50 protein-coding genes, 1 tRNA gene and 2 pseudogenes (1 of these 53 running past the window's edge) are annotated in these 57,671 nt (G+C 63.1%); 39 read left to right on the top strand and 14 right to left on the bottom strand.

Going from position 1 to position 57,671, the window contains the following annotated elements; all coding sequences use genetic code 11:
* The 3 genes in view from BMIN_RS07455 to BMIN_RS07445 are tightly spaced (at most 57 nt apart) and all read left to right on the top strand, a layout consistent with a single transcriptional unit that may run on beyond the window.
* On the top strand, positions 1-74 hold the 3' end of the coding sequence (locus BMIN_RS07455; protein WP_022861770.1) for an ABC transporter permease. Its footprint begins 754 nt before the window's first position; the window shows 74 of its 828 coding nt (coding positions 755-828); its start codon lies beyond the left edge, outside the window; it ends in the stop codon at positions 72-74.
* The gene (locus tag BMIN_RS07450; protein ID WP_022861769.1) at positions 74-1,297 is read left to right on the top strand and encodes an ABC transporter ATP-binding protein; all 1,224 of its coding nucleotides are present in this window, start codon (positions 74-76) and stop codon (positions 1,295-1,297) included. Before BMIN_RS07455 ends, BMIN_RS07450 begins: the two co-directional genes overlap by 1 nt.
* A 57-nt stretch (positions 1,298-1,354) precedes the next feature.
* Positions 1,355-5,467 (top strand): glycosyltransferase family 2 protein, encoded by a 4,113-nt coding sequence (locus BMIN_RS07445; RefSeq protein WP_022861768.1) that lies wholly within the window; start codon positions 1,355-1,357, stop codon positions 5,465-5,467.
* Between the two features lie 31 nt (positions 5,468-5,498).
* Here BMIN_RS07445 and BMIN_RS07440 read toward each other — a convergent pair whose 3' ends face one another.
* Together BMIN_RS07440 and BMIN_RS07435 are read right to left on the bottom strand one after the other, a co-directional pair.
* A complete protein-coding gene (locus BMIN_RS07440) occupies positions 5,499-6,527 on the bottom strand; it encodes a glycosyltransferase family 2 protein (RefSeq protein WP_022861767.1) in 1,029 nt (342 codons plus the stop codon).
* Positions 6,528-6,567: 40 nt separating this feature from the next.
* Complete coding sequence (locus BMIN_RS07435) at positions 6,568-7,581, bottom strand: ribose-phosphate diphosphokinase (RefSeq protein ID WP_022861766.1); 1,014 nt, start codon at positions 7,579-7,581, stop codon at positions 6,568-6,570.
* Positions 7,582-7,749: 168 nt separating this feature from the next.
* Here BMIN_RS07435 and BMIN_RS09235 point away from each other — a divergent pair, with 168 nt between their 5' ends.
* Positions 7,750-8,067, top strand: a complete 318-nt coding sequence (locus BMIN_RS09235; RefSeq protein ID WP_022861765.1) for a hypothetical protein — start codon at positions 7,750-7,752, stop codon at positions 8,065-8,067.
* Positions 8,068-8,361: a hypothetical protein gene (locus tag BMIN_RS09230; protein WP_022861764.1), complete on the top strand. Its 294-nt coding sequence runs from the start codon at positions 8,068-8,070 to the stop codon at positions 8,359-8,361.
* Between the two features lie 16 nt (positions 8,362-8,377).
* Here BMIN_RS09230 and BMIN_RS09225 read toward each other — a convergent pair whose 3' ends face one another.
* Positions 8,378-8,836 (bottom strand): zinc ribbon domain-containing protein, encoded by a 459-nt coding sequence (locus BMIN_RS09225; protein WP_162138769.1) that lies wholly within the window; start codon positions 8,834-8,836, stop codon positions 8,378-8,380.
* A gap of 247 nt (positions 8,837-9,083) precedes the next feature.
* Here BMIN_RS09225 and rpsF point away from each other — a divergent pair, with 247 nt between their 5' ends.
* The 4 genes and pseudogenes from rpsF to rplI all read left to right on the top strand — a co-directional run bounded on the left by rpsF (position 9,084) and on the right by rplI (position 10,863).
* Positions 9,084-9,380, top strand: a complete 297-nt coding sequence (rpsF, locus tag BMIN_RS07415) for a 30S ribosomal protein S6 (protein ID WP_022861762.1) — start codon at positions 9,084-9,086, stop codon at positions 9,378-9,380.
* A 63-nt stretch (positions 9,381-9,443) separates the two neighbouring features.
* Positions 9,444-10,060: pseudogene (locus tag BMIN_RS07410) on the top strand (single-stranded DNA-binding protein).
* An 89-nt stretch (positions 10,061-10,149) separates the two neighbouring features.
* A complete protein-coding gene (gene rpsR / locus BMIN_RS07405) occupies positions 10,150-10,398 on the top strand; it encodes a 30S ribosomal protein S18 (protein WP_022861760.1) in 249 nt (82 codons plus the stop codon).
* Between the two features lie 18 nt (positions 10,399-10,416).
* On the top strand, positions 10,417-10,863 hold the full coding sequence (gene rplI, locus BMIN_RS07400) for a 50S ribosomal protein L9 (protein ID WP_022861759.1): 447 nt from the start codon (positions 10,417-10,419) through the stop codon (positions 10,861-10,863).
* An 80-nt stretch (positions 10,864-10,943) separates the two neighbouring features.
* Here the strand turns inward: rplI and BMIN_RS07395 are convergent, their stop codons facing one another.
* Genes BMIN_RS07395 through BMIN_RS07385 form a run of 3 tightly spaced genes read right to left on the bottom strand, consistent with a single transcriptional unit; the run spans position 10,944 to position 12,656 of the window.
* Positions 10,944-11,669 carry a glycerophosphodiester phosphodiesterase gene (locus BMIN_RS07395; RefSeq protein WP_022861758.1) on the bottom strand — a complete coding sequence of 242 codons (726 nt, stop codon included), beginning with the start codon at positions 11,667-11,669 and terminating at the stop codon, positions 10,944-10,946.
* Positions 11,670-11,683: 14 nt separating this feature from the next.
* Positions 11,684-12,265, bottom strand: coding sequence for an aryl-sulfate sulfotransferase (locus tag BMIN_RS07390; protein WP_420796723.1), 582 nt, complete (start codon positions 12,263-12,265; stop codon positions 11,684-11,686).
* A gap of 7 nt (positions 12,266-12,272) precedes the next feature.
* Positions 12,273-12,656, bottom strand: coding sequence for a class I SAM-dependent methyltransferase (locus tag BMIN_RS07385; protein ID WP_051126469.1), 384 nt, complete (start codon positions 12,654-12,656; stop codon positions 12,273-12,275).
* Between the two features lie 243 nt (positions 12,657-12,899).
* Between BMIN_RS07385 and BMIN_RS08120 the strand changes: the two genes are divergently transcribed.
* The 3 genes from BMIN_RS08120 to BMIN_RS07370 all read left to right on the top strand — a co-directional run bounded on the left by BMIN_RS08120 (position 12,900) and on the right by BMIN_RS07370 (position 14,623).
* Positions 12,900-13,436 (top strand): PNPOx family protein, encoded by a 537-nt coding sequence (locus tag BMIN_RS08120; RefSeq protein ID WP_152595235.1) that lies wholly within the window; start codon positions 12,900-12,902, stop codon positions 13,434-13,436.
* A gap of 180 nt (positions 13,437-13,616) precedes the next feature.
* Positions 13,617-14,270 (top strand): DNA-3-methyladenine glycosylase, encoded by a 654-nt coding sequence (locus BMIN_RS07375; RefSeq protein WP_022861754.1) that lies wholly within the window; start codon positions 13,617-13,619, stop codon positions 14,268-14,270.
* Complete coding sequence (locus BMIN_RS07370) at positions 14,270-14,623, top strand: DUF488 domain-containing protein (RefSeq protein ID WP_022861753.1); 354 nt, start codon at positions 14,270-14,272, stop codon at positions 14,621-14,623. Before BMIN_RS07375 ends, BMIN_RS07370 begins: the two co-directional genes overlap by 1 nt.
* Before the next feature lie 80 nt (positions 14,624-14,703).
* On the opposite strand, the gene BMIN_RS07365 is transcribed toward BMIN_RS07370, so the two are convergent.
* Positions 14,704-14,777 (bottom strand) — tRNA-Lys (locus tag BMIN_RS07365).
* A 177-nt stretch (positions 14,778-14,954) separates the two neighbouring features.
* Here BMIN_RS07365 and BMIN_RS07355 point away from each other — a divergent pair.
* The 5 genes from BMIN_RS07355 (at position 14,955) to clpB (ending at position 22,144) form a co-directional block, all read left to right on the top strand.
* On the top strand, positions 14,955-16,034 hold the full coding sequence (locus BMIN_RS07355) for a DUF3152 domain-containing protein (protein WP_022861752.1): 1,080 nt from the start codon (positions 14,955-14,957) through the stop codon (positions 16,032-16,034).
* A gap of 43 nt (positions 16,035-16,077) precedes the next feature.
* On the top strand, positions 16,078-17,202 hold the full coding sequence (locus BMIN_RS07350; protein ID WP_026647619.1) for a glutamate--tRNA ligase family protein: 1,125 nt from the start codon (positions 16,078-16,080) through the stop codon (positions 17,200-17,202).
* Between the two features lie 131 nt (positions 17,203-17,333).
* Positions 17,334-18,284 (top strand): YggS family pyridoxal phosphate-dependent enzyme, encoded by a 951-nt coding sequence (locus tag BMIN_RS07345; RefSeq protein ID WP_022861750.1) that lies wholly within the window; start codon positions 17,334-17,336, stop codon positions 18,282-18,284.
* 104 nt (positions 18,285-18,388) lie between these two features.
* On the top strand, positions 18,389-19,204 hold the full coding sequence (locus BMIN_RS07340) for a fumarylacetoacetate hydrolase family protein (RefSeq protein ID WP_022861749.1): 816 nt from the start codon (positions 18,389-18,391) through the stop codon (positions 19,202-19,204).
* Positions 19,205-19,444: 240 nt separating this feature from the next.
* Positions 19,445-22,144 carry an ATP-dependent chaperone ClpB gene (gene clpB / locus BMIN_RS07335; protein ID WP_022861748.1) on the top strand — a complete coding sequence of 900 codons (2,700 nt, stop codon included), beginning with the start codon at positions 19,445-19,447 and terminating at the stop codon, positions 22,142-22,144.
* Positions 22,145-22,504: 360 nt separating this feature from the next.
* Here the strand turns inward: clpB and BMIN_RS07330 are convergent, their stop codons facing one another.
* Positions 22,505-25,303: an HAD-IC family P-type ATPase gene (locus BMIN_RS07330; RefSeq protein ID WP_022861747.1), complete on the bottom strand. Its 2,799-nt coding sequence runs from the start codon at positions 25,301-25,303 to the stop codon at positions 22,505-22,507.
* Positions 25,304-25,578: 275 nt separating this feature from the next.
* Between BMIN_RS07330 and BMIN_RS07325 the strand changes: the two genes are divergently transcribed.
* The 13 genes and pseudogenes from BMIN_RS07325 (at position 25,579) to rho (ending at position 40,574) form a co-directional block, all read left to right on the top strand.
* On the top strand, positions 25,579-25,860 hold the full coding sequence (locus BMIN_RS07325) for a metal-sensitive transcriptional regulator (RefSeq protein WP_026647618.1): 282 nt from the start codon (positions 25,579-25,581) through the stop codon (positions 25,858-25,860).
* A 152-nt stretch (positions 25,861-26,012) separates the two neighbouring features.
* Positions 26,013-27,380, top strand: a complete 1,368-nt coding sequence (locus BMIN_RS07320; RefSeq protein ID WP_022861744.1) for a DNA recombination protein RmuC — start codon at positions 26,013-26,015, stop codon at positions 27,378-27,380.
* 239 nt (positions 27,381-27,619) lie between these two features.
* The gene (locus BMIN_RS07315) at positions 27,620-28,411 is read left to right on the top strand and encodes a hypothetical protein (RefSeq protein ID WP_022861743.1); all 792 of its coding nucleotides are present in this window, start codon (positions 27,620-27,622) and stop codon (positions 28,409-28,411) included.
* Positions 28,404-29,132, top strand: coding sequence for a TrmH family RNA methyltransferase (locus BMIN_RS07310; RefSeq protein WP_022861742.1), 729 nt, complete (start codon positions 28,404-28,406; stop codon positions 29,130-29,132). Before BMIN_RS07315 ends, BMIN_RS07310 begins: the two co-directional genes overlap by 8 nt.
* A 208-nt stretch (positions 29,133-29,340) precedes the next feature.
* Positions 29,341-30,327: an ATP-binding cassette domain-containing protein gene (locus BMIN_RS07305; protein ID WP_022861740.1), complete on the top strand. Its 987-nt coding sequence runs from the start codon at positions 29,341-29,343 to the stop codon at positions 30,325-30,327.
* Positions 30,324-31,199: an ABC transporter permease gene (locus BMIN_RS07300; protein ID WP_022861739.1), complete on the top strand. Its 876-nt coding sequence runs from the start codon at positions 30,324-30,326 to the stop codon at positions 31,197-31,199. Before BMIN_RS07305 ends, BMIN_RS07300 begins: the two co-directional genes overlap by 4 nt.
* Positions 31,200-31,318: 119 nt before the next feature.
* Positions 31,319-31,615 carry an Asp-tRNA(Asn)/Glu-tRNA(Gln) amidotransferase subunit GatC gene (gatC, locus tag BMIN_RS07295; RefSeq protein ID WP_026647616.1) on the top strand — a complete coding sequence of 99 codons (297 nt, stop codon included), beginning with the start codon at positions 31,319-31,321 and terminating at the stop codon, positions 31,613-31,615.
* Between the two features lie 2 nt (positions 31,616-31,617).
* Positions 31,618-33,153, top strand: a complete 1,536-nt coding sequence (gene gatA / locus BMIN_RS07290) for an Asp-tRNA(Asn)/Glu-tRNA(Gln) amidotransferase subunit GatA (protein WP_022861737.1) — start codon at positions 31,618-31,620, stop codon at positions 33,151-33,153.
* Between the two features lie 26 nt (positions 33,154-33,179).
* Positions 33,180-34,679 carry an Asp-tRNA(Asn)/Glu-tRNA(Gln) amidotransferase subunit GatB gene (gene gatB / locus BMIN_RS07285; protein ID WP_022861736.1) on the top strand — a complete coding sequence of 500 codons (1,500 nt, stop codon included), beginning with the start codon at positions 33,180-33,182 and terminating at the stop codon, positions 34,677-34,679.
* Positions 34,680-34,813: 134 nt separating this feature from the next.
* Positions 34,814-35,776: pseudogene (locus BMIN_RS07280) on the top strand (GNAT family N-acetyltransferase); the annotation flags it as partial.
* 286 nt (positions 35,777-36,062) lie between these two features.
* Positions 36,063-36,377, top strand: coding sequence for a DUF2469 domain-containing protein (locus BMIN_RS07275; RefSeq protein ID WP_022861734.1), 315 nt, complete (start codon positions 36,063-36,065; stop codon positions 36,375-36,377).
* A gap of 158 nt (positions 36,378-36,535) precedes the next feature.
* A complete protein-coding gene (locus tag BMIN_RS07270; protein WP_026647615.1) occupies positions 36,536-38,134 on the top strand; it encodes an NAD(P)/FAD-dependent oxidoreductase in 1,599 nt (532 codons plus the stop codon).
* A gap of 328 nt (positions 38,135-38,462) precedes the next feature.
* Positions 38,463-40,574 (top strand): transcription termination factor Rho, encoded by a 2,112-nt coding sequence (rho, locus tag BMIN_RS07265; protein ID WP_022861732.1) that lies wholly within the window; start codon positions 38,463-38,465, stop codon positions 40,572-40,574.
* Between the two features lie 117 nt (positions 40,575-40,691).
* Here rho and BMIN_RS07260 read toward each other — a convergent pair whose 3' ends face one another.
* Positions 40,692-41,918: a pyridoxal phosphate-dependent aminotransferase gene (locus BMIN_RS07260; RefSeq protein WP_022861731.1), complete on the bottom strand. Its 1,227-nt coding sequence runs from the start codon at positions 41,916-41,918 to the stop codon at positions 40,692-40,694.
* A gap of 194 nt (positions 41,919-42,112) precedes the next feature.
* On the opposite strand from BMIN_RS07260, the gene BMIN_RS07255 reads away from it, so the two are divergent.
* Together BMIN_RS07255 and BMIN_RS07250 are read left to right on the top strand one after the other, a co-directional pair.
* Positions 42,113-42,598, top strand: a complete 486-nt coding sequence (locus tag BMIN_RS07255; RefSeq protein WP_051126471.1) for an Lrp/AsnC family transcriptional regulator — start codon at positions 42,113-42,115, stop codon at positions 42,596-42,598.
* 2 nt (positions 42,599-42,600) lie between these two features.
* Positions 42,601-42,999, top strand: coding sequence for a chorismate mutase (locus BMIN_RS07250; RefSeq protein WP_022861729.1), 399 nt, complete (start codon positions 42,601-42,603; stop codon positions 42,997-42,999).
* A 94-nt stretch (positions 43,000-43,093) separates the two neighbouring features.
* Here the strand turns inward: BMIN_RS07250 and valS are convergent, their stop codons facing one another.
* The 4 genes from valS to BMIN_RS07230 form a co-directional block, all read right to left on the bottom strand.
* Entirely contained in the window at positions 43,094-45,850 is a 2,757-nt protein-coding gene (gene valS, locus BMIN_RS07245; RefSeq protein ID WP_022861728.1) for a valine--tRNA ligase, read from the bottom strand.
* 134 nt (positions 45,851-45,984) lie between these two features.
* Positions 45,985-47,529: an ABC transporter substrate-binding protein gene (locus BMIN_RS07240; protein WP_022861727.1), complete on the bottom strand. Its 1,545-nt coding sequence runs from the start codon at positions 47,527-47,529 to the stop codon at positions 45,985-45,987.
* Positions 47,530-47,539: 10 nt separating this feature from the next.
* Complete coding sequence (nth, locus tag BMIN_RS07235) at positions 47,540-48,229, bottom strand: endonuclease III (RefSeq protein WP_022861726.1); 690 nt, start codon at positions 48,227-48,229, stop codon at positions 47,540-47,542.
* Positions 48,229-49,011, bottom strand: coding sequence for a winged helix-turn-helix transcriptional regulator (locus BMIN_RS07230; protein WP_081648078.1), 783 nt, complete (start codon positions 49,009-49,011; stop codon positions 48,229-48,231). The genes nth and BMIN_RS07230 overlap by 1 nt, the downstream gene beginning before the upstream one ends.
* A gap of 280 nt (positions 49,012-49,291) precedes the next feature.
* Here BMIN_RS07230 and BMIN_RS07225 point away from each other — a divergent pair, with 280 nt between their 5' ends.
* Together BMIN_RS07225 and BMIN_RS07220 are read left to right on the top strand one after the other, a co-directional pair.
* Positions 49,292-49,510, top strand: a complete 219-nt coding sequence (locus BMIN_RS07225; RefSeq protein WP_034886348.1) for a hypothetical protein — start codon at positions 49,292-49,294, stop codon at positions 49,508-49,510.
* 107 nt (positions 49,511-49,617) lie between these two features.
* Entirely contained in the window at positions 49,618-50,016 is a 399-nt protein-coding gene (locus BMIN_RS07220) for a hypothetical protein (RefSeq protein WP_156097314.1), read from the top strand.
* A gap of 212 nt (positions 50,017-50,228) precedes the next feature.
* Here the strand turns inward: BMIN_RS07220 and BMIN_RS07215 are convergent, their stop codons facing one another.
* Positions 50,229-50,720, bottom strand: a complete 492-nt coding sequence (locus BMIN_RS07215) for an inorganic diphosphatase (RefSeq protein ID WP_022861723.1) — start codon at positions 50,718-50,720, stop codon at positions 50,229-50,231.
* Between the two features lie 331 nt (positions 50,721-51,051).
* Here BMIN_RS07215 and BMIN_RS07210 point away from each other — a divergent pair, with 331 nt between their 5' ends.
* The 5 genes from BMIN_RS07210 to BMIN_RS07190 all read left to right on the top strand — a co-directional run.
* Positions 51,052-53,304: a hypothetical protein gene (locus BMIN_RS07210; protein WP_051126462.1), complete on the top strand. Its 2,253-nt coding sequence runs from the start codon at positions 51,052-51,054 to the stop codon at positions 53,302-53,304.
* A 396-nt stretch (positions 53,305-53,700) separates the two neighbouring features.
* Entirely contained in the window at positions 53,701-54,066 is a 366-nt protein-coding gene (locus BMIN_RS07205; protein WP_022861720.1) for a GntR family transcriptional regulator, read from the top strand.
* Entirely contained in the window at positions 54,063-55,085 is a 1,023-nt protein-coding gene (locus tag BMIN_RS07200) for an ATP-binding cassette domain-containing protein (RefSeq protein WP_022861719.1), read from the top strand. Before BMIN_RS07205 ends, BMIN_RS07200 begins: the two co-directional genes overlap by 4 nt.
* The gene (locus tag BMIN_RS07195) at positions 55,082-55,876 is read left to right on the top strand and encodes a hypothetical protein (RefSeq protein WP_152595237.1); all 795 of its coding nucleotides are present in this window, start codon (positions 55,082-55,084) and stop codon (positions 55,874-55,876) included. Before BMIN_RS07200 ends, BMIN_RS07195 begins: the two co-directional genes overlap by 4 nt.
* Positions 55,877-56,531: 655 nt before the next feature.
* Positions 56,532-57,671 (top strand): IS30 family transposase (locus BMIN_RS07190; protein WP_238565646.1); only part of this gene is annotated, 1,140 nt, incomplete at its 3' end.

Here is a 57,671-nt window from a genome sequence, read left to right as displayed (position 1 = left end):
TGTCTTTCGCGCTTTTCATCGCCGGTCTGGCATTCTTCACGAAACGAGCTCAGTACTTCGCGGAGTTGGTGTGATGACGGAGCCACAACAGCAGGTGGGTGCGATTATGCAGGAGACTGATTGGGCCTTGCAGGTTGAAGGAATATCCAAGAGCTTCAAGCTCCCCACGGAGCGGGCGAACAGCCTGAAAACGACGATTTTCAACTGGCTTAAAGGGATTCGTGGGTTCCGCGTCCAGCACGTGCTGAATGATATCTCGTTCAACATACAGGCCGGTGAGTTCTTTGGAATCGTCGGCAAGAACGGTTCGGGAAAATCCACCCTACTTAAATTGATTTCACAGATATACACGCCTGACACGGGAACAATCATCACCAACGGCAAGCTTGTCCCCTTCATCGAGCTTGGCGTGGGGTTCAATCCGGAATTGACTGGTCGTGAGAACGTCTACCTCAATGGAGCCATGTTGGGGTTCTCGCGGGATGAGATCGACTCCATGTACGACGACATCGTCGAATTCGCGGAATTAGGCGATTTCATGGAGCAGAAGCTGAAGAATTACTCAAGTGGGATGCAGGTTCGACTTGCATTTTCCGTTGCGATCAAGTCTCAGGGAGACATCCTCGTTCTTGATGAGGTTCTTGCGGTTGGCGATGAGGCTTTCCAGAAAAAGTGCCAGAACTATTTCTTCGAGGCGAAGAGACAGAAGAAGACGGTCATTCTGGTGACGCACTCGATGGCGGATGTACGACGGTACTGTGACCGGGCGATGCTGATCCAGAATGGGAGAATCGCCAAGATCGGGGATCCGGACGAGGTGGCTGACGCCTATTCGGACTCGTTCCTGCCGCCAAGAACCGTCGAGTCGGTCAATCGTGAGAAGACGGTTATGAGCTCCCTTGTCGTGGAGTCGGCCTCGTTAAGCGTCGGCGGTGACAGACTCAAGTTCCTCGCGGGGGGAGAGGACTTTTCCCTCGATTTCCAGCTGCGAGTACAGCGGCCGCTTATGAGGAGCCGCGTGTTCGTGGACGTTTTCGATGGGCGCGGGGTTCCGGTTCTTTCCGTGCCGTTGGCGAAGGATGGTGCCGAGGTTCTTCATGAGGGTCTACGCGATGTGCGCATAGGAGTGTCGAACGTTTTCGCGTTCGGGGACTACCGTGTGTCCGTCGCCGTCCAGAATGATGTCGAGCGGGTTGTCGTCGGAGAGAACGTATGCCGCTTCCACATCAAGGGAGAGGCGGCCGAGGTTATGTCGGTGGTCGATCCGGATGCGGTCTGTACGGTGCATGTGAAGTAGGGAGTGCCGTTTTCGGATGGTGTAGGCGGATCGGCAGGGGAGAATCGGGACATTACCATGGTGGATTTATTCAACGACAGGACGTACAGGATCGTCGTCGAGACGGTGGAGGCTTCCGGGGCCGGTGGGAATGGCGTGGTCACGGTCGTCGGCTGGGCGGTGGACAAGTTCCGGCGTGCCCCGATGATGGTTCGGGTCGATCAGTGTGAGGGGGCCACGGTCGTTCGCGTGTCCCGTCTTGATGTGAACGCCATCTTCTCGTTGAGCGACGAGGATGCTGTGGGCTTCCGAATCTCCGTGCCCCGGGATGTGACCGAGTTCACGCTCATATGCGAGACTCCGGGGCGAACCATTACGAGGACAATCGATGTGGCGGCCCTTGGACGGCGGCTTCGCAGGTCCAAGCGTCACCACATCGAACGGCGAATCGTTCACTATCTTTCCCACTCATTCACGCCGCGCGGGGCGTCGGCGTTGCTGGGGGCCGTGCGCAGGCGTGTGTTCAAAGACGGCTCGGCATATCGGAAATGGATCGCGCAGAACGAGACCATGACGCGATCCGATGCCATGAGGGTGATGTCCGAGTGGAGGGAGCCGCCCCTTATCTCCCTCGTGGTGCCGGTGTTCAACGTCGATGAACGGTGGCTTCGCCGTTGCGTGCAGTCCATCCGTGACCAGTGGTATGCGAACTGGGAGCTGTGCCTGGCGGATGATAAATCGTCCGCGGAACACATACGACCGCTCCTTCAGGAACTGGCCGATACCGATCCGCGTATCAAAATCGTTTTTCGAAGCAGCAACGGTGGGATATCCGCGGCCACCAACTCCGCGATCGATCTTGCGACCGGAAGCCATATCGGTTTCATTGACAATGACGATGAGCTGGCGCCGCAGGCGTTATATGAGGTCGCTCGGTCCCTGATCTCTCACCCGCACGCTGATTTCATCTATACCGATGAGGACAAGATCACCGAGGACGGGACTCGGTTCGATCCGTTCTTCAAGCCCGGCTTCTCTCCGCATCTTCTGCTGGGTCACAATTACATCACCCACTTCGTCGTGGTCGCTCGAACGTTGCTGGACGCGGTGGGACCTCTGCGCTCGGAGTTCGATGGAAGCCAGGATTATGATTTCGTGCTCAGGGCGACCGAAAAAGCTCACGAGGTCCATCACATCCCCTCCATGCTCTACCATTGGAGAACGCTGCCGACCTCCGTCGCCGGCGATCCACGGAGCAAGATGTACGCGTATGAGGCCGGTAAACGTGCCATCGAGGAGGCGTTGTCCAGACGGTCCCTCCCGGGTGCAGTCACCATGCTTGACAATCTGGGGACATACAGAATCGACTATGAGATGGCTTTGCCGCGGATCGCGGTCGTGCTGTCGTCGTATTCGGCCTCGCAGATCGAGAAATTGAAGTCCCTGACGGATTATGACGGTGTCCGGTACATACCCGTATCGGACTCTTCATCCATCAACGCCGCGGTGGCGTCGTGCGACGAGGAGTACGTCGCGCTCCTGTCCGGAGTGATGCCGCAGGATTCGTCGTGGCTTGGGAACATGGTCAACTATTGCGCCGATCCCTCCGTGAGCGTTGTGGGAGGAAAGGTCTACGACGCGCAGAGCCGGGTTCTTAACGCCGGGATCACGCTAAGGGCGCTGAGAAGCGGGAGGCCCTTTGAGATGCGTGGCCTGTGGGATGAGGGCATCGGCTACTACTTCCGTGATCTTCTTCCTCGCGAGATGTTCGGAGTCACCGAGGACTGCCTGCTCATCCGGAAACGGGACTTCACGAGCAGCGGCGGTGTGGATTGCTCGCTTGAGGAGGGGCTGAGAGGCGTGGACCTATGCGTGAGGATCCACTCGGCGCCCAACGCCGGATGCGTCCTTTGGCAGCCTTATTCGGAGTTCACGAGCATCAGACCGAAGCCTCTCGGCATTTCTCCGGATAGCTGTATGCGTTACCTTCAGATGCACGCGGGGGTGAAGGATCGGTACTCTCCGGCTTTCTTCCCCTTGGACAAGGAACTCCAGCGTGGTGTGGAGTTCTCGATAGACGAAGTCTCTGTGTCGTCCGATTCGACGGAAATAACGGTAAAGGGATGGGCCGCGGATCTCCATGGGAACGCCGACGTGCACATCGCATTGGAGGATCTGCCCGGAGCCAGTCTGAAGAAGGTTGATCGGTATCTCCGGCCCGATGTGAATTCCGCATTGCCGGTTCCGCAGGAATCCGTGCTGGGCTTCCGGGCAGAGATAGCCATTCCCGGCGGAAAAGCGATTCTGCGCCGCGTCCAAGGTGCCAAATTGGTTTTCTCAACGCCGACTGACAGCCGTAAGGCGGACTTTGCGATACCATCGTCGACGATATCTCGATTCACGAGATTGGTTCACACGACGTTCAGGATGGTCAGGCATCCCCGGACCGCTGCGAGAATAATTCGGGACAAATACGTCACTCCGGGAAGGCAGCGCGCGGACTATCACAAACTGATTCGTGCGACGGAGAATTACGGTCCGGAAGCGGTGAAGGAAGCCATCAGAGGGTTCTCGCGCAGACCTGTGATATCGATCGTCATGCCCGTGTACAACGTTGATCCGCAGTGGCTGTCGAAGTGCGTCGACTCCGTTCTGGCTCAATCGTACGGGAACTGGCAGCTGTGCATCGCGGACGACCATTCCACCCGCCAGGACGTGCGTCCCATGCTTGAAAGATATGCCCGGCTCGATGACAGGATCACGGTTGTCTTTCGCGAGAAGAACGGACATATCTCGCGCGCGACCAATTCGGCGCTCGCCGAGGCGACCGGCGATTACGTGGCTCTGATGGACAACGATGATGAGATTTCGCCCCATGCGCTGTTCGAGGTGGCCAAAACCATCAACGAGCATCCTGACGCTGACCTGATCTACACCGATGAGGACAAGATCGATGAGAAGGGCGTGAGAAGCGACCCCCATTTCAAGCCGGATTTCTCGCCGGATCTCCTCCTCAGCACCAATTACATCAGCCATCTTGGCGTGTACCGCCGTTCCATCGTCGAGGATATCGGCGGGTTCCGTGCGGGCTATGAAGGGTCGCAGGACTACGATCTCGTCCTTCGCTTCATGGAGCGCACCGATGCGTCGCATGTGAGGCATATCCCGAAGGTTTTGTATCACTGGAGGACGCTTCCCACATCCACCGCGTCGGATGGCGGAGCCAAGAATTATGCCTCTCTTGCGGGGCTCCGGGTTTTGCGTGATGCCGTCGTCCGCCGCGGTTACCGTGCGGAGGTCACTCCCAGCATTGCCGATGGCATATACGATATCCATTACGAGGTCGATGAGAACGAACTGGTTTCCATCATCATTCCGACGCGGGACGGATACGACAATATCGAGCGTTGCGTCACCTCCATCATCGAGAAGACGAGTTACGGCAACTACGAGATCGTCATCGCCGACAACGGAAGCACCAACCCTCATATGGCCGACCTGTACGAGAGATTCAGGAAGCTCCTCGGGGCGCGGTTCCGCGTCGAGAAGATCGACATCCCATTCAACTATTCGCGGATCAACAATATCGCGGCGACGAAGGCGGCCGGACGGTATCTCCTGTTCCTGAACGACGATACGGAGGTTATCAGCCCTGAGTGGATGACCAGGATGGTCTCCTTCACGCAGCTTGACCGTATCGGGGTCGTTGGGGCAAAGCTCTACTATCCGATAGACACGATTCAGCATTCAGGAATCGTTCTGGGTCTCGGAGGAGTCGCGGGACATATCCAGGCGGGTTTCCCCAGAGGCTATACCGGCTATTTCGGACGTCTGATTGAGAACGTCAACTATTATGCGGTCACCGCCGCCTGTTGCATGATCAAGGCCGCCGACTTCCATGCCGTTGGCGGTTTCGATGAGACGCTTGCCGTCGCTTATAACGATGTGGATCTGTGCGTGCGCATACACGATCAGCTTCACCGCGATATCGTATGGTCCCATGAGGCCGAGCTCTATCATTATGAGTCGATGACACGTGGATATGACACAAAGGACGAGAAGCGCCGAAAGAGGCTTAAGGACGAGGCGGACATCTTTCTGAAAAGGTATAGGGAACAGGTCGCCAACGATCCCTACTACAATCCGAACCTGTCGAGAACGTCAGGGAACTATTGGGTTCGTCAGGTCTGATCTCCGACTGCTACAAGGCCGACGGTATCGATCAGTTCATGCCTTTGATGCGTCGATCGTAGACGATTTTCTCCATAAGGCGCAGAAATCCCGTCAGTCTGCATGCGGTGATTTGCCCGATGGTCAGTTGCGAGACCAGAGCGCGTGCAGTTTCCATGTCACTGAGGAGGATTGCTCTGTCGCGGGGTGAAGCCTCTCTCTTCTCGCAATGCAGCTGCTGTGTCATCGTGTAATAGCTGCGCATCGGTATGATGCCATGCCTGCGCGCCAGTCTGAAATTCTTGATGCCGGCGTCGACGTTGTCGTGGTAGAAGTCGAAACCACGCTGTGCGTGCGTCACCGATTCGGGCGACTGGAGCCAGTGGTACAGAACCACGTCGATGTCCGCCACCGTGTCCATGCGTTCGTACAGGCGTCCGGCGACCATCACGTCCTGGGCGTAGACGCCGTCGGGGAATCTGATTCCGTCCCAGACGTCCCTTCGATACAGTCTGCACCAGTTCGCCTCGTTGAAATAGCGGGCCTCCGTGTGGAGCCCGCAGGCCTGTCCCAGAAGTCTTAGGGACTTGCAGAAAACGGTCTGATAGGCTCGGAGGGGGTCGCGGAAAACCGTCATGATGGAGGGGTCCGTGGCGCCTGCTTGGGCGAGTCGCGCCACCTCGTCCCGTTGCGAGAGGCCGAACTGGCGCCATCTCGCCTTGCTCATGGAGGCTCCGGTCGACAGCAGCGCATGGAGAAGATATTCGATGTTGTGGCGATCAAGGATGTCGTCGTTGTCGGCGAAGGCGATGAAGCGCCCCCGGCTTGCGTCCAGACCGGCGTTCTGCGCGGAGCCTATGCCTCCATTGGGCTGATGGATCACATGGATCCGGGGATCGCGTTTCGCGTAGGAGTCGCAGATTCGGGAGGAGCCGTCGGTCGACCCGTCGTCGACCAGAATGATGTCCAGATCGTGGTGGCTTTGCCCAAGAATCGAATCAAGGCAGTATGTCAGATGCTGCTCCGCGTTGTATACGGGAACGATGATAGAGACGAGATCATCCGCTGTCGAATCTGGCATAAGGCCTATGGTACCGGCGTCAGATGTGAATCAGGATGGCTCACGCATAGATGTTGCGCGGACGGATGTCCGAGGGCAGCCCGTTGAGCAGCCCGGTGACCGACCCCGACTCGAAAACCGAGCGGATCCCGGCCGCCAGCAGCGGGGCCACGGACAGCACCGTCATATTCGGCAGGCGCTTCTCCTGTGGGATGGGGACGGTGTCCATCAGGACTATCTCCCGTGCCCCGCAGTGTCGCAGGCGGTCCACGGCCGGTCCCGACAGCAGTCCGTGGGTGGCGACGAGGGTGACGCTGGCGGCCCCGGCGTTTCGCAGCGTCCGCACCGCTTCGCAGATCGTCCCGGCGGTGTCGATCATGTCGTCGACGACGATGCAGTCGCGTCCCTCGACGTCGCCGATGATGCCGTGGGCCGTGGCATGGTTGGGACGGGTGATGTCACGCGTCTTATGGATGAAGGAGAGCGGCAGCCCGCCGAGCTTGGCGGCCCACTGCTCGGAGACCTTGATGCGCCCGGCGTCGGGGGAGACCATCGTGGCGTTGGACAGGTCCATGCTGGAGCGCACATAGTCCAGCAGCACCGGCATGGCGGTGAGGTGGTCGACGGGCCCGTCGAAGAACCCCTGCTCCTGCGACGCGTGCAGATCGACCGTCATGATGCGATCCGCTCCCGCGGTGCGGAACAGGTCGAACATCAGACGGGCGGTGATCGGCTCTCGTCCCTGATGCTTCTTGTCCTGGCGTGAATAGCCGAGAAAGGGCGCCACGACGGTGATGGACCTGGCCGAGGCCCGCTTGAGGGAGTCCACCATCAGCAGCTGCTCCATGATCCAGGTGTTGATGGGATCGGTGTGCGACTGGATGACGAACACGTCGGCGCCGCGCACGGGTTCGGTGAAACGCACGTACATCTCGCCGTTCGCGAAGTCGTATGCCGTGGTCTCCAGCAGGGACGTTCCCAGGCATTCCGCGGTCTCCGTGGCCTGAGCCGGGTATGCACGTCCGGCGACAACAGCAAGCCTCTTGTCTGGTATGCCTTCGAGAATCGCGGACATGTCTGCCTTCCTTCGCGCCGTGACGTGCCTTGAAACGCCAGAAACGACCCTAATATACACGGGCGACCCGCAGCCGGACGCCGTTCGCCGCGCAGGGCGACGAGGGCACCGTTCGCGCACACGTGCCTCTGCACGTCGTCGGGGGTGGGGCTGACGGTTCCGCCACGGATGGCGTTCCACAGAGGCGTCCACGTCACGACCAGGTTCCGTCCGAAGCCCAGACCCATCGCCTCGACGAGGAGCATCCACGATGCCGCGACGAGGATATACCACGGCGACGGCGACATGGAGACGCTCGCGTTGAGCATGGAGCCGGTGGACGTCCCCAGCAGGGAGTCGGACAGAGAGGACAGCTGCGGCAAGGCGCCGGAAGCGGTGACGGCCGCCGAGAACCGGGCGAGAAGAAAGGCCGTCGCAAGCCATCCCAATCCGACTGTCGCGGGGGCCTTCCACAGGTCGGTCCATCGCGCGTGCGCGGGATCGTAGATGTTTCTGGCCGCGGCGCGCAGGCAGATGAGAATGGTTGCGGCGAGGAAGACGAGGAGGCATATCCACAATATCGCCCGGGTTCCCACGTTCTGGGCGGTGAGGATCGAAAGGGTGGACTGTCCGGATGTTCCGGAGGCGACCAGCGTGGCGCCCAACGAGGATTCGACGACGAGGATGATCGGAATGAGCGGGAAGAGCAGCGGGACAAGCGCGAGCATCCAGACGTTCCCCGTGGTCAGAACGTATCCCACGAATCCCGCGAGTCCGATGATCGTGAACACGACGCCGTAGACCATGAATGCGTCGGTCACGGTTCGGACCCATCCCCGGAGGCGATGGCTCCAGCGCCAGTATGAGGTGAGGACGTTCGAGGAGTCGGGGGCGTACTGGGCGAGAAGATATCCCATGAACGAACCGACGGCGGCGGTGAGGAAGGCCATGAGGAACGTTCTTCCGGTCGCGGCCCCCACCTGGATGCCGCTGACCTTGAAGGCGAAAAGACCTGCGAGGAGGATATGGCATAGTCCTGTGGCAAGCCCCACCATGACCGATCCCACGGCGCCTCCGAGAAGGAAGCGGGTGCCGAGCCGTCGCGCCGAGCGGTATGCTCCGGCGGCGGTCCCCACGAGGAGGGCGACGCCGACGAGCGTGAACGGGGAATGGATGGTGGCGGGGTGGTGCTGTCCGGTTCCGCGACGGGCCGCCCACAGTGGGAACAGAACTGCGCCCCCGCTTGCACGGGGTGCCCGCAATGAATGCATGGCATGGATGGTGTCCCTTCGGTTCCGCGAGGCGGTCGTCGATTCATCGGTGGGTTCTGATGTGCCTTTGCAGGATCGATTTTACCGTTGAGGCTGTTCGGATGCTGAATGTTTTCGGGTGGTCTCGATTCCGCCATTCCGCAGGTCGCAGACACGGAGTACACTGGAAGGGTTGTTCATCTTATGGTGAATGCACGCATACACACTCCTGTCGCGGAAAGTCCGTGGCCGTAAGTCCGAAGGAGGTGGGTGATGTCTGCGCATAAATACGAATTGATGTTCATTGCGAATCCTGAGCTCGATGAGCGGGGTCTGACCAAGCTGACCGAGCAGTACCTCGATATTGTCACCAAGGAGGGCGGCTCCATCGATGGAACCGACTATTGGGGGCGTCGCAAGATGGCCTATGAGATCGCCGGCAAGAACGAGGGCAACTACGTGGTGGTCAACTACACCGCCGATCCTGCGACAAGCGCCGAGCTTGATCGTCTGCTGAACCTCAACGAATCCGTCATCCGCACGAAGATCCTGCGCAAGGACGCCGAGTAGTCCTCGCCGACGCGCCTGGCCGCCCATGGTCGGTGCGTGGAATCCAACCCAAGGAGCATCAGTATGGCAGGTGAAACGATTATCACCGTGGTGGGGAACCTCACCGCGGATCCCGAGGTGAGAACCATCGGAAGTGGAGCCACCGTCACCAGTTTCACGGTCGCCTCCACCCCACGCTCGTTCAATCGCGAGACGAACCAGTGGGAGGACGGGCAGGCGCTGTTTCTCAGGTGCTCCGCGTGGAGGGCCCTGGGGGACCATGTGGCCCAGAGCCTGTCCAAGGGCATGCGCGTGATCGTGACCGGCCGGTTGAGCCAGCACTCGTATCAGGCGCAGGACGGATCCCAGCGCACATCCATCGACCTGACGGTCGACGAGATCGGACCGAGCCTGCGGTACGCCACGGCCCAGGTCACGCGCCAGTCGAGCGCCAGCGGGTTCTCCGGAGCCGGACGGTCCGGGGGTTTCTCGGCTCCCGCCGGAAACGCCGGAGGCTATCAGGGTGGCGCCGGATACAACCGTGCCGCCTCCGCGGCCCCGGCATCGGCTCCCGCCCAACGCAGTCTCCGGCCGCCCCCGCCCAGGATCCCTGGGCCTCGCCGGCGTCGTCGAACGACGGGTTCTCGTCATTCGGAGGCAGCGGCGACTTCGGCGGGTCGGGAGACGATCCGGAATTCTGACGCCCTCCCGAACGCCCTCCCCGATCCGAGTGCGTCGCACCGACGTCTCGGACATTAACGACATATAAGTTCATATAAGGAGAAACACCATGTCACGTAAAAGGCCGCAACCACCGGTCAAGCCCTTCAAGAAGAAGCCGAATCCCCTGAAGGCCGCGAAGATCACCGAGATCGACTACAAGGATGTCGCGCTTCTGCGCAAGTTCGTCTCCGACCGTGGCAAGATCCGTTCGCGTCGCATCACCGGCGTCACCGTTCAGGAGCAGCGCAAGATCTCCCGCGCCGTCAAGAACGCCCGCGAGATGGCGCTGCTTCCGTACGCCACGTCCGGCCGCTGATTCAGAGAGGATAGGAACATGGCTGAAACCAAGGTTATTCTCACCAAGTCCGTCGCGAATCTCGGACACTCCGGCGATGTCGTCGAGGTGCGCCCCGGATACGCCCGCAACTATCTGATCCCGCAGGGGCTCGCCTTCCGTTGGAGCAAGGGCTCCGCGGCGCAGATCGAGGCCATGCGCAAGGCGCGTCAGGCCAAGTCGATCGCCACCCGGCAGGAGGCCATCGACGCGAAGGCCGCCATCGAGGGCTCCGTGGTGGAGATCTCCGCCAAGGTGTCCGAGTCCGGCAAGCTCTTCGGAGGCATCTCAGGCGACTCGATCGCCGCCGCCCTTGCGGACAAGGCCGCGGTGGATCCCAAGTCCATCAAGGTCGAGTCCATCAAGACGGCCGGAGAGTTCCCCGCCACCGTCGCCCTGCACCCGGAGGTCTCCGCCTCCTTCACGGTGAAGGTCGTCGCCGAGTAGTTCATCGGGTTGGCGGCAGTCCTTGGGGCTGCCGGTAGCCCATGGATGCATGGTGGGGTCGGATCCCCGCCATCTTTCCGTCAGAGGCTCCCATGCGCATCGTCGTGTGGGAGCCTCCGACGTATGCGGCTCTGCAGCTCGGCGGCGGACAGCCGCAACTGGGGCACGCCCGCGGAATCGTCGGCGGACGCCTGGGCGGAAAGCAGCCGCGTCATCGTTCGAGGATAATCGGTGATGATGCCGTCGACGGAGGCCTGAGTGACCTCGCCGAAATCCAATGACTCGATAAGGGTGGATGATGTCAGCGACCGTGCGGCGAGAATCCGCTCCAGCCTCTCGAGATCGACCTCATCCTGCTTGTTCTCGACCACCAGCAGAGCGTTGCCGGGAAGGGCGTCGAGGACCTGCCCGAAGGTCACGGCATGGAAGCAGCGCTCGGAGTCGTATCGGAGGCACATGGACGTCCAGTCGTCCGTGGACAGTGAGCTGACGGGCGCGTCGTCCGAATCCTCCGTCGTCTCGCCGGTCGTCGAATCATGCGAGATGGCGATGCCTCCGTCGTCAAGCGTCCGCAGATCCATCTCGACGGGGTATCCTTCCGCCGCCGCGCCCAGAAAACTGTCCAGAGACCCGGCGGGGAACCTTTCCTGTCCCCCGCGATGGGCCACGATAAGCGGGATGCGCGTGATTCCGCTGGCCTGCGCCAGAACCGCGTCCACGCCGGTCGACATGCATAGCACGAGGACGGCGAGGGCGGCGACCACGGACAGCAGCTCCAACGGGATCCTGGATGCGGAACGAGGCATACGGCTTTGACGGGTCAGGCGAAGTAGAACCCACTGAAGTCATACTGGTAGACGCGGTAGATGATGTTCTTCATCAATCCCATCGTCCATTGGCTTATCGGCGTGCCATCATCCGAATACACTCCGAACAGTCCCTTCGTTCCCGAATCCACGAGAACCGTTCCGTTGCCCAGTTCCTGCACGCTGCTGACGATCGAGGAATAGGGGACGTTGAATGACTTCACCAGTTTGTACGTGCGTGCGTTCTCGTCGACGAGATACTTGTAGTATCGCGAATGCGTTCCCGTCGCGAAGCTGGTCTGGATCCCCTTGACGTTTGCCGTCCAGTCATAATCCGGTCTGGTGTTGCTTTTGCCGTAGTTGTTGTCGAACATGTACAGATAGTACTGGCCGTCGGGAAGACCGGAATCCTTCTCATACGTGACCGAGTGCTGTCCGCCGGTGCCGGAGCTGTCGCCGATTTTCGTGAGCAGGTACGACGCGTAGTCCGAACCCTTCCAGAAGCTTTCCTCACCGATCATGTAGTCGATTGTGGGGTTGGACTCCAGATCGTCGAGTTTGATGGCCGTGGACGTCTCGCGCGAGCTGAGGATCACGCTGCCGTCATCCAGCATCTGGATGGTGTTCAGATGCAGCCAGTCCTTCTCCTTCGGCGTGGAATCGGCGTTGTAGTTGTGGCTCTCCCGTCACCCCCTCGTCCGAGAGGTTCCTTCCGAGCTTCAGCAGCGCCATTGGGGAGTGCGCCGTCCAGACCACGTCGAATCCGGCTTGCTCCAGCAGTTCCTTCCATTCCGCTTCGGTCAACGGCCGGGCGTTCACTTTGATGGCGCGCGCGAGATCCGTCCTGATGACGTCCTTCGTTGACTGGTCGAGATCGTCCGGGTGCAGCCCGAGTTCATGAATGGAGTATGTGCCGCCGGGTCGCAGGAGCCGAAAGGCCTCGCCGACGATGCGGGATTTTCCTGACTGCCCCTGCATGCTCAGCATGGCTTCTCCGATGACGGTGTCGGCGCAGCCGTCGGGCAGTCCCGTCGAGGCGGCGTCGGCAAGTATGCACGCTCCATTCCTAGGGATAAGGTTTTCGCGATAACAGTCTTGTCTTTGCCGGATGGGTGTGCTAAAGCGTTCCCTATCCGATTCAGGTGTCGAGCCCGCACCGTGGTGATTGATATAGCGAGTTTGTACGGAATCGTGGTGACCATACACAACACATGCAAGGGGCAGGTCTCCGTGAGGCGAATTGATGCCAGGAAACTGTATTACGGTTTTCCCGTGGTCGTTCTGTCATATCAGACATCCGACGGGGAATGGACCATGACGCCCTGCAGCTCCTCGTACACGCTTGGTGACACGTTGTGCGTCGGTCTGGATTCGTCGACGACCGCGGCGCAATGCATCGTGCGGGAGGGACGATGCACATTGAGTGTTATCCGTCCGGATATGATTGATATCGTGCGTGCGTTGGGGTCGGCCCATGGCAGGTCGAAGGTGGCGTCCAGCGGCGTGGTGATCTCCTCTCTTCCCGACGTGTGGGGCGCGTACCCTCAAGGTGCGCAGATCGTTTTCGTCATGGAGGTGGAGTCGGTGCAGGAGGCTCACGGATACGCGCATTTTCGTTTTGCGATCCGGGCGCGATACGCCGATGATGCCCTGCTTGAGGCTGGTGGGGTGAAGCCGGAGGAGGTGTCGACTCTTTCCTATGTGGGGGATTCTCATCGAAGGCTGTTGACGTCGTCGCCGGCGTCGATGGTTCCGGATCGACCGTGACCCGGATGGCGGCGGTTCCGCCATGCGTGGTCGGGTTGGCGCGCGTCATCCCCTGGTTTTTTCTGACTTTTGTTTTCCCGGGCTTTTCTCTGCATTTGAGATCACATGGGCCTGTGCTGGCGTGCCCATATGGTCGTGCCTATACTGGCGGCTGAAACGAGGCGTAGAAACGTGAGCACCATGCAGGATGACGATGGCTTTCCGTCAGGTCTGAACCCTGATTGTGATTTTCTGCTGCGTTCCGCCGACGAGGCAGCGAGGCTTCTGCTCGGATGCGTTCTGATCCGTGACATGCAGGGGAGTCGTGTGCGGGTGAGGATAGTGGAGACCGAAGCCTACGATCAGGACGATCCCGCGAGCCACGCGTTCGGTGGACCGAGCGAACGCAACCGTGCCCTGTTCGGACCCGCTGGTCATGCGTATGTTTATGTTTCCTACGGTATGCACCATTGCTGCAACATCACCGCAGGCTCGAATGGCTTCGGGGCGGGGGCTCTTATTCGCGCGGTCGAACCATTGCGGGGTTTCGAGATGATGCAGTCGCGGCGGGGAAAGACGGGCATCGAGGTCTGCAACGGGCCCGGCAAGCTTTGCCAGGCATTGGACATCGACCGTCGTCTATACGGCCATCGGCTTGATGAGGGTCCCCTGATGCTGGAGCGCTCCCGTCTTCGCAAAGGCGAGCGGATCCAGAGGACGCCGAGGGTCGGGATCAGCAGGGCCCGGGGATGTTTGCGGCGGTTCATCATAGCGGATAACCCATATGTCTCCAAGGTTCCGAAGGCGATTCGGGAGCAGGCGTTATGGGATGACGAGACCGGAGGGATGGCATAATGGCGCGCATTGAGTTGAGAAGGATATACGCTCCGGCGGGAGAGAACGAGGGTTTCGTCGTTCTTGTGGATCGCATCTGGCCGCGGGGGATATCGAAGGAGCGGGCCGGAGTCGATTATTGGGCCAAGAGCATCGCGCCGTCGTCCGAGCTTCGCCGGTGGTTCGGGCACATTCCGGATCGGTTCCCTGAATTCGAGAGCCGATACGAGCATGAGCTGGACGAGAATCCCGACGTTCCGGGCTTCCTTGATCTGCTAGGCGGACACGACCGCATCACTCTTGTCTACGCGGCGAAGGACGAGCTGCACAACAACGCGGTCGTGCTCAGCGCCTATCTTGCATCAAGAGTGTGACTACGCGGGGTGTGACTACGACAAGCGTGGAAGATGGAGAAAGCGGAAGAGCGTGATCGCGTGGAACCCTACCGTATGGGTGCCCCCTCAGGGATTCGAACCCTGGACACGCTGATTAAGAGTCAGCTGCTCTAACCAACTGAGCTAAAGGGGCAAGTTGGCAGCTTTCGCAAGCCGAGAAGCAACTATACACGTTTGCGTGATGGCCGCAATCCGTGACACTTGTCGGTGTGTCGCCCATCGACGTGGTTATGCGGTGGATTATGCGGTGGACTGCGCGGTAGTGTTGAACGGTTATCGAGAACGGCGTTGAGGCCGGCAAGGGGGCAATATGGCGCGGAATCGTCGACGATATGAGGATGGCTTTCCTCCGGATGGCTTTCCTCCGGATGGCGTTGATTCGGATGGCGAGGATCCGAACGCTGGCGGCGGACATCCGGAGATCCGGCGTGGTCCCGATCCGCGCCGTCGTTCCGAACGCGCCGGCGACTCCGATCGTTCCGATCGCCCCGGCGGCGTCACGGCTTCCGGCCGCCGAGGACGACGGATCGCTCTGGCGTCCGCTGCCGTTGCGGTGATGTGCGTCGTGGGCGTTATGGCGGCTTTGTCTCTTCACGGCGTGGGGCGGCGTGGAGGCGCGAGGTCGGAGGGTTCCGCGCATGTCACGGCATCCTTGGCGGGAGGATCCGGATCATCCGTGGTTTCGGAGTCCTCGGGAGGGACGATGTCGAAATCGTCGGCGCCCCGAGCCTCCGAATCGTCGGCCTCCGCGTCGTCGTCCAAGACGGGGGATTCCGACCCGACGGGAACCGGCACGTCCTCATCGGCTTCCGACGGTGATGGAGCGGATCCCGCGTCCCTGTCCGACGCCGAGCGTTCCGAGATAGCGGCGGACGCGCGGGCGGTCGCGACGGCCGGCGGGAAGACCGTGCGCGAGTACACCTACTGCGTGGCCGCCAAGGGCGACGTCGGGGATATCGGAGAGTTTGAAAGCACAGTGTTCCGCACGCTCAACGACGCGCGTGGGTGGCCGCGGGCGGGAGCCGTGTTCACGCAGGTTTCGAGTGGTTGCGACATGACCATCTACCTGTCCGAGGCGCGGTACATGACCTGGTTCTCGTCGGGATGCTCCGCGGAGTACAGCTGCCGCGTCGGTCAGGCCGTCATCATCAACCTCACCCGCTGGGATCATGGCGTCGATGCGTGGATGGCCGCCGGCGGGACGCTTCCGCGGTACCGTCGCATGGTCATCAACCACGAGGTGGGGCATCGGCTTGGCCATATCGACAATGAGATCACATGCGATGCCGCGGGGAACCGTGCGCCGCTGATGCAGGAGCAGTCGATGGATCTGCGCACATGCATTCCGAACGAATGGCCCTTGGACAGCGAGCTGTGGATCGCCGACTGATCGGGGTTTACGCCACGGCGTAATGTCGTCCGACATGGTTGACGTGATCGGGCGTCTGGCGCCCACGCCCAGCGGAAGGATGCATCTCGGCAACATCATGGCGATGATGGCCGCATGGATGTCGGCGCGGTCGCAGGGCGGACGGGTGCTTCTTCGCATCGAGGATCTGGACCGCGCTCGCGTCGTCAGGGACGCCGATCGTTGGATCATGGATGATCTGGAATGGCTGGGGATCGATTGGGATGCGGATCCCGTCTATCAGTCGGATCGCGATGGCCTCTATGGCAAGGCGCTGAAGGCCGTGGAGTCCGCCGATTCCGGCGTGGACCCCGGCGTCTACCCCTGCTGGTGCTCGCGCAGCGACATCCGTGCCGCCAGCGCCCCGCAGGAGGGTGACGGCTTCGTGGTCTATCCCGGCACGTGCCGGCGGCTGGCGATGGAGCACCCTGATGAGGTCCGGGCCCGGCTGAGGACGCGCGCCCAGCATTCGCTCCGTCTGGCGATGCCGGGCAGTATTCCGCGGACGACCCCTGATGCGACCCCTGATGCGACATCTGACGCGACGTCAGGCGCGATGCCGGGGTGCGTCGATCCCCCGCGTGATGTCGTTGACGTGCATGACCGGGTGTTCGGTGATGTGCGCTATTCGTTGTCCCGTGACGTCGGCGACAGCGTCATACGGCGTGCCGATGGGGTTTTCTCCTATCAGCTTGCCGTCGTGGTCGACGATCTGACGATGGGCGTCACCGATGTGGTCCGGGGCCGCGACCTCCTTCGTTCCACGGCGCTGCAGATGGAGATCAGACGCCGGTTGGAAGCCGCCTTCCATGCGGGTGCCGATATCGGAGGGCCCGTGACGGACGGCGCTCCAGCCTGGAATCCGCGTTACGCGCATCTTCCCCTTGTCGACGGATCGGGAGGTCGGCGTCTGGCGAAGCGCGAACGTTCCCTTGATATGGGCGCGCTGCGCGCGGCCGGAGCCACCCCGGATCAGGTCGTCGGCTATTGCGCATGGCTGCTGGGAATTCGTGCGGAGGAGACGTCCGATCGGCCCGTGCCCCTGTCATGCGCACAGGCCTGCCGGTTGTTCTCGTGGAAGGACGTCGCCGCATCGCTGGACGATCGGATGCTCCCGAAGGACGTCGTCGAGGTCATACGGCATCTGTGAGGCTGATGAGCCGTATCCGCCCTTCCTGCGCATATGTGGCTACGATGGTGGGGATGGACCCGGAACGGGTCCCCTGGCGCGTGATGGGCGAATCGGGGGCTGCATAGGATACTGCTGACGGTGAGGACGATATGACGGCGTATATGGAGCATAAGGATTTATCGAATGTCTCGATCTCGGAGAAGCGCATCTGGGAGATAGCCGATGGCGTGCATCGCGTGATGGAGGAGATCGACAGGGCGTCCGCCGCCGCGGGACGGCATCCGGATGACGTCACGCTCCTTGCGGCCACGAAGACGCGGGACGTCGGCGAGATCATGGCCGCCATCGCCGCCGGGGTGCGTATGATCGGCGAAAATCGTCCTCAGGAGGTCGTCGCCAAGGCCAAGGGGTTGCGCCGGTTCTGCGCCCGTCGAGGACTGTGGCTCGGTCGCGCCGATGATGGGAAGGCCCTCGCAGGCGGCGTGTCCCCCGCGGGTGACGGAGCCTCTGTATCCAACGGAAGTGTATCCAACGGGAGTCGCGCCGCGGATGTCAACACGGCCGCGGATGTCAACGCCGCCGCCATCGCCGCAGCGCAGGAGGGCCACCTTCGGCGCATCCCCTTCCATCTCATCGGCCAGTTGCAGGCCAACAAAATCGGCAAGGTGCTTCCGTTCGTCGACACGGTCGAGTCCGTGGATTCCCTGGAATCGGCTGAACGGCTCAACCGTCGGGCGCAGGCCCGGGGCATCGTCGTCGACGCGTTCCTTGAGGTCAATGAGTCCGGCGAGGCCGCGAAGTCGGGGTGCTCCCCGCAGGAGGCCATCGATCTGGCCATGCGCATAGCCGCACTGGGGTCCGTGAGGCTGACCGGTTTGATGACGGTGGGCGCGCACGTCGATGACGAGCATGTGATCCGCGCCGGGTTTGCGCATCTGCGGTCGATACGCGATGCCGTCGTCTCGTCGGGGGAGCAGGGGGCCGGGTCCTGCCGCGAGCTGTCGATGGGGATGACCCACGATCTGGGCATGGCCATCGCCGAAGGGTCGACCATCGTCCGCGTGGGGACGGCGATCTTCGGGCCCCGCGCCTTCGTCTGAGCTCCTTCACGCGTTCCTTTCGCGTTCCTCCATCCGGCTGGGGGCGTCGTTTCGTTCGGGGGGGCGTCATCTCGCCAGACGTGTCCGTGGCGTAGTCTGGGCGTATGAGAATCGCACGCTTCTTGCATGATGACGTTCCCCAGTACGCGTTCGTCCAGAGGGATGAGAAGGACGGCAGAGACTACCTCGTGGCGCTTGACGGCTATCCGCTGGGATCCCGTCCCGTGACGCCCACCGGGAAGCGCTACGCCCTCGACGAGGACGGCGTCCGGCTGCTGGCCCCCGTGATCCCCTCCAAGGTCTATGGTCTGGCGAAGAACTACGAGGCCCATGCGAGGCATATGTATGCGAAGGGGCAATCCGACGTTCCGCATGCGCCCGAGGATATGGTCATATTCACCAAGCCCAGCACCTCGGTGATCGGCCCCGACGACCCCATCGTGCTGCCGCCGTTCTCCACCGACATGAACTTCGAGCCCGAGGTGGCCGTGGTCATCGGTCGCATCACCAGAAACGTCACCGTGGCCGAGGCCATGGACCATGTTCTGGGCTTCACCTGCGTCAACGACGTCACCCTGCGCGATCTGCAGGGGTCCGATCCCATGTGGACCAGGGCCAAGGGCTTCGACACGTCCTGCCCTCTGGGGCCGTGGATCGAGACGGATCTGAATTGGCGTGACGCCCATATATCGTTCGAGCTCAACGGCGAGGACGTCCCGCTGGCATCCGGAACGACGGCGGATCTGATCCATGGGATCCCCGAGCAGATCGCCGCGATCTCCGGTTTCTCGACGCTTCTGCCGGGAGACGTCATCATGACGGGCACCCCCAATGCCTCGGGGCATCTTGAGCCGGGCGATGAGGCCGTCGTCGTCATCGAGGGCATCGGGCGGCTTCGCAACGTCGTGGTCCGCGCGTAGCCGGGGGCGCCCTGGTCTTGGTGTCGGCGTTCGACTGTCCGGCGTTCGGCTGCACCGCGTTGGCTCGCATCTCCGTGTCGTCTCTCCGTGTCGTCTCTGAAACTTGAGTGTCGTGGACTCAAGTTTTGGGAATAGAAAGCCCTCTCCTCGGGTTGGTGATGGCAGAAGGTTCATGCCGTGTGGTCGCCGGCCGACAAGGCCGTGCCTCCTCCACGGCCTGGGATGACATGGAGGATGACTATGGAACCGAAGTTGACTGAAGGTGCCCAGCAGGCGTTGGGTGACGCCGTCCAGAGCGCCGCGGCCGCGGGCAACGCGCAGGTCGAGACCCTGCATCTTATGGACGCGCTGCTTCGTCAGGAAAGCGGCGTCGTGCGGGGGTTGCTGCAGACCGTTGGAGGTGACGTGCAGGCGATCGGCGCCGAAGTGCGCAACGCGCTGGTGGGGCTTCCAAGCGCGAGCGGATCGACGACATCCCAGCCGTCGGCGAGCAGGCAGCTGTCGTCGGTGCTGACGCGCGCCGATGAGGAGATGCGTCGTCTGGGTGACGAGTACATCTCGTCGGAGGTGCTGCTGGTGGGCATCATGCTGGCGGCTCCCAACAAAACCGACGACATACTCAAGCGGCATGGCATCACGGTGGATGCGCTGCGCACCGCGATTCCGAAGATTCGCGGCGGAGCCAGGGTCACCAGCGCGGGGGCCGAGGGCTCGTACAAGGCGTTGGAGAAGTATTCGACGGATCTGACCGCCGCGGCCAGGGACGGCAAGCTCGATCCCGTGATCGGACGCGATCAGGAGATCCGTCGGGTCGTGCAGATCCTCAGCCGCCGGACGAAGAACAACCCGGTTCTGATCGGGGAGCCGGGCGTCGGCAAAACCGCCGTGGTCGAGGGTCTTGCGCAGCGCATCGTCGCCGGCGACGTACCCACCACGCTGCGTGACAAGAGGCTTATCAGCCTCGATCTGGGATCGATGGTCGCCGGATCGAAATACCGCGGCGAGTTCGAGGAGCGGCTCAAGTCCGTCCTCAACGAGATCAAGAACGCCAACGGCGAGATCATCACCTTCATCGACGAGATCCACACCATCGTGGGAGCGGGGGCCGCCGAGGGGTCGATGGACGCGGGCAACATGCTCAAGCCGATGCTGGCGCGCGGCGAACTCCGGCTTATCGGAGCCACCACGCTTGACGAGTACCGCGAGAACATCGAGAAGGATCCCGCTTTGGAGCGTCGTTTCCAGCAGGTGTTCGTAGGCGAGCCCAGCGTGGACGACACGGTCGCCATCCTGCGCGGCATCGCGCCCAAGTACGAGGCCCATCACAAGGTCACGATCTCCGACGACGCGCTCGTCGCCGCGGCGACGCTGTCGAATCGGTACATCTCGGGCCGGCAGCTTCCCGACAAGGCCATCGATCTGGTCGACGAGGCGGCCGCCCGGCTGCGTATGGAGCTTGACTCAAGCCCCGAGGAGATCGATGAGCTCAACCGCCAGATAGACCGTCTCACCATGGAGAAGTCCTACCTGCTGGGTAACCCCAAGGACGACGGTGCCGCCCGCAAGGCCGTCGAGGCGCTTGACGAGAAGTCCCGCAGCCGTCTGGATGACCTCAACAAGGAGATCGCGGACAAAAGCGAGCGTCTCACGGGTCTGAACGCCCGTTGGAACAGCGAGAAGGAGGGACGCAACAAGGTCGGTGACCTTCGCAAGAAGCTGGACGACCTGCGCACCCAGGCCGACCGTTTCGAGCGCGAGGGCGATCTGGCCAAGGCGTCGGCCATCCGGTACGGCGAGATCCCGCAGATCACCAAGCAGATCGATCAGGCCGAAAAAGCCGAGAAGGAGGACCGGGACTCCACTCCGAACGGCGGCGACGAGCAGGTTCCGATGGTTCCCGACCGCGTCGACGCCGATTCCGTGGCCGAGGTCGTGTCGGAGTGGACGGGGATCCCCGTTGGCCGCCTGATGCAGGGGGAGAACCAGAAGCTGCTTCACATGGAGGATCAGCTCTCGCAGCGAGTCATCGGGCAGGATGAGGCGATCCGGGCCGTCGCGGATGCGGTGAGACGGTCGCGTGCGGGAATCTCGGATCCGAACCGTCCCACGGGGTCGTTCCTGTTCCTCGGTCCCACGGGCGTTGGCAAAACCGAGCTGGCCAAGGCCCTGGCCGACTTCCTCTTCGACGACGAGAAGGCCATGGTGCGCATCGATATGAGCGAGTACATGGAGAAGGCCTCCGTGTCGCGGCTCATCGGAGCGGCGCCCGGGTACATCGGATACGAGGAGGGCGGACAGCTTACCGAGGCCGTGCGCCGGCGGCCCTATTCGGTCGTGCTGTTCGACGAGGTCGAGAAGGCCAATCCCGAGGTCTTCGACATCCTCCTCCAGGTTCTTGACGACGGCCGTCTCACCGATGGTCAGGGCCGGACGGTCGACTTCACGAACACCATCCTCATCATGACGTCGAATCTGGGATCGCAGTTCCTCGTCCAGCAGGATCTTGACGAGGAGGCCAAGCGCAAGGCCGTGATGGACGCCGTGCACATGCACTTCAAGCCCGAGTTCATCAATCGGTTGGATGATCTGGTGATCTTCCACCCGTTGACGAGACAGGAGCTGGGGGGCATCGTCGACATTCAGGTGAGGCAGGTCGCAGACCGTCTGACCGAACGTCGGATCACGCTTCAGGTGACGGACGCGGCGCGGGAATGGCTGGCGAACACCGGCTACGATCCCGCCTACGGAGCCAGGCCGCTTCGTCGTCTGGTCCAGACCGAGGTCGGCGACCAGCTGGCCCGGATGCTGCTGGCCGGAACCGTGCACGATGGGGACACCGTGCTGGTCGACCAGACGGGTGGCGAGCATCTGGAGCTGAGTTCCATGCCCGACGATCCGCTGTCCGGAGTCCACATCGATGGGGTGGTCGCCGATGAGTGATGCTACGGTGAGTGACGCCACGGTGAAGTGAGACCACGGGATCCTGCCGGCCGGTCATTCGTCGCGGATGACCGGCCGGCCGTCGATCGGCTGATGGCCGATCGAGTCCCGATGGCCGATCGAGAGTTGCGAGCGCAAGACGATGGAGGCCTCCCCGGAACGGGGAGGCCTCCATCGTGCTTATGGCGATTGTTTGGTTGTTTGGTTGTTTGGTTGTTTGGTCGTTTCGGGCGTTCGATTGTCCCGTGGGGGCGCGTGCGCGTTCGGTGGCGGCGCGTACGGTCAACCATGCATGCGATCCGGCGTGCGTGCTCATATGTGCGTGCGTTCATGCCCGAATGGGATCGCATGCGGATCCCGTCATGTCTTGTCCGCGTACTCCTTTGGGGACGCGTCGAAGGTCCGCGCGCAGTGTTCGCTGCAGAAGTAGTAGGATTCGCCCCCGTATTGGCGGGTGATCGCGTCGTCGTTGACGGTGACGCTCATCCCGCAGACGGGATCCGTGGCCGTCGTCGTGGCGTCGGCGGTGTCGTGTTTCGTGTGATGCATATGCATGGTGTGTCCTTCCGTTGATGGTTCCTTTGATGGCAGGGGGTCTTCGACGGCCGTCGTCGGCGGTTGAGCCGAGGGAGATCGTGGCGTTGCGATCCCGCCCGTGGCGTTGCGATCCGAGTCGTCGTCATGGTCGTCCGGATCAACATGGTCGTCCGAGGAGTGCAGATCGTCCGAGTCGATGATGACGGTCGGCTCATGCGCCGTCACGCCTGATGCGGCTGACGCCGGACCGTCCCCCTGGCGGATGTCCTCGCGGATGCGGGCGTGGCGCAGGCGGTTCGCATTGAGGACCAGGCACACCGAGCTGAAGGCCATGGCGAGCCCCGCTATCATCGGGCTGAGCAGCATTCCGGTGAGAGGGTACAGAACCCCGGCCGCGAGCGGTATGCCGATGACGTTGTAGCCGAACGCCCATCCCAGATTCTCCTGGATATTGCGCATCGTCACCTTCGAGAGGTTGATCGTGCGCAGGACCCCGGTGAGGTCGCCGTTCATCAGGGTGACGTCGGCGGACTGCATGGCCACGTCGGTTCCCGTGCCCATGGCGATGCCCAGATCGGCCTGCGCCAGGGCGGGCGCGTCGTTGATGCCGTCGCCGACCATGGCGATGAGCCCATCGTGGTCGCCCTTCTGGTCGCGCTCCTTCTGGAGACGTTCGATCCAGTAGGCCTTGCCGTCGGGGCGCACTCGGGCGATGACGGTGTCGATGCCCACCTGTCGGGCGACCTCGGTGGCGATCGGGGCCTTGTCTCCGCTGAGCATAACCGTTCGTATCCCCGCTCGATGCAGTGCCGCGATGGTGGCGGCGGAAGTGGGTTTGATCGTGTCGGAGCCATACGTGGGCCTGTCGATGGTGGAATCCACGTCGACCACGCCCCGGGTGATGGTGCCCGTTTTGTCGAAAACCACCGTGCGTATGGCCCGAGCCCTCTCCAGGGTGGATGCCGAGGTCACCAGAACGCCGTTCGTCGCGCCCAGTCCCATGCCGGCGGTGACCGACAGCGGAGTGGCGAGTCCGAGGGCGCAGGGGCAGGCGATGATGAGCACGCTGACCGCGGTGACCAGAGCGTGCATCAGTCGGGGTTCCGGTCCGAAGCCTATCCAGATGGCGAAGGTCCACACGGCGATGATCATCACCACGGGGACGAAAACTCCGGCGATGCGGTCGGCCATGCGCTGGACGGGGGCCTTCGTCGCCTGGGCATGGGCCACCATGCCGACGATCTGCGCAAGAACCGTATCCCCGCCCGTGCGTGTGACGCGGATGGCCACGGTGCCGTCGAGCACCATGGTGGCGCCGGTGACGTCGCTGCCGGCGACGGCCTCGACGGCCTCAGACTCGCCGGTGATCATCGACTCATCCACGTGCGCGGTTCCGTCCAGCACCACCGCGTCGACCGGAATGCGCTCGCCGGCCTTGACCACCAGTATGTCGTTCTCGTGGATCTCGTCGATTCCGACCTCATGGAGATGGGACGCCTGCCGCCATACGCCCAGCGCCGTGCGCTCGTCCGTCGTGTCGAGAAGCCGCGCCTCGCGAGGACGCAGCCGGATAAGCGACTGTATGGCCTTTCCGGTGCCCTCGCGCGCCTTGGCCTCAAGCAGGCGTCCGAGAAGAACGAGAGTGATGATCACGCCGACGGATTCGAAATAGGGCTCGCGGGAGCCTTCGGGAAGCATCGCGGGGGCGATGCACGCCACCAGGCTGAACACGTACGCCGCCGTGGATCCCATGGACACCAGCGAGTTCATCTCGGGCATCCGGTGAACGAGCGCGGGCCATCCGACGCGGTGTATGGGCGCGCCGCAGTAGAACATCACCGGAGTGATGAGAAGCGCCTGAAGCCAGGGGTTGACCATCCATCCGGGGATGAGGGAGGGGGCGGCCATATGGAGCATCGAGGTGACGAAGACGGGAACCGTCAGTATGGCGCCGATGATGACAAGCCGTGTCAGATAGGCGATCTCGCGTCGGCGCTCCTGCGCGCTCCGGCGTTCGTCCTCAAGGGCCAGCTGGGGATCCGGTGCGGGGACGTCGGTTCCGCCGTCGGCGGCGCCGCTCGTCGCCGTCGTCGCGGTTATTCGGGTCGTGCCGGACGTGCCGGCTCCCGTCACGGTGCCGGTGCCGGTGCCGGTTCCGGTTCCGGTGGAGGTCGGGTCGTTGCCGTTCGTGCTGGCTGGGGTGTTCGTATCGTCTGTGCCGTTCGTGCCGTCCGAGCCGTCTGTGGTGACGATCAGAAGCCCGTGCACCATGTTCATGCCGCAGGCGAACGGGTATTCCCCGGGAGGCAGAGCGGGAAGGCGGACCTCCGTCCGGGTGTTGCCGGGGAGGACGGCGTCAAGCGCGATGTCGGAGAAGACGACGTGCGACGTGCATTCGCCGGTCTCCTGCCGGTCGAAGGTGAGGGCGATGGGCGTTCCCGCCGCCATCGTGATCGTTGAGGGGGAATATCCTCCTTTGACCGTGATCGTCGCGTTCTGTACGCCGTCGTGAACGGTTCCCGTGGCGGCGTGGCGCCTGCCGAAGAAGAACCGCAGGATGATCCATGTGAGCAGCCCGGCCACGACGATGACGCCGACGCCGGCGAATATGTTGATGGGCATCGTTCCTCTTTCTCTCCAGTGCGTTCGACCGCGTCGCCGCGTTCGGTCCTCGCGTCTCCATCATCGCAGTGAGGGGAGGCGGCGGACGGTCTCCGTGGTTTTATGTTCCGAATCTTCGCGGTCCATGCTGTCGTGATGCCATACTATATACCCCATACCCCCATGGGGTATATACTCAGAGGGAAACGTCCCGACGCGGATGTGCCCGGCGTGTTGTGGCGAACGGTGCGGATGGAATCCGGCGTGAACGGTCGTCGGGGTTGCTGGAGGCGAATATGCAGGGTTACCACGAGGATAAAGGCAGGGTTATGGCGCGACTGCGCCGCATCGAGGGGCAGGTTCACGCCATAGCCCAGATGGTCGATGACGACAAATACTGCATCGACGTCATCACCCAGATATCGGCGGCCGATTCGGCGCTGAAGTCCGTGGCTCTTCTGCTGCTGGATGATCATCTGGACCATTGCGTACGCCGGGCCGCGGCCGAAGGGGGCGATGTGGCGGATGAGAAGCTCGCCGAGGCCTCGGGGGCCATCGCGAGGCTGGTAAAGTCCTAGCCGCGTCGGGTGGGCGTCGGACGGGATGCCCGCGCGACCGCGGATGCCGTCGCGTCGCCGGCCGACGTGGCCGCGATGGCGGCCTCCCGCGTGTTCCGGAGGTCGGACGTGCCCGTGCGGTCGGGTCCATGCCATGGATTTGAATAGAACATATGTTCGATTCTGTGGTGACGATTCTTATCGTGGTGGCGGCCATCGCCGCGGCCTTCGCCGTGGGGATGATGGCGGGGGCCATGCGGGGTCGTGAACGGTGCCGGACCATGCTGGATCGTGAGAACGAGGCATGGCGCAACCGCATCGAGGAGGTCAGAGCCGCCAACGGCCAGCTCACCGCGCAGTGCTCGCAATTAAGGGCCCAGTCCGAGGGACTGGTCCAGCAGCTGACCTTCGCGAAATCGCAGCTTGCCGAGGCCCAGCAGGCCGAACGCATCCGCATCGAGCATGAGCGCGATCGCATGGAGGAGGAGAACCGGCGTCGGACTCAGGAGCGCGAGGGGATGATGAAGGAGCGGTCGCAGGTCGTCACGGCGCTCGCTCCCGTGCAGAAGACCCTGGAGGCCCTCAGGGGCAAGGTCGCCGACATGGAGGAGGGGCGGCGACAGGAGATGGGGGCGCTTGGGGAGAGGCTCAAGGGTCTGGGCGACCAGCAGGGGCGTCTTGACCGGGAGACCGCGGCGCTCGCGGCGGCGCTCCGCGACAACAAGGTCCGTGGCGCGTGGGGGGAGGCCCAGCTGCGCAACATCGTCGAATCGGCCGGGCTGGTCGAGCATGTGGACTTCGACGTCCAGACGGCTCTTCAGAACGATTCCGGGCGTGGTCTTCGTCCCGACATGCTTGTCCACCTTCCCGGTGGCGCGGCCGTGCCCATTGACGCGAAGGCGCCCTACGCCGACTATCAGAGGGCCTGCGCGATACCCGACACCGCCGGCCCGGAGGATCTGGACAGACGGGAAAGGCTTCTGCGGGCGCATGCCAAGGCGTTGCGCGAGCATGTGCGGGCGCTGTCGCAGAAGGAGTATTGGAAGGCGCTTCCCGTCGCCCCGGATTTCGTCATCGCCTTCATTCCGAACGAGTCGCTGCTGCAGGCCGCGCTGCGGGTGGATCCCGCGCTGCTCGATGACGCCTTCTCCCAGAATGTGGCTTTGACCTCACCGGTGACGCTGTGGGCCGTGCTCAAATCCATGTCGTATGCCTGGCAGCAGCAAAGTCTGAGCGATGACGCGCGCGAGCTGTTCGATCTGTCGCGCGAGCTGTATGGAAGGTTCGCGATTCTGGGGGAGAGGGCCATCGCCTTGGGAACGTCCATCACGAGGACGGTCACCTCATACAACCAGTTCGCGGCATCCCTCGAATCCCGCGTGCTCGTCACCGCCAGAAAGCTTCAGAGGGTCGATATGTCGACGACCATAGCGCCCGTCAGCCTCATCGGTTCCGAGGATGGCGACATACGGGAGCTGACCGCGCCGGAAACGCATGGGGACGGGACGGTGGCCGATCGTCACGGCGATGAAGGGCTGTGAGGCCGAGGGAGGAAGGCCGAGGGAGGAAGGCCGAGGGAGGAAGGCCGACGGACGTAAGGCCGGTTTCGACCGTTCCCGTTCCCGTTCCCGTTCCCCCGTTTCCGTTTCCGTTCCCGTTCCCCCGTTTCCGGTTTTCTGTTTTCCGTCACGTCGTCGTGGCTTCTGGAGCACCGTGGTCCTCCGAATGCCTTGATACGGTCTTCCTGCCCTTGACCCCCCGCGGCGGTAGTGTGTGGCTCATGGCAGATAGGAACGTCCAGGGATCCGGGTTCCGCAGAACCGGAATCGCTTCGTCCGCGGCGGCTGGCGATGGCGGCGTCCGCGGCGGCAAAAGGAACGATGAAGGGCGGGATGTCGACACGGGTTTCGCGTTGATGTCCCCCCGTGACCAGCTGGCCGAGCTGCTTCGGCGAGAGATATCGGGCAGGCCGTTCAGCGAGCTGGCCTCGGTGACGCTCGACCATCGTGGCGCCACGATCGTGGGCCATGCCCTTCTCGATGCGCTGGAGGACCAGGGGTTTTCCATGGATGATTACGACGCCGTTGGCGCGCTGACGGCGGCGTCGGTCCCTCTGGCTTGCGCCATGATCCAGGCCGCGGCGTCGCGGGGGCAGGATCTTGATGCCTTCGTCATGGACTTCGTCTATCCCTCGATCAAAGGCCCCTCTATCGAGGGGAAACGCGTGGTTCTTCTGGACTCGTGGCTGTCGGAGAAGTCGTATGTGCAGACATCCTCGCTGGTGACGCTGCGCAACGGCAACGAGCTGAGCCTGGATTTCGGGATCGTCGAGCGCGAGCATGCCCGGTCGGTTGCGGTCGCGGCCCTGATCGGCGGCGTCGGGGACCCGTCCGGGGCCGGTGACCAGATCGATGCGTCCGGAGCGGATGATGGCGGCGCCTCCGTCAGTGGTAATGGGTCGCCGCGCATCACCGTGGTCGATCCCGTCACCGCCGAGCGCCGGGATCTGCCGTTCGTACGGGTTTTCGATGAGAAGGATCTGCGCGAGGAGGCACGACGGTCTCATGCATGAACCCGATCCAGTCACGGTGGCGGCTCGGGCGTCGGGCGAACCCGATCTGAGGATAGTGGGTGTCGGCCCTTGGGCCCAGGAGCATCCCGGTGAGCCGCGGCCGGACGACCCCGAATCCCCGGGCTTCGATCCCCGTATCGATTCCGGGCTTCTGGACGAGGGGGACCGGCGGAACGTCGTGGATCGGTACCGCTATTGGACGGTCGACGCCATCCGCGACGACCTTGACGCACGCGGGCGTCATCATTTCGAGGTGGCCGTGGAGAACTGGTCGCACGACTTCAACATCGGATCCGTGGTCCGTACAGCCAACGCCTTCGCCACCAATCGCGTGCATATCGTCGGTCCACGGAAATGGAACCGGCGCGGGTCTCTGATGACCGAGTTGTATCAGCACGTCGACCACATGCCCAGCATCGCGGCTCTGGGGGATTGGTGGCGTCGGGAATACCCCACGGCTCCCATCATCGCCCTGGACATCATCCCGGGAGCCGTTCCCATCGAGACGTACGAGTTTCCGGACCGATGCCTGATGCTGTTCGGGGCGGAGGGACCGGGATTGTCACGCAACGCCCTCGATCTTGCCGATGACGTCGTGTACATCTCGCAGTTCGGCTCCGTCAGATCCATCAACGCCGGAGCGGCTGCCGCCGTCGCGATGCACTGCTGGGTGACCCAGCATGGCGGGAACCAGCGGCCAGCTCCCGCAGCGCGGCGGTGAACCCCCAGGGTGACCCAGCACGGCGGGATCCGGAGCGTCATGGCGATGTCCCGGCGGTATGGCGACGGCTCGTGACGGGGGCGTTCGGAACCGCCATTCCCGTCCGCGGATGGTCCGTGGATGACGAGGGGGGGGGGATGACGAGGGGCGCGTCCACAATCATGATTCGGAGCTTCCGGGAGGGTCCCCCACCCGATAGACTTGAACGATGATCACCATTCAGGGGCTCACCAAGCGTTTTGGCTCCCGCACAGTGTTGTCGGATGTCGGCTTCGTCGCCGAGGACGGTCGCGTCACCGGATTTCTGGGACCTAACGGAGCGGGTAAATCCACGACCATGCGGGCGCTGCTAGGCCTGATCCGTCCGGATTCGGGAGCCGCACTCATCGATGGGCAGCATTTCGCCGAATCGTCTTCGCCGATGTCCCTGGCCGGCGCCGTGCTGGACGCGAAGTCCGCCCATCGCGGACGCACGGCATACGATTATCTGCGGTCCCTGGCCCTGACCAACGGCATCGAGCGGCGACGCGTGGATGAGGTCATCGAGCAGTGCGGCCTGTCGTCGGTGCGCTCGCGCAGGGCAGGGACGTTCTCGCTGGGCATGAGCCAGCGTCTGTCGATCGCCGCCGCGCTGCTGGCCGACCCCCATAACCTCATCCTCGATGAGCCGATCAACGGACTGGATCCCGAGGGCGTCCGATGGGTCCGTGACATATGCCGGTATTACGCGTCGCAGGGGCGTGCCGTTCTCCTCAGCTCGCACCTGATGAGCGAGGTGGCCATGACCGCCGATGATCTGGTCATCATCGCCAGAGGTCGGATCCTCCACACCTCGACGGTTCCCGACTTCGTCTCTGAGCACTCCATGCATGCGCTTCGGGTGGCGACCCCGGATTGCGCCGCGTTCACCGCCGCCATGGAGGCGCTGCCGGATGCTCAGGTGACGAGGATTCCTCCCTCGCCCGACGATCCGGAGCGATGCATGGTCTTCAGGGTTCTTGGGGTTCCCGTGTCGGAGCTGGCGGGCGCTCTGATGGATGGCCGCGTGGTGGTGCATGAACTTGTCGAGGAGCGCACCTCGCTGGAAAGCGCCTATCTGGAGCTGACACGGGGTCAGGGGGATTACGCGTCCCATGGCGTCGGCGGGGCAGCGCCGATTCCTGATCGGTCCGCGATGAATGGAGATATGCGATGAACGAATCGGTGACGGGGACCGGACGGGGCGTGCCGGCGCACAGGGGACCGGGGCGGGTCACCTTCTGGGGAAGTCTGTGCGCGGAGCTCCTCAAATTGCGTGGGCTGGTCTCCACGTGGGTTCTTATGGGACTCCTGATGGTCGGGATACCGGTCGTTGCGGCCATAGTCGCGGCCGTCGTCCGTTTTGGGGGGGTCTCCTCCACGTCGTCCGCCGTGATGTTCTGGACCTATTTCGGATCCGCTCTGGGGAACATGATCCTTGTCGCCGGCATCTTCGGGGTTATGGCGGTCACCACGGAATTCACCACCAGATCCATCCAGTCCTCGCTTCTCGCGGTTCCGCGCCGTCTGACGTTCATGGGGTCGAAGCTCCTCGCCGTCGGGCTGTACGTCATGGCGGCGGCCTTCGTCGGTGTGACGCTGGGGGCTCTGTCGACCCTGCTGGTGTCCGGCGGCGCCGGGCTGTTCGATCTGTCGTTCCGGGATCTCAGGCTTCCCGTCATCGTTATGCTGGGGGGACCCGCGGCGCTGGTTCTGGTGGCCATCATGGCGGCCGGTCTGGGGGGGGTGTGCCGTTCCACCGTCGGCGGGGTGCTGGCGCTTATAGGCGTGTTCTCCATCCTCCCCACCATCACCGCCATCGCCGCGGTGCTGCTGTCGAAATACCAGTGGATGGTCATGGTTTTCTCGTGTCTTCCGGATCAGGTCTTCAAAACCTTCCTGCGGGGGGGAGCCGCCGATACGCTTTCCGGATCGGTGTCGTCCTCGTTCACGCCGAACTGGTGGCAGAGCGGAATCATCCTCGTTCTGTGGACCGTCGTGTTCTCCGCGATCGGCGTCATGGTGGTCCGGCGTTCGGATGTGAAGTAGGCGCATGCGAGGTAGTCGGACCGGGACCGTCGATGCCGATCGGGGGACGACGCGTCGGGAAGGATCCGAATCCGCCACGTCGCGGATGCACGTCACAGATAACTCATATAGTGGTGGGCATGCCAACATTCACGCGTGAAGAAATCGAGCATCTGGGCGACCTGTCCCGGATCGCCCTCTCCGATGAGGAGATCAGCCGCATGCAGGGCGAGTTGAACGTCATCGCCGATGCCATCGCCACGGTTCAGGAGGTCGCGGGCGAGGATGTGCCGCCCACCGCCAATCCCATTCCTCTGGAGGCCTATCTGCGGCCCGACGAGCCGGAGGAGCCGTTGTCCCAGGAGCAGGCCGTCGCGGGTGCTCCGGTGTCCGAGGCGGGCATGTTCGTCGCGCCGAGGATTCTGGGGGAGGAGTGACCATGACCGACACCAATGAACTAGTGCGGCTGACGGCGGCTGAGATGGCCGGACGCGTCCGTTCCGGAGAGGTGTCCAGCCGGGAGCTGACCGAAGCCCATCTGAGCGTGATCGAATCCGCCGAACCGGACATCAAGGCCTTCCTCAGGGTCTGTCCCGATGACGCCCTCGCGCAGGCCGACGCCTTCGACGCCCGCCGTGCCGCGGGCGACGTCGAGGGACTCCCCGAGCTCGCTGGCGTGCCCATCGCGATCAAGGACATGATCGTCACGAAGGGCATAGAGACGACAGCCGCGTCGAAGATCCTCAAGGGGTGGATCCCCCCCTATGACGCGACCGTGATCACGAAGATCAAGGCCGCGGGCATGCCGATTCTCGGCAAGACGAATCTTGACGAGTTCGCCCAGGGATCCTCGACGGAGCATTCGGCGTTCCAGACGACGCACAACCCTTGGAACACCGACTGCGTTCCCGGCGGTTCGGGCGGCGGATCGGCGTCGGCGGTGGCCGCCTTCGAAGCGCCTCTTGCTCTGGGGACGGACACCGGCGGCTCGATTCGCCAGCCGGGCGCGCTGACGGGAACCGTGGGAGTCAAACCCACGTATGGAGCCGTGTCGCGCTTCGGGGCGATAGCCATGGCCAGCTCCCTCGACCAGATCGGGCCGGTGTCCCGCACCGTCCTGGATTCCGCGCTGTTGCAGGAGGTCATCGGCGGGTATGATCGCCGGGACTCCACCTCCATTCCCATGGACGTCCCCCATCTCGCCGACGCGGCCCGCGAGGGCGCCCGCATGGATCTGCACGGCCTGCGCGTCGGTCTGCTCAAGGAGCTCGGTGGGGAGGGATTCCAGCCCGGCGTCGAGAAAAGATTCAACGAGTCCGTCGACCTGCTTCGCGGGATGGGCGCCGAGGTCGTCGAGGTGTCATGCCCCCATCTTCCCTACTCGTTGGGCGCGTACTACATCATCATGCCCTCCGAGGTGAGCTCGAACCTCGCCCGCTACGATGGAATGCGGTACGGCCTGCGGGTCATGCCGCCCGAGGGCGTCCCGCAGACGGCGGCGAACATGATGTCCTATACGCGCGAGGCCGGATTCGGCGATGAGGTCAAGCGCCGCATCATTCTGGGAACCTATGCGTTGTCGGCCGGATACTACGACGCATGGTACGGATCGGCGCAGAAGGTCCGCACCCTCATCATCCGTGACTTCGCCGCGGCATTCGAGAAGGTCGACGTTCTGGTGTCCCCGACGTCCCCCACCACGGCCTTCCGGTTCGGGGCCAAGATGGACGATCCTCTGGCCATGTATATGAACGATGTCGCGACCATTCCCGCGAATCTCGCGGGAATCCCGGCCATGAGCGTTCCGGCCGGCCTCAGCGACGACGGTCTTCCCGTGGGATTCCAGTTCCTCGCGCCCCAGAAGCACGACGAGGCCCTGTACCGCCCCGCCGCCGCCTTGGAGGCCGCCCTTGAGAATCGCTGGGGAGGTCCCCTCTGGCGGTCCATGACGGCCGGCTGGCTGGAATCCCGCTGAACGCGCATCGGAAGGATGAAGAAACCATGACTGACAAACTCATGAAGTATGCCGATGCCGTCGCCAGATTCGACCCGGTTTTCGGCTTGGAAACGCACGTCGAGCTCAGCACGAACACGAAGCTGTTCTGCCCCGCGCACATCGAGTTCGGAGGGGATCCCAACACCCAGCTCACCCCGGTGAGCCTGGGACTGCCCGGATCCCTGCCCGTGGTCAACGCGACCGCCATCGACTACGCCATCAAGCTCGGCCTCGCACTGCACTGCCGGATCGCCGAATGGAGCCAGTTCGCCCGCAAGAACTACTTCTATCCGGATATGCCGCGCGACTATCAGATCTCGCAGTACGACAAGCCGCTCAACGGCGAAGGCTACCTTGACGTCGAACTCGAGGACGGCACCGTTTTCCGTGTGCCGATCGAACGGGCCCATGTGGAGGACGACGCGGGCAAGAACACGCACGTCGGCGGGGCGGATGGACGCATCGAAGGCGCCGACCACTCGCTGGTGGACTACAATCGCGCCGGAGTCCCCCTGATCGAGATCGTGACCAAGCCGATCGAGGGGGCGGGGGCTCGGGCTCCCGAGATCGCCGGCGCCTACATGCGCGCGATTCGCGACATCGTCCGCGCCCTCAACATCTCCGAGGCGCGCATGGAGCACGGCAACATGCGCGCGGACGTCAACGTCTCGCTTCGCCGTTCCCCGTCCGATCCGCTGGGCACGCGTTCGGAGACGAAGAACGTGAACTCCTTCCGCGGAATCGAGCGCACGCTGCACTATGAGATCCGTCGGCAGGCGGCGCTGCTCGACGCCGGCGGCGAGGTGCTTCAGGAGACCCGGCACTGGGACGAGGCGAGCCAGAGCACGGCGGGCGGACGCGTCAAATCCGACGCGGACGATTACCGTTACTTCCCCGATCCCGATCTGGTCATGGTCCATGTGACCAAGGAACACATCCAGAAGTTGGCGACCCAGATGCCCGAGATGCCGCGTGAACGTCGCCGCCGTCTTCAGGCGGAATGGGGATTCAACGACATCGAGATGCGCGACGTCATCAACGCCGACGCCCTTGATCTGGTCGAAGCCACGGTCAGCGCGGGAGCGGGTGCCGCGGGAGCCAGGAAATGGTGGCTTGGCGAGCTCTCGCGGGAGGCCAATGCGCGGGGCGTCTCCTTGGAGGAACTGCCCATCACCCCGGCCGACGTGGCGGAGGTCGAAAGGCTTATCGCCGACGGGAAGCTCAACGACAAGCTCGCCAAGCAGACGGTTTCGGGAGTGTTGGCCGGCGAGGGCACGCCCGGTGACGTCGTGGCGCGGCATGGCTACCAGATAGTGTCGGACGACGGTGCCCTCGAGGCCGCGGTGGATGCCGCGATGGCGGACAATCCCGACATCGTCGACAAGCTCAGGTCCGGGAACATGAAGCCCATGGGCGCCATCATCGGAGCGGTGATGAAGGCCACGCGTGGGCAGGCCGATGCGAAGGCCGTGAGCAAGCTCGTGATGCAGCGCATATCGCGTTGACGCGGGTTGACTCGCATGTATGGCCGTGCCCTTTCACGGAGGGGTCACGGCCATCGCACTGCCCATTCCCAGCCGGGGCGAGTACGATGTAGTGGTTAGGGAACAATCAGCGCCGTCAGTGAGGAATGTTGCGAATGGCTGTTGAAGTCGAATCTCCAGCGGATGCCGAATCGTCGAGGAGCCTACCGGAGCGAATCGAGATTCCGGGTATTCGGGGGGAGATGCTCCGCCTGCGTCCTGCCGTTGCCGGCGATCTGTCGATCCTCGATGATCTCGACGCCTTCTACAACGCGTCGGGAATCACCGGGAAGGGGCCCGTCGCCGAAAGGGCCATCGTCCGTGAGTGGGTCCGTCGCTCGATCGAATGGTCGCAGGGCGTGTCCGGCGGAACGTCCCGGTTCGGGGACGCCGAGGCCAGGCGCACGATGGCATGGTCGATACTCACGTCGCAGGATTCTGCCTCATCGGGGGAATCGCAGGAAGCCCGTGAGATGGGTGTCATCGGCATGATCTTTCTCATCGACATCGACGGATGGTCGAGATCCGCCAGGATTCAGGTCGTTCTGGGCAGGGACTTTCGCGGCCGTGGGTATTCGCGTGACGCGATGCCCCGCGTGATGACGTACGGCTTCGCCCCGGAGCCGGTGGGTCTGGGTCTCCATCGCATCTGGGTGGGGGTTCCGGAGAAGAACACGCGATCCCTGTCGGTCTATCAGTCGCTGGGCTTCGTCCCCTCCGGGACGTCCCGTGACGCCCTGTGGGACGCGGAGACCGGGAAGTACCAGGATCTCATCGTGATGGACACCCTGGTGGACGAGTATGATCCGATCCGCTCCCTGGACGCCTTCGGCATGCATGTGATCGAGGACAACCCCGGCGTGAGGGAGGCCATGTGCGCCCATGAGCATTCGATGGCGATAAGCCGTGAGGACGTGCGCGCGTCCTCCAAGGAGAATGCGACGGACCTGTCGACCCCTGCCAAGGCCGTCCCGACGGATAACGCGGATAACGCGGATAACTCCGATGGCTCCGATTCTGCTCCTTCGGCCAAGGACCATGCGCCCCATGGCCGTGACGGACATGATGGCGAGAAGGAGCGGACCGCCTCAGGGAACCGGCACGGCCGTCATAATGGAGAGCCGCGTGACGGACGGTCGCTTGACGGGCGGTCGCATGACGGGCGGTCGCATGACGGAGAGAAGCGTGGTGGGCCGGTGGGCTCCCCGGAGGCGTCCCCGACGGGCGCGGCGTCCCCGACCGCCGCGGATGAGCAGGATGGCGGTACGGGGACATGGCCGTATCGCGACTCGTCGGCCAAGCGTTCCGAGGGGGCGTGGTGGCGCAATCTCGGACGCGGGCGCAGGCGCGACACGGGAGGACATGATGAGCGCTGAGGATCTGGATAACTACGAGACGGATGCGGAGCTGGCCCTGTACAAGGAGTACCGCGACGTCATCAAGCTGTTCACCTATGTGGTCGAGACCGAACGACGCTTCTATCTCGCCAACAAGGTGGATTTCAACGTTCGTTCGGCGGGTCAGGACGTGTACTTCGACGTCCAGCTCACCGACGCCTGGGTATGGGACGTCTATCGGTCGTCGCGATTCGTCAAGAACGTGAGGATCGTGACATTCAAGGACGTCAACGTGGAAGAGGTTCAGAAAACGGACATCGACATCCCCGAAACCATCGATTGATGATCTTTCGGCCGGATGCCCGTTGGACGTTCCGGCACGTCGCCCGGCCGATGGCTGCGGCGTTAATCGTGGAAATTTGGGATGGGTACGCTCATGGGCGATGGCTTCGGGGGGTATCCGACTAGAATGGTGCCGATTGCCTGGCATTGGAGGTCAGCGTGGAGAAAAAACAATCGGTCGTGGTCATCGGGGGAGGCCCCGCAGGTCTAACCGCGGCATGGGAGCTCGCCCGTGATGGCGGCCTGGAGCGATATGACGTCACCGTTCTTGAGGAGACGGCGGAGTTCGGAGGCATCTCCAGAACGGTCCGTCACAACGGCAACCGCATGGACATCGGAGGACATCGTTTCTTCTCCAAGGACGACCGGATCATGGACTGGTGGAAGGAGGTCCTGCCGCTGCAGGGCGCTCCGTCATACGACGACCGGAAACTCGGTCGCCACCATGATCTTGAGCCGGGCGGTCCCGACCCGGAGAAGACCGACAAGGTGATGCTCAAGCGCCACCGGGTGTCGCGCATCTTCTGGAACCACCATATGTTCGACTACCCCATCTCCCTGTCCATGAACACGCTGCGCGCCCTGGGCTTCAGGCTGACGATGGTGGCCGGGTTCAGCTATCTCAAATCGATATTCCACAAGCTTCCCGAGGACAACCTCGAGAACTTCTACATCAACCGTTTCGGGCGCAAGCTCTATTCGATGTTCTTCGAGGGGTACACCGAGAAGCTCTGGGGCCGGCATCCGCGCGAGATCTCGGCCGACTGGGGCGCGCAGCGGGTCAAGGGGCTGAGCATCATCGCCGTTCTGAAGAACGCCTTCGCGAAGCTCCTTCCCAAGAAGCGCGACTCGCGCGAGGTCGAGACCTCCCTGATCGAGGAGTTCTGGTATCCCAAGCTTGGTCCCGGACAACTGTGGGAGACGGTGGAGGGCAACTGCGTCGAGGCGGGCATCACCGTGCTCACCGACGCCCGCGTGGTGGCGCTCAACCAGAGCGATGGCCGCATCTCCTCGGTCGTCTATCGTGACTCCTCGGGAGCGGAGACGACGATCGAAGCCGATCAGGTCATCTCGTCCATGCCGTTGAAGGATCTGGTGAACGCGATCGACGAATCGGACACGCCGGCCCCTCGGGACATGACGATGGTGGCCAATGGCCTGCCCTATCGCGATTTCGTGACCATCGGACTGCTCGTCAAGCATCTGCGTCTGCGAAACACCACCGACATCCCCACACTCGGCGATCCTCCGATCGTTCCGGATTGCTGGATCTACGTCCAGGATCCGGGGTACAAGGTCGGACGCATCCAGGTGTTCAACAACTGGAGCCCGTATCTGGTCAAGGACGTCGACGGCACCGTCTGGATCGGTCTCGAGTATTTCTGTGACGAGGGCGACGACTTCTGGACCATGGGCGACGAGGACGCCACGGCCTTCGCGATTCGCGAGCTGACGAAGATGCGGATCATCAACGGACCGCAGGATGTCCTCGACTCGCACCGTGAACGCGTCAAGAAGGCCTATCCGGCGTATTTCGACACCTACGCGCGAATGCCGGAGCTGGTGCGGTATCTGGATTCCTTCGGCAACCTTTATTGCGTGGGCCGCAACGGCCAGCATCATTACAACAATCAGGATCATTCCATGGCGACCGCCATGGAGGCCGTGAAAAACATCAGAACCGGGGAGACGTCGAAGGACAACGTCTGGTCGGTCAACACGGAGAAGTCCTATCACGAGGAGAAAGCGGCCGACTGATCGGCTGGGCCATGGACGCGTGCCATGGATATGGGCGGCCGGGACGATGCGATGCGCATCACCCGGCCGTTGTCGTTTCAGCCGTTGTCACTCCAAGGACAGTTGTCATTCCAAGGACAATAGGAAGGACAATGGGCGGCGAGGAGGTGCCGGATCCCGCCGGCCGGTGCGGCGTGTTGCGCAGGTCGGAGGTCGGGTGTAGGGTGAACACCGTTCGACGTGGTGTGATTCCCAAAGTCGGGCGTTCGTGAGCGGCATAGTCCGCATCTTCGTTATCAAGGCCTACCGGCGGTGTGCGCTGGAGTGGGGCCAAGGAGAGGCAAAACCAGTGGCAACAAGCCAGAATCTTGAAGAAATGAAGCTTCCTGAGCTCAGGGAGCTCGCCCGCCAGATGGGACTTCGGGGAACATCGACCATGCGTAAGCCCGCCCTCGTGCAGACGCTCCAGGCGGCGCGCAGCGGTGGACAGGCTCCCCAAGGGGTCACCGTCATCGCGCGCTCGTCCGGGCAGGAGCCGTCGACGCCGGCCAGGGCCGCCGCGGCAGCGCGCACGGGAAACAAAGACGCGGAGAACAAAGACGCTGGAGACAAGGGCGCGGAGCCAACCGCACACGCCCCGTCGCAGCGTGCGTCATCGAAGGCCGCCCCATCGGACGCTCCATCGTCGGATTCCGAGCGGCCCGCCGCCGCGTCGGCCGCCGCGTTGGCCATCGCATCATCGATTAAGGCGGCGCAGTCCAATCCGTTCGAGTCGTCTTCCGTCAAGCATGTCCCGGATTCCCCGTCCGCGGCTTCGGGGCATGGCGGATCTCGGTCCACCGGTGCGTCGAAGCGCTCCTCGGATGCGACCGCCGCGCCCAACGAGGACTCGGGTACTGCGGGTGCGGGAGCGGACGAGCCTCCCATGCGTCTGCGGCGTCGTGACACGCGTGGCCCGGAGAGCGGTGAGCCCCGTCGCCGTCGTCGTCGGGAGAGCCGCGACGCCCAGCCCGAGGTCCGTGATCTGAGCGATATCCTTGCGGCGCTTCCCGAGGAGGGCGAGGAGTACTCATCGTCGGAGAAGACCGAGCATGAGAGCGTCCGTCGCGGGCGTGCCAGTGGGGAACGCGATCGTGCGGGGCGCGACCGTTCGATGACGACGGACCGTCGTCAGCGCCGTCGTGGACGCGACAGGGGAAACGAGCAGGAGGACGCCGATTCGGAGACGCGCAGCGAGCGCCGCGAGGAATGGCGTGACAACCGCCGCGAGGACCATAAGGATGATCGTCGCGATCAGATTCGTGAGGATTCATCGGATTCCGGCGTCCCCGTCGCGGGCATCGTCGATGTTCTGGACTCCTATGCCTTCGTCCGGACCTCGGGATATCTCCCCGGCCCCAATGACGTCTACGTGTCCATGGGGCAGGTCCGTAAGTATGGGCTGCGCAAGGGCGACGCCGTCCAGGGGTCGATTCGCACGCCGCGTGAGGGCGATCGTCGCAATCAGAGGCAGAAGTTCGTTCCGCTGCAGTCCATCGACACCATCAACGGCATGAGCGTCGAGGACGCGTCGCGACGCCCGCAGTTCTCCAAGCTGACCCCGCTGTATCCGCAGGAGCGTCTCAAGCAGGAGACGACGCCCAACCGCATCACAGGCCGGCTCATCGACATCGTGTCCCCCATCGGCAAGGGGCAGCGTGGGCTGATCGTGTCGCCGCCGAAGGCCGGCAAGACCATCACTCTGCAGAACATCGCGAACTCCATCGCCGTCAACAATCCCGAGGTCCATCTGATGGTGGTTCTCGTGGATGAGCGTCCCGAAGAGGTCACGGACATGGAGCGCACGGTCCAGGGGGAGGTCATCTCGTCGACCTTCGATCGGCCCGCGTCGGACCACACCATGGTCGCCGAGCTTGCCATCGAACGCGCCAAAAGGCTTGTGGAGCTGGGACAGGACGTCGTGGTGCTTCTGGATTCCATGACGCGTCTGGCGCGTGCCTACAACATCGCCGCTCCCGCTTCGGGCCGCATCCTCTCCGGAGGCGTGGACGCCCAGGCCCTGTATCCTCCCAAGAAGTTCTTCGGAGCCGCCCGCAACATCGAGAATGGTGGTTCGCTGACGATTATCGCCTCCGCCTTGGTGGAGACGGGATCGAAGATGGACGAGGTCATTTTCGAGGAGTTCAAGGGCACCGGCAATATGGAGCTGCGACTGAGCCGTGATCTGGCTGACAAGCGCCTGTTCCCGGCCATCGACGTCAATGCGTCGGGTACGCGTCGTGAGGAGCTTATCACTCCGAAGGCCGCGCTTCCCATCATCTATCGTCTGCGTCGTCTGATGGGTGGCATGGAGCCCGAGCAGGCCTATCAGGTGCTGGTTCCCCGTCTTAAGAAGACGGCCACGAACCATGATTTCCTTGCCGCCATCGTGCAGCAGAGCAATCTGTCGAACAACGGCTGACAGTATCCCATGAATCGGCCGCCATCATGGAGCGTCGCATCTCCGTGATGGCGGCCGTGGCATATGCCGATTCGATCGGATCATGCCGTCGTGGCGCATGGCGCATGCCGTCATGCGTCATGCCGTCATGCCGAGGGCGTCCTCGTCCATGGCGTCCGGGACTTGATGGGAGGCGTGCTCCTCGGCGAATCGCGTCAGCCTGTCCATGGCCTCGTGGAGCTCGTGTTCGTCCCCCGCGTACGACACTCGGATGAAGCCTGCTCCTTCCCTGCCGAAAGCCGTTCCCGGGACCACGGCGACCGCGCGCTCGTCAAGCAGTCTTCCGCTGAACGTCTCGCTGTCCATTCCGGTCGCGCGTATGTCGATGAACGCATAGAAGGCGCCCTCTGCGGGAACGAGGCCCAATGAGGGGGTGCGTCCGACGGTCCGGGTGATGAGGGCGCGGCTGCGTTCGTATTCGGCCCTCATCTCGCCGATGGCGTCGTCGCATCCGTTCAGGGCGGCCGTGCCGGCGTACTGAGCCATCGAATTGACCGATGAATGCATGAGCTCGGCGATTTTGCTGGTCTGTTCGATGATGGTCTTCGGAGCCAGAATATAGCCGATGCGCCATCCGGTCATCGCGAAGGTCTTCGAAAGGCTGTCCACGATGATGGTCCTCTCGCGCATCCCCCTCGCCGCAGCTATCGAGGGGGCCGTGGGCATGCCGGGGACGAAGCTGAAGCGATGGTAGACCTCGTCGCTTATGGCCCATATCCCGTGCCGTAGGCACACCTCGGCCACGTCCTCGAGCTCCCTCGCGCTGGTGACCGCCCCGGTGGGGTTGCCGGGGGAGTTGATGATGATGGCGCGGGTACGGTCCGTCACGGCGTTCTCGATATCCGCGGCGTTGAGGTGCATATCGCGGCGAGGATCGAGGGCCACCATCCGGGGGACGCCTCCACACATCAGAACCTCGGCCTCGTACGATGAGAAGAACGGTGACGGGATGATGACCTCGTCACCGGGGTCGACTACCGCCTTCAGCGCCAGAAACAGGCCTATCGTGGCGCCTTCCACCGCCTGGATCTCCGTGGACGGGTCGTAGGCCAATCCCTTGACGCGGGCGGTGTAGTCGGACGCCGCGCGCCTGAACGCGTCAATGCCCAGAATATTGGTGTAGGTGGTGTGTCCGACCCTGATGGCCGCGCACGCCGCGTCGACCGCATGATCGGGGGCGGTGTGGCGTGGTTCGCCCACGCAGAGTGATATGGCGCCGGGAACCCTGTCCGCTCGGTCGAAGACGTCCCGGATTCCGGAACGGGGTATGGACTGGGCGTGACGGGCGGGTGCGAATGGGCGCATAACGATTCCTTCGAAAATATAATTGCTGTTCTTGTAAATTACCATAATAATTACTGATACTTCTTCTGTTAACAACAGTATTTCTCTCAATGAACGGCGATATCGAAGGCATGGGGTCGGATGCGGACATGGCCGCGTCCGCCGGATGATGCTCGTGAGCCGGGATGGAAGCCTCGACGGACTATGGTGGAACCATGGCAGAAAAGCAGTCACGCCGTGCGGGGCGGCGCGAGACTCCGGCGTCCGTGGGGGTTCTGGACGACACCGATGCGCTGTTGGTCGATTCGTTGGAGAGGGATGGACGCGCCACGCTGTCCCGGCTGGCCGAGCTTACGGGGTTGTCCGTGTCGGCGGTGCAGTCGCGCGTCCGTCGGTTGGAGGAGCATGGCGTCATCACCGGATACAAGGCGATCGTCGACGCGGAGCTGCGCGGGCTCCCTTTGGGGGCCTTCGTTTCGGTCACTCCGCTGGATTATTCACGTGAGGAGAAGATCCCCGAGGTTCTCAGCCATGTGGACGGGGTGACGGCATGCTATTCGGTGGCCGGCTCTCAGAGCTTCATTCTTCGCGTCCGCGTCGCGTCCCCCGGTAAGCTGGAGGAGCTGCTTAACAGGATCCATCGGGAGGTTCCCGTGTCGACCGAGAGCTCGGTGATCCTTCAGACCTATTTTGAGAGGTGACAATGCCTGGTGCGAATGATTCGGAGGATGGCTGGCGGGACACCACCATCGACGCCTCCGCGGTGGAGGGGGATCCGGAACGAGCCGCTGCGGTGCAGGGTATAGAGCGCATCCGCCAGTCCATCGACAACATCGATTCGGCGATTATCTCCCTGCTGGCGGAGCGTTTCAAATGCACGTCCCAGGTCGGTGTGCTCAAGGCTCGCGCCGGTTTCGCCCCTGAGGACCATCAGCGTGAGGATCACCAGATGAAACGGCTCGCCCGCATCGCCATCGACGCCGGATTGGATCCGCAGATCGCGCAGATGTATCGGGAGTTCGTGGTCACCGAGGCCAAGAAGCGTCATGAGCGCATAGCCCAAGCTGGAGGAGACCCGGGAGTCCTCGACATCTGGGCATAGAACATCCGGGCGTAGAAACGGACGGCCCCGGCCGCGGCGGATCGTCACCGCCGAGGCCGGGGCCGTTGCTCGGAACCGCTGCCGTCCTTCTGAATTAGCGCCGCTTCGCGGGAGGTTCGCCGAGTTCGAAGTCTCCGACCGTCACGGTGACGTCGGAATCCGATCCGTCGGCCTGCGGAGCGTCGACGGGCGTCGTCGTCGATTCGACGACGGCGATCGGTCCCGTCACTCGGCCCGCCTCGCTGATGTCGGGAAGCGTCGCGCGGACCGCCGTGGCGGCCTCGCTGGACGCATGCAGGGTGGCGCTCAGAATCGGGGTTTTCATCGAGACCTTGGCCTCGGACTTCAGTCTCCGCAGGGCAGCCAGAGCCTCGCCGGCATACCGGAGGATCCGGGGGTCGGCTCCGTGGCAGGCCTTGGCATACATGTCGGCTGACGGCCATGGAGCACGATGGACCGATCCCTCGCCCGAATGCATCCACGACCACACCTCCTCCGTGGCGTAGGGCAGGAACGGCGCCAGCAGTCTGGCGAACGCGTCGAGGACCAGACCGAGTGTGGTGCGGGCAGAGAGAATGGCCGCCTCTCTCGGGATCGCGCCCGTCGAGTCCGCCGTCCCGTAGGCCCTGTTCTTCGCCAGTTCGATGTAGTCGTCGCAGAACTCCCAGAAGAAGGTCTCGATCGTTTCCAGGGCCTTCGAGTGCTCATAGGATTCGAGGCTGTCGGTGGCCTCCCGGATCACCTCGGAAAGACGCGCGAGCACGGCGCGGTCAAGAACCTCGGTGACGTCCGTGGCGTCCCATGACGTCTGCGAGGGTTGACCGACATGATGGTTCTCGTCCTCGCGGCCGATGGCCAGCGCGAACTTCGTGGCGTTGAGCAGCTTGATCGCCAGACGGCGACCGATCTTCATCTGGCCCTCGTCGTAGGTCGCGTCCAGTCCCAGCCTCGCCGAGGCCGCCCAATATCGCACGGCGTCGGCGCCGAACTGGCGGATCGGCTTGTCGGGGACGACCACATTGCCCTTCGACTTCGACATCTTCTTATGGTCGGGGTCGAGAATCCACCCCGACAATGCGGCGTGCGCCCACGGAAGGCTGTGGTTCTCCAGATGGGCCCTGTCCACGGAGCTGAACAGCCAGGTGCGGATGATGTCCTGCCCCTGCGGACGCAGATCCATGGGGAACGTCGCGGAGAACAGCGCCCTGCTGTCCTCGTCGGGCTCTTCCCAATGGGTCACGATCTGGGGGGTCAGGGACGACGTCGCCCACGTGTCCATGATGTCGGATTCGGCGGTGAAGCCGCCGGGCTGGTCGCGCTGGGACTCGTCATAGCCCGCCGGAACGTCGATGGAGGGGTCGATGGGAAGAATCGATTCGTCCGGAGTGATGGGATGCGCATAGTCCGTCTCGCCATCCGAGTCGACGGGATACCACAGCGGGAACGGGACGCCGAAGAAGCGCTGCCGGGAGATGAGCCAGTCGCCGTTGAGTCCGTGGACCCAGTTCTCGTAGCGCACGCGCATGAAGTCGGGGTGGAACTCCAACTCCTTGCCGCGCGCGATGAGCTCGGCGTTGAGGCGTTCGTCCGTGCCGCCGTTGCGCAGGTACCACTGGCGCGACGTCACGATCTCCAGAGGCTTGTCGCCCTTCTCGTAGAAGTTCGTCATGCGCTTCGTGGGACGGGGCTCGCCGTCGAGGTCGCCGGACTCCCGGAGGTGGTCAACGACGATCTTGCGCGCGGAGAAGGTGGTCTTGCCTTCGATCTCCTCGAAGGCCGACCGTCCCGCCGCGTCCTCGATCCACTCGGGGACGGACATGACGATGCGTCCGTTGCGCTGGATGATGGGACGGGTGGGGAGCTTGAGATCGCGCCACCATTCGACGTCGGTCACATCCCCGAAGGTGCAGCACATCGCGATTCCCGCGCCCTTGTCCATCTCCGCCGCCGGGTGCGCCAGAATCGGGACCCGCACGTTGAAGAGGGGCGAGACGACCTCCTTGCCGAACAGCGCCGTGTACCGCTCGTCCTCGGGATTGGCGATAAGCGAGGTGCATGCCGCGAGGAGTTCGGGGCGCGTCGTCTCGATGTACAGGGGGGTGCCGTCGTCGAAGTGGAAGGCGATTCGATGGTAGAAGCCGGGATACTCGCGGCTTTCCAGCTCGGCCTGGGCCACCGCGGTCTGGAAGGTCACGTCCCACAGTCCGGGCGCGTCCTTCTGATAGGCCTCGCCACGGGCGAGATTGCGCAGAAACGCCTTCTGGGCGACCCGCTGTGGGTGCTCGCCGATGGTATGGTACGTCTGCGACCAGTCGATGGAGAGCCCCAGAGACTTCCACAGGGCCTCGAACTGCTTCTCGTCCTGCGCCGTCAGGCGCTCGCACAGCTCGATGAAGTTCCGCCTGCTGATCGGCACCTGATCACGCGCCTCGATCTTCTTTCCATCCGTCCCCTCGAAGGGGGGCACGAAGTCGGGGTCGTACTTCAATGAGGTGTCGACGCGCACGCCGTAGTAGTTCTGCACGCGGCGTTCGGTGGGCAGCCCGTTGTCGTCCCATCCCATCGGATAGAAGACGTCGTATCCGCGCATGCGCTTGTACCGTGCGATCACGTCGGTATGGGTGTAGGAGAAGACGTGCCCCACATGGAGATGCCCCGACACCGTCGGAGGCGGGGTGTCGATCGAGTAGACGGCCTTGCGGTCGCGCGTGTTCCGGAAACGGTAGACTCCGGAGGTCTCCCACGTGTCGCGCCATTTGTCTTCGAGTCCGTCGACTCCGACCTTGTCCGGCAATGGGGTCAGATGAGCGGATATGGCGGATATGGAGGTGTCCTTGCCCTGTTCAGTCATATCGGCAAGTCTAGAAACCCGCGGTGACAACCGGCATGGGCGGGATGCCGGGTTCCGATCGCCGTGCCTCAGGTGTGGGGGAGGGAATAGCGCCTGACGCCGCCGTCGCTTCCCACGGTGCCGATGGCGGCGTCCTAGTCCTGAGTGAGTCCGGCGAGGTCGATCCGGTCGTCCGTCATGTTTCTGGGGTATCCCGTCACGCCCGTCCGCGTCGCTACGACGTTCTTCCGTGTGTAGAGCCAGGCGCAGGGCGCATCCTTGCTGATGGTGGACGCGAGCTTCCTGAGATCCGTCTCGTAGGCGTCCTCGCTGGTGGCCGTGGAGGTGCTGGCGTAGAGCCTCTGGACTTCGGAGTTCTCATAATGGTATATGTCGTCCGTCGTCGCGAACCGCGAGAGATCGTCGGTCCCGTCGTCCCTGACAAGCGCCATGGAGAAGTCCCCCGCCGCCAGCTGATCGGCCATCTTCGCATCGGGGACGACGCGCATGCTGATCGCGTACCGCCCGTTCTGCTTGAGCTGGTCGACGATTGTCGTTCCCAGGGCGGAATAGCTTTTGGGAACGAGGAACACCGCCGGTTTCGAAAAATACGAGGTGCCGTAGAAGGTCATCATGGATTGCGCCTTGGCGACATCGTGGGGGAAAAGCCCCGTGAGATCCTCGTATCCGGGTTCCAACGGGCTGATCGGGCCGCCCAGCGCGGAGTCGGCGTCGTCGGCCCGCGACTTGACGATGGCCTTCGTGTCGATCAGTCGCCGGGTGGCGGAGCGGACGAGGGAGTCCGAGAACGGCGATTCGGTGTCCATGTTGAAGGCGACCAGCACCTTGGAGGTCGTCGCCCCGCTGACGACGGTGACATCGGACAGCGAATCGAGACGATGCGACGACACGGTCGGGGAGGGGAGCGCCATCTGGACGACGTTCTTGTCGAGAGAATCGAGCAACGCGTCGTCGTCCGCGTAGTACCTCAGCGTGATCTGCGACGTCTCGCTGCCCGTGCCCCAATAGTGCTTGTTGCGCTGAAGCGTGATCGACGACCCCTTTTCGAAGTCGCTGACGGCAAAGGGGCCGGAACCAACGGCCGTCGTGGCGTGGTCGTAGGTGGCCTCCTTGTCATAGACGATTCCCACAGGGGTCGATAGCGTGCGCAGAAGCGTCGGATCCGGGGTCGATAGTGTCAGGGACACCGTTGTGGCGTCGTCAGCGCTGACGGACGACAGCGCGGAGAGCTTGTCATAGCCCGCGTAATGGTTGGTGAGCGCGGCTTGCAGGGACCACACCACATCGGCCGAATCCAGAACATGTTCGTTGGAGAAGCGCAGGTCGGAGCGTAGATGGAACGTGTACGTCAGCGCGTCCTGCGAGACCGTCCACGATGACGCGAGCCCTGGGGCGATGGTGTTCGACTGCGTCCGGGTCGTCAGCGTCTCGTAGACGTTGCCTAGAAGCACGCGGGACGCCTGTTCATTGTCGTTCTTGCGGAGGTCGAGCGACTGGGGCGAGTCGATCAGACCGACCGACATCGTGGAATACGGCCTCAGCTGCGAGACGAAGGACGTCGTTATCCGTCCGGAAAGCGTTCCCCATCCCACCCATAGAAGGGAGAACAGTGCGACGGCTACGGATAGGAAGATCGCCCAGCGGCGGATTCCGTCATGTGTGGTGTGTCGAGCTCCCATAGGCACGAGTCTAGGCCCGAGCGGGTATTTTCCCCCGTGTCGCGGCGGCGTAAGGGCAGGTGGACGCCAGGGGGCATTCCCCGCATGACGGTGTGCGCGCATGGCACAGCTCGCGGCCGAGAAGGATCAGACGATGGGAGAGATTCGTCCATTCCTCCGGGGGAAACACCTCGGTTATCTCCTTTTCTATCGACACCGGATCCGGGGACGCCGATTTCCAGTCCGTCCTCCACCGGAGCCGTCCCGTCACGCGCGTCACATGCGTGTCGACGGGGAATCCCGGGATTCCGAAGGCGTTGCCCAGAACGACGTTCGCCGTTTTGCGGCCCACTCCGGGGAGGGACGTCAGATCCGCCATGCTGTCAGGGACGACTCCATGGAACCGCGTCGTCATGATCCCGGCCATGGCCTGAAGGTTCCGCGCCTTCGTATGATAGAAGCCCAGGGGGTGGATGATGTCCTCCACGTCCTCGGGTTTGGCGCGCCACAGGTCCTGGGCGGAGGGAAATCGGGAGAACAGGAGTGGCGTCACGGTGTTGACCCGGCGGTCGGTCGTCTGCGCGCTGAGCATGGTGGCCACCAGCAGCTCGAACGGCGTGGTGAAGTCCAGAGCGCAACGGGGTGCCGGGAACATGGAACACAGAATCGCGTATTCGTCGTGCATGCGGCCGATGCGCGCGCCGCGGCTTTCGCGAGGCATCAGGGACGGTCGTCGGAGGGCGTGGTGCGCTCGGAACGAGTGGAATCGGCTTCGAGCGGGCTCGCGTCCTCGGTTCGGGGAAGCGTGTCGGCGCGATCCTCGTTCGGCGGATCGAACCGGTACCCCACATTGCGGACCGTGCCGATCAGATGCTCATACTCCCCGCCCAGCTTGGCGCGCAGTCGTCTGACATGGACGTCGACCGTTCTGGTGCCGCCGTAATAGTCGTATCCCCATACCTCCTGAAGAAGCTGAGCGCGGGTGAACACCCGGCCGGGATGCTGGACGAGGTACTTCAGCAGTTCGAACTCCTTGAACGCCAGATCGATGGGGCGACCGTGAAGACTTGCAGTGTAGCCCTTCGTGTCCACCACCAGCTCGCCGGACCGGATCTGTCCGTCCTCGACCTCGACGCCGTCCTCCGTGGAGGATCGGGACACCACCGCCGGCGAATTTCCCCTTTCCGACACAAGCCGCAGCCTTCCCTCCACCTCGGCGGGGGAGGCGTTGGCCACCACAACGTCGGCGATCCCCCATTGGGAGTTGACGACGGTGAATCCTCCCTCCGTGAGAACGAGGACGATGGGTGTGGACAGTCCCGTGGCATGGATCAGCCTGCACAGTGTTTTCGCGGTGGCCAGATCGTCCCGGGCGTCGAGGAACAGGATGGTGTTCTCGGGCATCTTCACGAGACTCGCTGCGTCCATAGGCAGCACGCGTACGCGGTGGGACAGCAGAGCGAGTGAGGGAAGCACAGATGCAGGATCCCCCGCATACGTCATCAACGTCAGATCGGTCACGTCGCATGCCTCCATCACGGGATGGTTAATTGAGAACAAACTATATGACATTCCGGTTGCGAACAGATGTCATGATCCGTTTTCGACGGTCGTGACAATTCTATCCGTGGGTTCTGGACACCACGTCCGCCCGGGGTGGGGCTACATTTAGACAAGAGCGGGTTTGGACGCGGGCGGGATGTGGCCGCGGCCGTGCGATGATGCTCGGGTGGTGAGCTTGGTGCGTGTGCCGTGGATCTGCCGCGGCGGGAAGGTGTTGTATATGGGATCCGAGATGGCGAAGACGCGGCGCTCCCCGGTGCGGTTGGGGATATCCATGGTCGCGCTTCAGTGCGTTGTGGTCGGTGCGTTGTCCGTCGCCGCGCTGGCGGGTTCCCGTCCCTATGGCGCCGTGTCCGCCATCGTGGTGGTTCTGTGCGGGGCCGAGGGATTTTCTTCGTGTTCTGCCCGCTGCGGGCAACGGTTCTTGACCGGGTCCTGAGTGCCGTGGCGGGGGCGGCGTCGTTGTGCGCCGCGTGGTTCTCCGTGGCGGTTCGAATGTCTGATCGGACGCGCGGTTATCCGATCGTCGTGGTCCATGGTGATGTGATGTCGAGGTATGGTCTATGGGCCGTTGCGGTCGTCGCTCTTATGGTTCTGACGGTGGTCGTTGCCTTCGCCCGTCAGATGCTTCGGGAGCAACGGTCGTATCTGGTCCGTTCGCTCTCCCATGCGATTCTCGGCACCGTCGCGTGCGTGGGTGCCGCGGGATGGCTTTTTCTCCCGGCCTTCATCGACCTTGTCTCCTCGCTGGCATGGTCGGTTGTCGCGGTTTCTGCTTTTCTGGTCGTCGTTCTCATCATCCAGGCCGTGTTGTCGCTGGTGTGGTGGTCGGATTCGGATCCTGATCCCTCCGCGCGGTCGCCCTGGTTGGGAACGGCTCTGATACCCGTGTTCGTGAGCGGATATCTTGTTTTTCTTGTGGTCTTCGTGATGTCGCTGATGTGATGTCGCTGTGTGATGGCGTTTCTGGGATTCGCTCGTACTGATCCCGTCACGTCCGCCGCGTCTTCCGCGTCTTCCGCGTTCGTCACGTGGATCCCATGCGATCGTGGCACGGAACCATCGGAATCCGGCCATAATCATGGTGATTCCGATGGTTCCGGAGGCCGTTCTCTGGAGTTCTTCTACTTCTGGGATTCCCCTATCCTGGGATTCCTCTACTTGGATTCCTCGAGGCGTTTGCGAGAGGCGACGATCTGCTTCTCGGCCTCGTCGACGCCCGCCCAGTAGTCGCCGGGCTGAACCTCCTTGCCGGGCTCCAGGGCCTTGTACTGCTCGAAGAAGTGCTTGATCTCGGCCTTGTGGAAGGAGCTCACGTCATCGACGTCCTTGATGTCGTCGAAGCGGACGTCCGCGGGGACGCACAGAACCTTGTCGTCGCCGCCGGCCTCGTCGACCATATGGTACAGGCCGACTGCGCGGCACTCGACGACGCAGCCGGGGAACACCGAGTTCGGGATCATCACGAGCGCGTCGAGCGGGTCGCCGTCCTCGCCGAGCGTTCCATCGATGTACCCATAGTCGTCCGGGTATCCCATCGACGTGAACAGCGTCCGGTCCAGAAAGACGCGTCCCGTCTCGTGGTCCACTTCGTATTTGTTCTTGGAGCCGCGGGGAATCTCCACAACGACGTTGAAGGTTTCAGCCATGTCACTCTCCTTGGATGTGGTTGAGAATAATCCGTTTCACACCTTACCGCTATGGGGCCCGTAGCGCTCGCGGAACATCGGATTTCCTCATCGCGGATGGCTCTTCGAGGAGCCGGACCATCGGGCCATCGGGTTCCCTTTCCCCGGAGATTTCCGTTCCGCAGTCCCGCCCCACGGGTCACCCCTTTAGACGCTGCCGGGAGCCGCGGGTTCCTCCGCGTCGGAGCATTTGACCACATGGCCGGTAATTCTCTTCGCTGCGCCGCAGCACGTGGGACGCTCGTCGATGACCTTCGACCTTTTGAAGGAACCGTTGCGAAAGGATGGAAAGATGTATGTGCATATGAAGCGTGTGGTGGCCATTGTTCTGGCGGCCTCACTGGCGTTGACGGCGGCCGTTGCCGGAGTGTGGGGGGCGGCAGCAGCCGAATCGGAGACATTGACGTCCACGCTGCTCGACGAGGACTATTCGTTGAAGCATGTCGTGAATGGGAACAATCTGTTTCTCGGGGTGATCGGGACGGATTCCCGGGGACGGAAGTATTACTGCGTCCAAACGTCCCGGATCGCCGACTTCAGGATCACCGGATCATCGCCGATCACGGGGGCTGACGCGGCTCGGCTGGCGTGGCTGCTCGACAGGTACTCGGACAGCAGGGACGCGCGGATCCATGCGGCGCTGGCGCTTCTCGCCCATGATCACCATGATGAGGATCCCGCGGAATGGCGGGTCGACCGCCAGGCGCTGATGCAGCGATATCCCGATGTGGAGGGCCGAGCGCGGTCGTTGTGGGATGAATCGGAATCCCTGGCTCCCATGACGGTCGCCGTGCGCAACGAGTACGATGATGCGTCCCGATTGGGAAGGGTCGTGGTTTCGGTGAAGAACGTCAACGGGGGAGAGATCGCCGGTGTTCCTTATCGTCTGTCCATGGACGGGGAGGCGGCGTTTGATGCGGGCGGATCTTCTCTGACGGACGTCAGCGGGCGCTCCGATGGCCATCGATGGGTGGCGCGGGGCCGGGGCGGGGTTTCGGTCTCCGTCGTGGTTGAGACGCGTCGACTCGACAGGGTCCTGAGCGCCCAGAATCTCGTCAGGGTCGGTGGAGCGGCCTCGATCTCGGCGGCGACGCGGTTTGAGGTGCGCAGGGATTTCGTTCCCACCATAGCCACCGTCGTCCCTCGCAGGGTTATGGACATCGGCGCCGAGGCGGTCGACATGGTCACCGCCGATGTGGCGGATGGGGAGGGCGCCTGGAAGCCCGGACTGCGCCTCGACGCCCGGGGGTGGTTCTTCGACGGCCTGTCGGCCGACGCGGCGGACGAGGAAATCCGGCCCGATGCCGGTGGGGACGCGGCGGCTTTTCTGGAGCGGCTTGCGGATCGGGGGCTTCGTCCGTCGGCGTACGCGACGGCGTCGTTCACCGCTCCGGGGCAGACCGTCGAGGCGCATGCGCTGACGTCGCCTGATGGGGGAGAGGTCTACCGAACCGCCCGGCCGGGGATCGGCACGTGGGTGTGGGCCTTCAGCCGTGAATCCCTCAGCAGGGAGGCGCGTGAATACGTGCTCAAGGACGTGGTGTCCCCGTTCATGGACCAGGCGGAGACCGTGTCCGTTCGCTCGACGGTGCAGGTCGAATCGGTGGTGACCGAGCATACCGCGCTGCAGGGTGCCGAACTGGGGGACACCATCACCGTCGCAGGCTTCCCCGATGACCATGGTGATTTTTCCGGCGATGCCTCCTTGGGGCTCAGAGCGGACAATCCCCATGCCACGGTCAGCGTCTGGTGGGCCGGCGACGGCGAGAATCATGCCAACGACGAACGATATCGGCCCGAGGGCGACGACGTGCCGCAGGAGGACGCGAACCATCGTCTGGTGGGTACATGGACGTATGCGGCGCGCAACGGGGTCATCCGTGTCGGTGGAGGAGCGCCGGACGCCGATGGCAGGGCCGTGACGATCACCGCGCGGGATCCGGGGTGGTACGTGTTCGTGTGGAGTTTCACGGGCGACGATCGGGTCGCTCCTGCGTCAAGCTCATACGGGGATGCATGGGAACGGGTTCGCGTATGGCCCGCCCCCGAATCCCCGGACATCTCTGAGCCCATTGGGATCGTCACGTCGGTGGAGCCGGATCTTGTCTATGTGGGGGAGTTCTTCCATGATCGCGCGACGGTGACCGGTGACGTCCCTGATGGTGCCACCGTCGAGTTCACCGCCTATGAGGCGGTGGACGACGGAGCCGAACCGGGGCGTTCAGGGAAACTTCTTGATGCGGCTGCGGCCCCGATCCGCTGCGAGGATGATAACGGTGGCTGCGCGGCCGTCAGTCCACAGGTGCGATCATCCCGGGAGGGGCTGGTCTATTGGAGAGCGGCCGTGGTATCGAAGGATGGCGATGTCCTCGCATCCCATGATCTTGGTGCTCCCGGCGAAGTGGTCACGGTGAGGCGGAAGACCGAGAATCCGGTGCTCGCCAAGACCGGGTCCTCTATATCCGCAGTGGCGGCCGTGGTCGTGGTCATGGGCTTTCTGGGCGTAGCCGTTCTGGTGATGGTCATCCGCACTCGCCAAAGATGATGTCGGACGATGCCGGGGAGGGGACTCCGTTCCCGTGCTTGCGAGGATGCTTCTGCGGTCGTGACGCTGACCCGGCATAAAGCGGGCGAGGGTGTCGATACCAATGCCATGGGCTCCGGATTCGCCATGGATCCGGGGACCCATGGCATTCGTCGGAGACCCAAGCGACACGCTGGGCGTCCATGCCTTCAGTCCTATGTCCGGCAAGGTGGTATGGTTAATTACATGACTAATTAACCAACTAACGGATGGACGTCCGGATGCATGGCGTGCATTCCATACGTGGTGGCCATACGGTCGTGCGGAAGCGCCGCTGCCGTCGATCGGATTGCGTCGTCGATCGGATTGTGTTGTCGTTCGGATCGGTTGGTTGGTCATGTGCCGAAAGGACGTCCCATGGATTTCACCGAGCAGAGCGGGGTGGCGCTCTACCTGCAGGTCGCGGATCAGCTGGAGGAGCTCATCATCAGCGGTTCCGCGCCCGAAGGAGATCGCGTCCCCTCGACCACGGAGATATCCACGACCTATCGCATCAATCCGGCGACGGTGCTCAAGGGCATGGGCCTTCTGGTATCGCAGGGATATCTCGAGAAGCGTCGGGGCGTGGGCATGTTCGTCACGCCCGGAGCGCGTGAGAGGCTCGTCGAATCCCGTCGGAAGGACTTCCTCGCCCGGGCCGTCCCCGATCTCGTCGCACAGGCGCACGATCTGGGCATCACCACGGATGGCCTGATCCAAGCAATCGAAGGAGCCTCATCATGACCACACTCAGCGTTGACCATCTGCGAAAGCGATACGGCGGCACGACCTGCTTGGATGACGTCAGCATGACGTTCGAGGGTCCGGGGATTCGCGCGTTGCTCGGACGCAACGGCGCGGGAAAGTCGACGCTGCTCAACATCGCCGCCAACCGGGCCTTCGCCGATTCGGGATCGATTCTTCTTGACGGCGAAAACGTGACGGAGAACGAGGCCGCCCAGGACCGGATCGTCCTGATGAGCGAGGACAACCTGTTCCCCTCGTCCATGAGGATGCGCGACATCGAGACCAACGTCAGGCGCTTCGCCGGTACCTTCGACTCCGATCTGGCGTCCACGATGGCCGAGGTCCTCGATCTGGACCGCTCCATGAGGTTCTCGGCGATGTCGACGGGACAGCGAACAGTCGCCAAACTCATCGTCGCTCTAGCGTCGCCGGCCGATGTGGTCATTCTCGATGAGCCCGTTCTGGGTCTGGACGCGACGAACCGTGATGAGTTCTCGCGGATACTCATGGACACCTATGCTCGCCGTCCAAGGCTGATCGTCGTCTCCACCCATCTCATCGAGGAGATCTCCACGCTGGTGGAAAGCGCCGTGATCATCGACCACGGACGTCTTGTCGCCTCCGGAAGCGTCGAGGAGCTGGAAACCATGGTCTGGAAGGTCTCGGGACCGGAACGTTCGGTCGATGAGGCCGTGGGGCGTCGTCGCGTGCTGCGCACGGAGAGGCTGGCATCGTCGGTGACCGCCTATGTCGTGGGGCGTCCGCAGGCGGATGCGCCGAACGTGCGCGTGTCCGCATTGGGGCTGCAGGAGACGTTCGTCGAGCTGACCCGTCGTCACGTCACGGTTTCGAGCGAAGGGTTGACGGCCGCATCGCGTGACGCCTCCGGGCAGGGCGGAGGCGATTCGTCGAACGGCCTCGCGCAGTCGCATCCCGCGCAGTCATATCCCAGTCAGTCGCATCCCATCGCCGACCATTCCGCGGCATCCCATTCACCGAACGGAAAGGACCTATGATGACCAACGTGAGCGCGCGCCACCTATCGGCGGCACTGATATATCAGCTATCGTGGCGGATGAAGTTCCTGGGGATCTATCTGGTGTTCTACCTTATCTTCTCCATCGGCATCCCGTTGACGATTGCCGTGGTCGGCACCGGGGGGACCACCGACGGATATGTGGACGTCATGACTCCGGCGATCATCTTCAGCGGAACCGTCGCCATGATCGGCAGTAAGTTGGATTTCCGGTTCCTGCTGTTCAATGGACTCACGCGCACCATGATGTTTCTCTGTTCAGTCATCGTGCTGGTGGTGGCGTCAGCGGCAACCACCGCGGTCGTCGTGGCGTCCCGTCTTCTCCTGTCCGTCGGAAGCCTGCCGATACGGAGTGGGTCGCTTGTCGCCGACCAGTATGCGGCCGGAAGCGTTCCCACGGCGTCGGCGGCGTCGGCGCTTCATGGGACGGGCGTCGCGGTGATGACCCTGGTGGTTTTCCTGCTCGTCATGGTCGTGTCCTCCTTCATGGGCGTTCTGATGACCCGGTTGGGCAGGCGCGGCCGTCTGACCTTCGGAGCCCTGGTGTTCCTGGTGCCCACGCTGGTGGGGTTTCTCCTCAGTCGTGTGGATACGCGTTCTCTTCTTCGATGGCTGCGCGACTTCGGCGAGGCGTTCCTGGGAATCCGATCCGATGGCGCGCTCGATTTCAGGCCTCTTTCCATGACGCTTCTTGCCGTGGCCTTCCTGTTCATGGCATTGGCATGGCTGGTGGGCCGGCGGCGCGGAGTGGACCGCGTCGTGCAGAAGTAGTCCCGGCGGTCGCCGCCGCGTCGTGTCGCTTATGTGCCTGAGGGAATCAAACACGGGAATCAAACACCGGAATCAACACCGGGAACAACCCACGAGCATGTGGCCGTGACGGTCTGGCGGCGCATGGGTGACACGCCGCCAGTGCGGGACACGGGGTTCCGAGCGTCGATTGGGAGTGTGAGAAGCATCACGGGAAGCGTCACAGGAAGCGTCACAGGAAGCGTCGCGGGAAGCGGCGCCATCGGGTGCAGAACGGTTCGGCGTCAGCGGATGGGTGCGGGAGAATACCTCGTAGACAACCTCATGCAGTCCTGTCAGGTCGAATGTGTCATGCCGTGATCATGGCGGATTCCTCGAATCGTGCGGGTGAAGTGCGGGTGCAGTGCGGCTGATCTGCATGGCCGTGCACCGAATATGACGTCGTCGTGTAGCGTATCTTATGTTACGACACGCCGATGGAATAAGTCATATGGACTTCCGCATGAGGTGCAGTATCGTCCTGATAGCCCAAGGATTCCGTCATGGCTGTAGCAGTGTCGCCAACGGTCTCATGTTTTTAAGATCACAAGCATTACCTGAGTTCTAGTTAGAAGTGCAACACCGCTTATGGTTGGGATTGCTGATGTTCCGACCTTTGGGAGGTGCTGCACTCACTATGAAAGCTTATACGCATGTGACCGGGGGTGAGCGGATCAGGATTGAGATGCTGCGTTTCGGGGATCATGAGACGATCCGGCAGGTGGCCCGCCAGCTGCATCGTTCCGCCTCCACGATCAGCCGGGAGCTCAGGCGTGGCCTGTGGTTCGCGTCCAACGAGAACGAGTCGTACCGGCCCTACCATCCCGGGCGGTTGAAGACGGGGGCGTGGACGGCTGGCCCGTTCTATTCGGCGTTGACCGCGCGGCGCAAGGCCGAGGCACGTTCGCGCAGGCCGAGGAAGCCCAGGCGCATGATGGACGCGCGCCTGCACGCGTGGGTGGCGGACGCGTTGACGCGTGGCTGGACGCCCGAGCTGATCGAGGGCCGGCTGAAACCGGAGTATCCGGCTGACCCGTCGATGCGGATCAGCCACGAGTGCCTCTACCAGTGGATCCACCAGGGGCATGCGGACGGCGAGGACTGGCGGCGCTACCTGCCCCGGGCCAAACGCCACCGCACCAGACGGGCGGGCCGCAGGGCCGGGCGTGTGACGATCCCGATGCGCGTGCCACTCGCCCTGCGTCCCAGGGTCGTGGACCACCGAGGTTCGTTCGGCCACTACGAATCCGACACGGTCATCGGTTCGGCTCCCTCGAAGCGGTGCGTCGACACGCGGGTCGAACGCAAAACCAGAAAGCTGTTCGCCCGCCTCATCGAATCCAAAAGCGCGCCGGCGACCGCCAGGGCCGAATACGCGATCTACAGCCGCATCCCCGCAGCGGCGCGCATCGACCGGACCTGGGACAACGGGTCCGAATCCGCGTTGCACCGGCTCGTGGACGAGGCCCTGGGCATGCTCACCTACTACGCCGACCCATACTCGCCCTGGCAGCGCGCCAGCAACGGGAACCGCAACGGCATGATCCGCCGCTACCTGCCCGAACACGCCAGCCTGAAGAACCTGACCCAGACCGAACTCGACGACATCGTCACCGAGATCAACGACACCCCCATGAAGCTCCTGGACTACCACACGCCCAACGAAGCATGGCAAGAGGAAATATCCGAACTCGGCCTATCATCAAACCAGACCAGCCAACAAGCYTTTCCCCGTGGTCTCACCGTCAGCCCCGAGGTGTCGGAATGCATCCTGAAT

It is taken from the genome of Bifidobacterium minimum (genome assembly GCF_000741645.1).
GTDB classification, from domain to species: domain Bacteria; phylum Actinomycetota; class Actinomycetes; order Actinomycetales; family Bifidobacteriaceae; genus Bifidobacterium; species Bifidobacterium minimum.
Note: the sequence above shows the minus strand (reverse complement) of the source record. Positions and strands in the feature narration are given on the sequence as shown.

Bases quoted from the DNA above. Each gene is read 5' to 3' on its own strand.
- BMIN_RS07450 (WP_022861769.1), top strand. From the start codon at position 74: ATGACGGAGCCACAACAGCAGGTGGGTGCGATTATGCAGGAGACTGAT.
- BMIN_RS07445 (WP_022861768.1), top strand. From the start codon at position 1,355: ATGGTGGATTTATTCAACGACAGGACGTACAGGATCGTCGTCGAGACG.
- BMIN_RS07440 (WP_022861767.1), bottom strand. From the start codon at position 6,527: ATGCCAGATTCGACAGCGGATGATCTCGTCTCTATCATCGTTCCCGTA.
- BMIN_RS07435 (WP_022861766.1), bottom strand. From the start codon at position 7,581: ATGTCCGCGATTCTCGAAGGCATACCAGACAAGAGGCTTGCTGTTGTC.
- BMIN_RS09235 (WP_022861765.1), top strand. From the start codon at position 7,750: ATGGCGTTCCACAGAGGCGTCCACGTCACGACCAGGTTCCGTCCGAAG.
- BMIN_RS09230 (WP_022861764.1), top strand. From the start codon at position 8,068: ATGTTTCTGGCCGCGGCGCGCAGGCAGATGAGAATGGTTGCGGCGAGG.
- BMIN_RS09225 (WP_162138769.1), bottom strand. From the start codon at position 8,836: ATGCCATGCATTCATTGCGGGCACCCCGTGCAAGCGGGGGCGCAGTTC.
- rpsF (WP_022861762.1), top strand. From the start codon at position 9,084: ATGTCTGCGCATAAATACGAATTGATGTTCATTGCGAATCCTGAGCTC.
- rpsR (WP_022861760.1), top strand. From the start codon at position 10,150: ATGTCACGTAAAAGGCCGCAACCACCGGTCAAGCCCTTCAAGAAGAAG.
- rplI (WP_022861759.1), top strand. From the start codon at position 10,417: ATGGCTGAAACCAAGGTTATTCTCACCAAGTCCGTCGCGAATCTCGGA.
- BMIN_RS07395 (WP_022861758.1), bottom strand. From the start codon at position 11,669: ATGCCTCGTTCCGCATCCAGGATCCCGTTGGAGCTGCTGTCCGTGGTC.
- BMIN_RS07385 (WP_051126469.1), bottom strand. From the start codon at position 12,656: ATGCTGAGCATGCAGGGGCAGTCAGGAAAATCCCGCATCGTCGGCGAG.
- BMIN_RS07375 (WP_022861754.1), top strand. From the start codon at position 13,617: ATGCAGGATGACGATGGCTTTCCGTCAGGTCTGAACCCTGATTGTGAT.
- BMIN_RS07370 (WP_022861753.1), top strand. From the start codon at position 14,270: ATGGCGCGCATTGAGTTGAGAAGGATATACGCTCCGGCGGGAGAGAAC.
- BMIN_RS07355 (WP_022861752.1), top strand. From the start codon at position 14,955: ATGGCGCGGAATCGTCGACGATATGAGGATGGCTTTCCTCCGGATGGC.
- BMIN_RS07345 (WP_022861750.1), top strand. From the start codon at position 17,334: ATGACGGCGTATATGGAGCATAAGGATTTATCGAATGTCTCGATCTCG.
- BMIN_RS07340 (WP_022861749.1), top strand. From the start codon at position 18,389: ATGAGAATCGCACGCTTCTTGCATGATGACGTTCCCCAGTACGCGTTC.
- clpB (WP_022861748.1), top strand. From the start codon at position 19,445: ATGGAACCGAAGTTGACTGAAGGTGCCCAGCAGGCGTTGGGTGACGCC.
- BMIN_RS07330 (WP_022861747.1), bottom strand. From the start codon at position 25,303: ATGCCCATCAACATATTCGCCGGCGTCGGCGTCATCGTCGTGGCCGGG.
- BMIN_RS07325 (WP_026647618.1), top strand. From the start codon at position 25,579: ATGCAGGGTTACCACGAGGATAAAGGCAGGGTTATGGCGCGACTGCGC.
- BMIN_RS07320 (WP_022861744.1), top strand. From the start codon at position 26,013: ATGTTCGATTCTGTGGTGACGATTCTTATCGTGGTGGCGGCCATCGCC.
- BMIN_RS07315 (WP_022861743.1), top strand. From the start codon at position 27,620: ATGGCAGATAGGAACGTCCAGGGATCCGGGTTCCGCAGAACCGGAATC.
- BMIN_RS07310 (WP_022861742.1), top strand. From the start codon at position 28,404: ATGCATGAACCCGATCCAGTCACGGTGGCGGCTCGGGCGTCGGGCGAA.
- BMIN_RS07305 (WP_022861740.1), top strand. From the start codon at position 29,341: ATGATCACCATTCAGGGGCTCACCAAGCGTTTTGGCTCCCGCACAGTG.
- BMIN_RS07300 (WP_022861739.1), top strand. From the start codon at position 30,324: ATGAACGAATCGGTGACGGGGACCGGACGGGGCGTGCCGGCGCACAGG.
- gatC (WP_026647616.1), top strand. From the start codon at position 31,319: ATGCCAACATTCACGCGTGAAGAAATCGAGCATCTGGGCGACCTGTCC.
- gatA (WP_022861737.1), top strand. From the start codon at position 31,618: ATGACCGACACCAATGAACTAGTGCGGCTGACGGCGGCTGAGATGGCC.
- gatB (WP_022861736.1), top strand. From the start codon at position 33,180: ATGACTGACAAACTCATGAAGTATGCCGATGCCGTCGCCAGATTCGAC.
- BMIN_RS07275 (WP_022861734.1), top strand. From the start codon at position 36,063: ATGAGCGCTGAGGATCTGGATAACTACGAGACGGATGCGGAGCTGGCC.
- BMIN_RS07260 (WP_022861731.1), bottom strand. From the start codon at position 41,918: ATGCGCCCATTCGCACCCGCCCGTCACGCCCAGTCCATACCCCGTTCC.
- BMIN_RS07255 (WP_051126471.1), top strand. From the start codon at position 42,113: ATGGCAGAAAAGCAGTCACGCCGTGCGGGGCGGCGCGAGACTCCGGCG.
- BMIN_RS07250 (WP_022861729.1), top strand. From the start codon at position 42,601: ATGCCTGGTGCGAATGATTCGGAGGATGGCTGGCGGGACACCACCATC.
- valS (WP_022861728.1), bottom strand. From the start codon at position 45,850: ATGACTGAACAGGGCAAGGACACCTCCATATCCGCCATATCCGCTCAT.
- BMIN_RS07240 (WP_022861727.1), bottom strand. From the start codon at position 47,529: ATGGGAGCTCGACACACCACACATGACGGAATCCGCCGCTGGGCGATC.
- nth (WP_022861726.1), bottom strand. From the start codon at position 48,229: ATGCCTCGCGAAAGCCGCGGCGCGCGCATCGGCCGCATGCACGACGAA.
- BMIN_RS07230 (WP_081648078.1), bottom strand. From the start codon at position 49,011: ATGACGTATGCGGGGGATCCTGCATCTGTGCTTCCCTCACTCGCTCTG.
- BMIN_RS07225 (WP_034886348.1), top strand. From the start codon at position 49,292: ATGGGATCCGAGATGGCGAAGACGCGGCGCTCCCCGGTGCGGTTGGGG.
- BMIN_RS07220 (WP_156097314.1), top strand. From the start codon at position 49,618: ATGTCGAGGTATGGTCTATGGGCCGTTGCGGTCGTCGCTCTTATGGTT.
- BMIN_RS07215 (WP_022861723.1), bottom strand. From the start codon at position 50,720: ATGGCTGAAACCTTCAACGTCGTTGTGGAGATTCCCCGCGGCTCCAAG.
- BMIN_RS07210 (WP_051126462.1), top strand. From the start codon at position 51,052: ATGTATGTGCATATGAAGCGTGTGGTGGCCATTGTTCTGGCGGCCTCA.
- BMIN_RS07205 (WP_022861720.1), top strand. From the start codon at position 53,701: ATGGATTTCACCGAGCAGAGCGGGGTGGCGCTCTACCTGCAGGTCGCG.
- BMIN_RS07200 (WP_022861719.1), top strand. From the start codon at position 54,063: ATGACCACACTCAGCGTTGACCATCTGCGAAAGCGATACGGCGGCACG.
- BMIN_RS07195 (WP_152595237.1), top strand. From the start codon at position 55,082: ATGATGACCAACGTGAGCGCGCGCCACCTATCGGCGGCACTGATATAT.